The following is a 54,004-nucleotide window of genomic DNA, read 5'->3' as shown; positions in this document are numbered from 1 at the left end:
GACGACGGCGGCACGTTCACTCCGTTGCCCCAGCAGGAGATTCCCCGGTGGCAGGAGACCGGGTTCGCAGAGTCTGTCGCCTGCGCTGCCGTTCACTACGCAGGCCAGCCCTACTACCCCGAGAACCCCCAGACCTCGCGAGTCGAGCTCGCGATTCCCTGGGACACCGCAACTGCGCTGGTGCATCTGCTCAGCGCACTCTTGGTTGCGCGGCTCACCGGCCCCACTCCCAGCTGCAACCAGGAACAAGTTGAAGCGGCGCAGCTGCTGAACAGGCTCAGCGCCGACGTGGCCTTCGAGTTCTCGCGTGACGACGACGCACTCCTGGGCGACGAGGAGAAGGTGGGGGAGCGCGTCTACCTCCTGATGCAATCCTGCGATGTCTGGCAGGCACTGGACCTCCTGGGCAACGGGAGGGAAGCGCTCCGGCTCGCCGGCGTAACGGACATGGAGATCTTGGACCTCACCCTTTGGGAGGCCCGCTGCTGGCTGTTCGGACCCTACGAGCAGGCGTCATGAGCACCCCGCACGCCGACGTCGACGACGCCGACAGGCTGGCCCGCGTCAAGCTCAGCAGTGCCATCGAGCCCGGCGACCTGCGCGTCACCGGGCTGGTCGGCGAGCTCGGCGCCGTCAAGGTCCTCGACTACCTCGAGGCCGCCGGCGAGGTAGAGAATCACTGGGGCTTCACCATCGGCCACGAGCTCGCCCACGTCGATCCCGGCAAGGTCCTCGAGCAGGCCGTCGAGCGGGGCATCCGGTTCGTCATCCCCGGCGATGCCGAGTGGCCCGACCGCCTCGCGGGCCTGCGTGGCGCCGGCGCACTGCACGATCGCGGCGGCGAACCAGTCGGGCTGTGGATCAGGGGAGCCGGCGACTTGAACCGGCTCGCAGCTAACGCGGTGGCCGTGGTTGGGTCGCGCGCCGCGACAAGCTACGGCACACATCAGGCGACGGAGCTGAGCCGGGACCTCGCGACCATGGGCCACACCGTCGTCAGCGGACTCGCGTACGGCGTGGACCAGGCAGCGCACCGCGGCGCCCTCCTCGCCGGCGGCCCGACCATCGCCGTCATGCCCTGCGGGGTCGACCGGCCCTACCCGGCCGCGCACGCCCAGCTGCTCGAGGCGATCGCCGACCGCGGCCTGGTCGTCGCCGAGGCGCCACCGGGAGCCGCGCCCACCCGCGCCCGGTTCCTCGCCCGGAACAGGATTGTCGCCGGCCTGACCGAAGGCACCGTGGTCGTCGAGGGCGCCATCCGCAGCGGCACCCTCAGCATGGCCCGGTGGGCCGAGGCCCTGCACCGGCCCGTCATGGGCGTCCCCAGGGCCCGTCACCAGCGCCGCCTCGGTCGGTGTGAACCAGCTGATCCGGCTCGGCCAGGCCAGCATGGTCACCACCGCCCAGGAGGTCATCACCGATCTCGCCACCCACGCCTACTCGGCGGCGAGAGATCAGCTCGACGAGTCCTTCGTCCCCGGGCCGGTGCGCTCGCCGCAGGGCCAGGCCCCGAGCTCGATCCCGCCGGCCTCCGCGCCTCGACGATGAGCCCAACCGCGCCCCTGTGGATAACCCGATGTCGCCGGCGTCCACGCCTACGCTGTTGAACTGACAAGGAGGCAACACCGATGATCAATCTGACCGACCCGCCGGCCGCGCCGGCCGTCCGCGTCGACTGGATCTGGACCGTGAGCGTTGAGCGCGTCCTGGAGGGTCCGCCGGACCTGCTCAGCTGGGCGAGCTGACCAGCTGCTCGTGACAAGCGAAATGCGGCTCCGGCGCGACGTCGACGCCTCTGCCCGACGCCGCGGCACCGCGACGTGCCCGGCAGCCTCCACCCCGGACACCCTCGACTACGCCCGGCTCGCCCAGGTCCCCGACTCCCTGGCCGCCGCGCTTGCCGCTGTTCCGGCGGCCTCGGTCTCGCCGAGCGGCGCTAGCCGACCTGGCCCGTCCAGTTCGGGTCAACCGGGACCGGGATCAGGTCCTCGACCGGCAGCCAGTCCATCTTCACGACCGGCTTGAGCGCGGCATCGTCGTGCCAGACGACCAAGGCGTCCCAGCGTCGGCCCTCACGCTTCCAGTCGAGGACGAGCCCCCGGGACGGCTTGAGCCGGCCCGCGTTCCTGATCAGCACGAACCGCACGTCGCCGTACGGTCTCCAAGCATCGTTCTTCGGCGGGTTGGCAGACACAACGTCACTCACTCGGTGCTGAGCAGCTCGGCCGGGACCCACTCCTCGACCGTGGCCCAGCGCCCAGGCCGCAGCTGCGCCACGTAGACGACCCGGCCCGCCCACAGGTGGCCAGCGCGGCGCCACTCGAGGAGCAGGCCGGGGCGAGGCTGCGAGCCGTCGACGGGCACGCTGACCCAGCAGTGTCGCCCTGGGTGATCCTGTCCTCCGGCCGCGCTGTTTGCCGGCGGCCGCGCTGGCGCTCCGGCCTGGTCGACGCGCACACGGTCCTTCAAGGGGATGCCCGCCCCGCGCCCGTAACCGCCCGCCATGCCTTCTAGAATAGAACAGGTGTTCGATCAGCACTGCCGGAGCGGGTTCGTACGCTGAGTGAGTGCCAACCCGCTGGGAGCCCATGCTGGCCAAGCCTGCAGCCACGCTGCCGGCCGGCTCGGCTCTGCCCGGCGGCACCGTCTACGAGCCCGAGTGGGACGGCTACCGGGCCATCCTCGAGCGGACACCTGAGGGCTGTCGGGTGTGGTCCCGCAACGGCGCGGACCTCACCGCCGGCTTCCCCGACATCGTCGACGCCGCGTGTGAGCAACTGCAGCCGGGCAGCGTGTTCGACGGCGAGCTCGTGGTGTGGCGCGAGGGCGCCTGGACTTCGCCGCTCTAGCCCCGCGGCTGGCCTACCGCGGCCGCCGCCGGCCACCAGCTCAGCTGGCGCCTGCGGCCTTTCTGGCCTTCGACCTACTCGCCGCCGACGACGCCGACGTGCGGGGGGAGCCGTTGCGGGTGAGGCGATCGCTTCTCGAGCAGCTCGCCGAGACTCGGCGGCCGCCGCTGCAGTTGACCCCGCAGACCGCCGACCCCGCCCAAGCGAGGCGGTGGCTGGAGGAATACGCCGGGGCCGACGTCGGCGTTGAGGGCCTGGTCGCCAAGGGCGCCAGCCAGCGATACCTCCCCGGCCAGCGAGGCTGGGTGAAGCTGCGGATCCACAACACACAGGAGGCCACCGTCGGAGCAGTCATCGGTCCTGTCGAGCAGCCGGTGCGGCTGATCCTCGGCCTGGTCGACGGAGCCGGCCGCCTTCGGGTTGCCGGCGCGACCCATCCGCTCAGCTCCAGGGAGTCGGCCGAGCTCGCCGCGGTGCTCGTCGGCGCCGATGACCACCCGTGGCCGGCAGAACTCAGCACCCGCCAGCTGGGCCGGTTCAGCCGCGAACCCGGGCGATCACCCGAGTCGAGCCCACGGTGATCGTCGAGGTCGAGGCGGACACCGCGTTCGAGCACGGACGGTGGCGGCATCTCACCCGCTACCGCCGGCTGCGCCTAGACCTCTCCAGCCGAGGGCGACCCTCTGTGGTCGAACCCCTTCGGCCGGGGCGTGCCTCGAGCTCGCCAGGCTGAGTCGGTCGGTTGCCGTAGTTTCTGCCCATGGAGACTCAGGGCCGCGCGTCAATCCGTTTCACCCTGAACGGGCAGCGCCACGAGTTGTCCCGTGACGACGTGGAGAGCCGCCTGGCCGACGTTGCACCCGACGCGATCCGCAAGCACGCCGTGATGGTCAACGGCAGCTGGTTCCCGGTCATCCAGGCGTTCGAGGTTGCCACCGGGATCCCGCGATCGGAGTTCATGTCGAACACCGCCCGCCGGCACCTGGCGGCACTCGGTTACGAGATCGCCGGCGACGTCGAGCCGCGCACCGCACCGCCGGTGGTCCACAGCGCGGTCACGCCGGCCGCCGCGGCGTCCCCGCGGGATCCCGACGAGCCAGCGGAGCTGGCGGGGGAGTGGCACACCGAGGCCAACGTCCAGGCATCCCTGGTGACCGCATTGGCGGCCGATGGGTGGCGGATCCTGTCTGTGGCGAACACTGCGACCAAGGAACACGGCATTGACGTGATCGCCTCCCGAGACGGCCAGACGGTCGGCATCGAGGTCAAGGGATTCCCCAGCCGCGGTTACGCCGACCCAGCGCGCGCGAACGAGGTCAAGCGCACCAGCCCGAGCACGCAGGCGGGCCACTGGTACTCCCAGGCGGTGCTAGCCGCGATGCGGCTGCGTGGCAAAGAGCCGGGGTGGCGCAGCGTTATCGCGCTGCCCGACTTCCCGCGCTACCGCGCCTTGTGTGCCGAGACGGCTGGGTCACTTGCCGCGGCGCACATCGAGGTGTGGTGGGTCGACCGGGCCGGCACGGTGCACCGACCGTGACCGCTGCCCGCTGGTACGCGAGGCCGGAGGGTGAGGGGATGACGCTCCGGAAGGTCCCGCGACTGGCAAGCTGGAACAAAGCCACCGACCCCGACCAGGTCCGGCTGCGCGAGTACCTCGAGGACACCGCCGAGCTGCTGGCACCCGCGATGGTGAGCGGCCCCTGGGCGCTCCGCCTCGACGTCGGGCTGCCACGCGGGCGCGACCTCATCGACATGGCCGACCTCGACAACTACGCCTTCCCGCTGGCCACCCACCTCCGGAGCCAGCACCTGGTGTCGATGTGGTGCACCAAGGGACACGCGGACATCTCAAGCGTCCTTGTCGCACCCGCGCACGAGACCCCCGCACCGGCACCGACCTACACCGTGCGCACCACCGCCTCGTCCCAGACCGAGGTCTACAAGGAGCAGGTGCGCACCGCGGTCGCCGGCGCCGCTGAGATTCCCGCTGGTGCCGTCCAGCTGCAGCTCGCCTTCGTCGTCGGCCCTCAACGCAACTGGCTCAGCCTCTGGAAACCCACGATCGATGCCCTGGACCCGCTACTCGGACGCACCCGACCCGACCGTGACTGGCATCCCAAGGACGGCCGGATCACCGACCTCGGACTGCACGTCGCTGTAGACCCCTCAATCGGCCACGACGTGCTGGTCAGCATCGCTGCGGCGCCGGCCGCCGCTCCCGGAATGGAAGGTCCCCAGTGACGCTCACCTTCGCCTCGATCATCGCGAGCGCTGGCCTCGACCCGGCTGAGGCGCCGGTCATCCGGCACGCCTACGTGCGTGAGCACGAAGAACGGGACCGTGGGCATCCACGGAGACTCCTCCGACGTCGAGATCCTGGCCTACACGAGCGTCCAGTCGGCCAACACCCGCACCTTCCCGGCCGCGCCTCCCAGGGTCTGGATCGTGTTCCGGCCTGAGGGCGGTGATCGCGCACGGCTGTGGTCGGTCCTGGTCAACAACGGCGAGACCGCGCACGACGGGCTGCTCCGCACCTTCCACCTCGAGCCGTCGGAACTGATGAGCGACCTGCGGAACCGGTTGGTGATCCAGTGGCGCTCCCCGCGCACCTGGAGGATCAACGCGACCACCGCGGCCGCGTATCCGGTGATGGAGATCGCCGACGCCGAGCCCGTGAGGTTCCCCGGCTTCGACGCCCTCACGCTGGACTACCCCCAGCTGCAGGCCGTCATCCGAGAGCACCGCTACGCCGCATGGCGCACCGCCCTCTCATCAGTGATCGGGGTCTACCTCATCACCGACACCCGCGACGGCCGCCACTACGTCGGCAAGGCCGACGGCGCCGAGAACATCCTCCAGCGCTGGGCCGCCTACGCGACCAAGGGCCACGGCGGCAACGTGGAGCTCCGCAACCTGGACCCGGCCAGCTTCCGCCTGTCGGTGCTGCGGGTCTTCGACCCGGCAACCCCCACCCGCGAGATCGACGCCGCCGAAAGCCACTACAAGTACGCCCTCGACTCACGCCGGTACGGCCTCAACCGCAACTGATCCGCCCACTTCTGTCAGTCCTGTGCGGCGGCCAAGCTCGCCCGCCAGCAGGCACTCACGCCGCGGGCGGTCGAGCTCGTTCGCCGGGAGGCGCGGGGCTACGTCGGCGTGCGAGACGCGGCGCCGGAGTGGGCGATGGGCGTGCCGCTGTTCGTCCACGACATGCCGCAGGGGGTGATCAGCCCGGTCGTCAGCAGGATGTCGGCCGAGGTCCTCGAGCGGCTCCGCGGCCTGACGCTGTTCGTCGCCACCGAGGCTGAGCGGCGCGCCCTCGCGCGGGCGTGCGGATCCAAGCAACGGATCGTGCTGTTCGAGGTGGAGATTCCGGACCAGCCGCGGCCGCCCGGGGTGACCTACAGGAGGGCCGGGCGGGTGCGGTAGACCTGAACCTGGTCGCGGAGCTCGTTGCTGGCGATCGCCAGACCGGCGAACGCCGCGGCCGCGGCTGCCAGGTTGAACGACGAAGCTGGCGTGCAGACGACGTCGGAGGCACTCAGCGAGCCGTCCTCGAGGCGGTCGGCGAAGGTGTCGGCGGCCGCGGCCGCGTCAGCTGCGTGCTGGGTGATCCCCGCCGGTACGGGCTTTCCGACGCCGGACACGAATGCCTCCCACACGAACAGTTCTGCGTCGCCGGCCAGCCACGGGTCGGGCCGGGTGGTGCACCGCAGCCCGGGGACCCCGGAGCCCACCCGCTCGAGCACCCAGGCCATCTGCACCAGCCCCGCGGCCAGGGCGCCGCTGCCGGCGCCGGCCGACCAGGGCCTGGAGTGACCGTCGGCGGTCTCGCCCTGGCGCGCCTGCCCCAGGGTCCTCCATCCGTCGACGGGCCCGATCGGACTGACCGGAACCATCAGGGGAGCCTCGAACCCGAGCGCCACGGGCACGCCGCCGGCGAGTGCCTCGAGTACAGCGAGGGCCGCGCCCTCGGGATGGCTGCCACCCTCGCCGACCGGTCGTCGGCCGGGAAGGTCAAGAGCGGCCCAGGCGAAGTTGTTCCGAACCGAGCCGACGTCGACGGCAACGACTCGCGTTTCCATCGGCGTCACGGGGCGAGGTTGACGCGGTAGATGGTCGGATCCGCGGCCGCGGCTACGGTCTTGCGGTCGTACTCGGCCAGCGTTGGGTCGGTGAGCGCGTTGGTCACCACTGCCAGGAGCCACGCAGTGTCGGTCTCGGCGGCGCGCAGCTCGTTGCGCGTCAGGAGGACCGAGGGCATGGAACTCGAGACGCCCTTGACCTCGATGTGACGCTCCTGGCCGTCGTTGCGGATTGCGGTCGTAGCGGCGTCGCCGAAACCGGCTCCCCAAGCTCCGACGGCGATCGTGCTCGAGGTCTCGCGCGGGTCGCCGGGGTGGACCGGTGTTTCGATGGGGCCGCTGTACTCCCGCACCAGGACGGGAACCGACCGTGGGTGCGTCCGGTAGCCCAGGCCGCGCTGGGTAAGGACCTTGACCAGGTCCGTGCGGAGCGGGATCAGCCGGTGGCGGGTCTCGGTGCCGATCTCGAGCAGTTCGGCCCACAGGGTCATGATGTTTCCGGGGGAGCGGTGCCAGTCGTCGTCGTAGGGCGCCGCGGTGTCCCACAGGTAGGCGTGGAGGAGTGTGAGGAGCTCTTCCTGCTCCTCGGCCGGGTAGGCCTTGAGCGGGACCCGGGCGCGGCCGAGTTGGTCGGCGCGGTTCAGGCCAGCACGGATGAGGTCGACGAGCCGGGCGTTGGAGTCGCGCGAGCTCACGGGTGATCGCTCGCCGTTCCTCGCGGGTACTCGATGTCGAAGTGCGAGGCGATGATCTCGGGCGTCTCGCAGCCCCAGCCGGCGCGGCGATCCATCGGGTCGGGATCGTCGTCGATGTCGTCGCAGACTCCCGAGCCGGATCCGCAGTCGCGGTGTAATGCGATGAACTTGCGGGCGAGCGGGTCGTTGATCGTGTTGAGTCGACGCATGGCGTCCACCCACCTCGAGACTGGTGCCGGGCTGTCGTCCACCTCGTACACCACGTCCATGTGCTCGGCCGCGCTGGCTTCCTCGTCGTACTCGTAGCGGACCATCAGCGCATCCCGAAGAACGAGGTGATCCGGTCGACCTGCTTCTGGTCGAGGAGCGCCGGCCGGCAGGCTCCGTAGGCGTTGGTCAGGTCGATCACCAGCTGACGGGTCTGGTCGAGGCTCAGGTCGATCGTCGCCGTCTCCCCGTCGATGCTGGTGACCTTGAGGTCGATGCGCTGGACGTCCTCGTCGACGTGTCGGGCATGAGCCCCGATCTTCTTGGCACGGACGGCCTCGCTGCGCTTGAAGAGTCCCACGGGTGAATCGTGGCACGCCGGGCCCCTTGGCCGGGCGAGAACAGAACGAGGCAGCCCGGGCCATGGTGCTTGGGCGGCGCTACAGAGAAGGCAGGGCCCGGATCTGCTCGGGCATCAAGGACATGTCGGCGCCGAACGGGATCACGGTGAAGACCTTGCTCACGTCGGCCATGCTGATCTGGGCCGGGTTCAGGGCCGGGAGTGCGGCGCCGAGCGGGCGGATGCGCTCCAACCCGACCTGAGCAGCGGCCTGGTCCAAGCGGTCGTCGTGATCCGGTCCCGACGGGTAGGTGCGGCCGACGACCAGCAGCACGACCTTGCCGATGCCGATGGACTCGGAGGCGTTGATCGGCCCGGTCTGGATGCTGAAACCGCTCGGTCGACGGAGAGCGTCGAGGTAGACCCGGGAGTCCCCGTGGAGCGCGAGGGCGTAGGGGACCCTGGGCGGATCAGCGGGCTCGACGTAGTCGGCGACCCGCGCGGCGTATACCCGAACGCCCTTGGGCGTGCCGCCGTGGCCTGTGCTGAAGCGTCGCAGGAGCAGTTCCCTACTGGTCTCGGCGGCGAGCACCCCGGAACCACGCTCGAGGGCGAACAGCAGCGTGACCCAGACCGCCCAGTCGCCGAGGTGGTCCAGCGTCTTGCGGGTCACGGGCTCGCCCGTCTCGATCAGGCTCATCATGTCGGGCCGCATGTGCAGGGCGCTCGTCGCCTGGTTGTGCGCGTCGCAGAGGGTCGTCCAGAACTGAGCGAGGTCCTCGCGGTTGGGGTCGATGCCGAACCGCTTCCACAGGGTCTGCGGGATGATGTGCTCGAGTGTCGGATCGGCGAGCGCACCGCACAGCAGGCAGGGACCTGAGCCAGGGTCTGGTGTTGCCTTGTGGGCTGTCGTGGTGCTCACTAGGTCGTCTTCGGCTCGAGGTAACCGATCGGACCGCCGCTGGAGACGGCGATGCAGCTGTCCATAATCTGCTTGGCCATCCGGCGCAGGTGGCCCGGCGTGTTCTGGGGGTAGGTCACCGACATACCTGGGTGAACGCGTGCGAGCAGCTGCCCTGCGTAGTGGTGCCGCGGGACGTCCTCGTCGGCCCTGGTGATGCTGTCGGCTCGCTCGAGGATCCGGTAGGCCGCGACCGGGAAGGTCGCCACGGTCACGACGAACAGCTCGTTGTCGACGACCTTGGCGGGGTCGGAGCGCCACCACCGGAGGCTGGCGGCCTCGAGCTCGTCGTCGCTGTGCTCGACGTGGAAGCCCATCCACCGGCGGGGGTCGGCGGGGTACTTCGTGCGGTCGGCCTCTTCCCGTGCATCGGTGCGCAGCACGGTGAGGGCGCCCGACGTCACCTGGAGCCGGTCACGGCCTGTCAGGTGCTCGACCGCCGTGGCTGTGATCGGCGTGCTCAGGATCCCAGCCCGGACGAGCTTGTCGACGCCGGCTGGGTTGAGCTCGAGCCGGGCGGCGGCCTGGGTGCGGGTGAGGGTGTCGGACTTGGGCGTGGGTGTCGCGGGTGGAGCGAACGTCGGCAGCGGCATGTGTTGTCCCTTCGGTAGGGGCCGGCCCTGAACCTCGGTGGTCCCTGGGCATCGGTAGGTCCACCCTACCTGTGCGTTGACTAACGCACGAATGGGTTTGCTGGGCCACCGGTCTCTCCGTCGGCGAAGCGGCGATGAGGGACCGGTTGGCGCCGTCCGAGAGGTCTGGGACGACTACCGCCTCTTGCCTCCCTCAAAGCTGCCGGGAACGAGGCGATCCATGGCGTCCCGCCGTTCGTGGTAGGTGACCTGCCCGCCGCCGCTGCACTCGGTCACGCCCGCGCGCGTCTGCTTGGTGTGGGCTTCCACTGTCCAGTCGCCTACCTTCAGCGTGACGGTCACGCTCTGCAAGCACACTGGGCACTTCCGGGTTCGAGTGGGCGCGGGCTTCTTCGTCTCGCCGCCGCTCTTCCCCTTGCCGGTGCCTCTGCTGGTCTTCTTGTACTTGCACTTGATGCACTTGCCCAGCTCGTCGTCGAAGGAGAGCACCGACTTCTGCTTCTTGCAGACCGGGCAAACCTTCGTCTGGACAGGTGCGGTGACCCTGCCCCGCTTGCCGTAGCCCTGTGCGCAGCGAGGTCGCTCGGGCGGAGCCGTCTGGGTCATCTGGGCCTGCAGATACGCCTCGCAGGAAGCATGGAGGGAGAGGTACTCCTCGGCGGCGGCAAGTTCATCAGGCGTGAGTGATCCGTCCGCAGCGTCCACGAGCTCCCGCATCCGACGAAGCTTCCGTCGGTGGGCGGGTTGCAAGCGATAGGCGTAGCCCATCCTGCCGGTCCTTCTCTGTTCAGGCGCGCCCGTTTTGGCGGTGCTGCAAGGGAAGCACAGGCGCCCGACACTAGAGACCGATTCCGGAGGTTCTGCGCGCTGCCTTTAATGAAGCCGTCGGACGTTCTCGGCGGGCGAGGGGTCTCGTCGCCCGAGGATGCTTGCCAACTCCGCCAGTGTGTCCTCGCGGAGCATGGTCGGATCGGTCGCCATGGCCTCGAGCAAGCTTCTTACTTGAGCTGGCGGGAGTTCCGCCAGCGACCGTTCGAGCTCGGCAATGCCGTCGCCTTCTCTGTCGACGATGTTGGCGCTCGCCACCAGTCTCATCTGCTCATCGCTGTAGGCACGGGCTGCAAGGGCAGCTAAGTAGCTAGCCTGCGCCTCTGCTTGCGACATGTCCGGTCGGTCCTCCGCCGGCGCCTCGATGACTTCCTGCCCTGGCTCAACGTTGGCTACGTCGATCACGCCGGTCTTGCGCGCCTTCCCGCGTGCGCGCCGCGCAACGATCTTGGCTCGTTGGGCGTCGAAGGCCGGCTGGCCTGTCTCCCGGCACCACTGCGCGAGGATGGGCTTCGCTCGCGCTATTCCCCGATCGATCAGGTGGGAGACGATCCCGGCGATTGCCTCCTCGAGTTCCTCCTGCTCGCGAGACTTCCGACGCTGTTCGATCGGAACGTAGACGGTCTCTGTGATGACGAGCTCGTCGGACTCGGTTTCGTCGTCAGGGATGAAGCGGGCGCTTCCTTTGAGGTTGCCATCGCCGTAGAAGAGGTTCTGGTGGAGGCCACCTTCCTTCTTATGGCCTGGGGTGAGGTCGTCGTCATCCCACTCGTAGTGCCCCTTGATTCGCCCATGTTCCTGAGAGTAGTTGCGGCGGTGCGGCCGGCTCCTGTGTTTAAGATGAGATTGGTGTTCCCGCCTGGCGGGTTGCTTTTCCTTCGTCGGCAGCTTCTGACGCCAATGTGGGCCTCTGCATGCTCGGTGGCAGCGTTCTCTCCGGCCGCATATGACAGGCGTTGTGCGGGTCACCGCTGCGGCCCGGTGGACGTCGCGATTGGTGGGCGTCCGACCTCGGGCACGGTCTTGCCGCGCAACCCAGGGTCCCCGTCAGGAGTTGCCGCCATGTCCTCGCGCTGATGCAGTGTGGCCACCGCTGAGGCCGAGCTGGTGGCGTCGATCGTGGCGTCGCTGGCCGCGCGCAGGGTTTCCGCGACAGGCGGGGGGAGTGGCACGAGGCGCTTGGCGAAGATGTTGGTGGGGGAGACCCAGACGACGTCGCCCTCGGCCGGCGGGGTGGCCATGCCGGCCTCAACATCGTTGTGCGCCCGGCGCGACAGGGCTCGGGCCGGCCCGATGAGGTCGGGTGCGTCGGCCTTCTCGGCGACGACCACCGCGAGCTCAGACCCGGCCTCAATCGCACGCAGCGTTGCGGGCACGGCTTGGGGCAGCCCTGGGCGGCGGGCGATGACCTCGGCGCTGGCCAGGGTGGTCTTGTCGTGGGTGACCTGGCGGTACGCGGCGCGGACCTCCGCGGCCGCGAGGGCCAGCGGCTCCTCGAGGCGGGCTCCTGGGGGAGCGAGGTCGCCCCAGCGGCTGGCCAGGTTGCTCCAGGACCGCCCTGCGTCGGCGATGGCCGGGACCAGGCGATCGGAACGCTCGAGCACGCCGGCGGTCGCGGCCGCGTCGACGAGGACCATGCTCGCGCCGGCGATCAGCCCCTGGGTGCGGGAGATCAGCAGGATGTTGGACGGTTCGAGGTCGCGGGCCAGCGCGCGGTGGGTCTGGATGTCCCAGTTGGCCAGTGCTTGCGCCAGCCGGCCGGGGTCGTCGACGGGGCGCATCGCTTCGCCGGCGAGGGCTTGGGCGAACCGGTCGGTCAGGTAGCTGCGGGCGGTGTTCTCGCAGGCGGAGATCCGGTCGATCCAGACACCGGTGGGGGCGATCGCGTAGGGGGAGTGGCGCTGTGCCAAGTGGATCCGTCGGCCGGCGCTGCGGGCGTCGTTGACGCGGTCGCGGCTGTGCTCGTGGAGCGCGACGTTCACGGCGTGGGCAGTGAGGTAGAGCCCGTGCATGATCCGGGTGCGTGCTGCCTCGAGGTCGCGGTGAGCGTCGGGCTGCTCGTGGCGGATCTCGGCGCCGTAGCGGCGGACCAGCGAGGCGGCGTTGACGAATGTCTGGGTCATCTGGTCGATGCGGGGGCTGGTCGGGCCTTGCCCTGGCCACGCCGTGCGGCCGGAGAGGCTGGCCTCGATGGTGGCGGCCTGGGCGGAGAGGCTGGTGATGGGCCGGTCACGCTCGTCGACGGCAGGTCGTCGACCGGGCAGGGATGCCCACAGGTCCTCGGCGGCCGCGACCATCGTTGGCCAGCTGCGCAGCAGCGTGCCGGCCGCGTCTCCGTCGACGTCCATCAGCAGCTGGCGCGCCAGGTAGTCGACGTCGAAGAGCATCTCGCCGACGCTGCGCACGTCACGCGAGGTCATCGGGATCTGGTCGACGTCGAAGAGCTCCTCGTCGATGTCGGCGTACGCCAGCCGCAGGTCAGTAGCCAAGGCCGCGGGCTTCCCGGATGAGGTCGCACAGGTCGACGACCAGTTGGGAACCGTGCACCAGGTCGGGCCGGTGCAGCGGCAGGGGACGGGTCAGCTCCTCGGCCTCGGTGAGCAGCTGCAGCGGCGTGCGCTCTTCGAGCTCCGCGTCGTCGTCGACGTTGGGCAGCTCGTAGTCGTCGGGCAGCAGAGCGCTGGCCTGGGAGTGCGCGAGATAGACGCCGAGGCCGAGGTCGTGCAGCGGCGAGTCGGCGGCGGACCGGTCGGCGTCGCTCCACACCTGGGTGGCGGCCTGGTGCAGCAGGAGGGCGATCGAGCCGAGGCGGTCCCAGGTGCCGTCAGCGTTGAGGGTGTCCACGGGTGTTCCTTTCGGTCGGAGGTCGGTCTGGCTCATGAACCCACGTCCGGGTCTGTCCCCGCTCCGGTGACCGGCGGGCTGTGGATAACTCGGGGGCGTGTCGGCGGCTGGGCGCAAACTGGTCTCGTTCGCCTATGTCGTACGGCGGTCGCCGGACGATCACCGCAAGCAAAGTCAAGAGATTCGCACTAGTGCTGACAGATGGAGGAGGGACGTGATGATGAGGTTCCCGATGACCGTGCTGAGGGTGATGACGCTGGCGCCGGCGCTGCTGGTGAGCTTCGTCCTCACCGTGGTGGTGTGCGCCCTGCTCCCGCCGGCCCTTGGCCTGGTGGCGTTCCTGGTTGCAGCCGGCCTGCTCGTTGCGCTGGCGATCGGCCAGTTCGAGGTGCCCGCGATCGCAATGCTGACCCGATCGCGTCCCGCGACCGCAGCTGAGCTCCAGGTGATGGCGCCCGTGCTCGCCGAGCTGGGTGGCCGCAGCGTCGGCGTCGACGCCCTGTTCGTGCGCCGGCGCCAGGGTCCGAGCACCCCGGTGTCGCTGGCGATCGCGGATCGCGCCGTCGTGATCACCCCCGGACTGGTCGATGCCACATACCGCGGGGGAGTGACCGCTGCGGAAGCGGCCGCCGCGATGGCTCATGCCGTCGGCCGGCGGCGACTGATCCGGCCACGGCTGGAGCTCGCTGTGCTCGCCGCGACGACGCCGTGGCGGCTGCTAGTCGCGACGTTCCGTGGCGTTGGCCGGGCCTTCGCCTGGCTTCCGTTCATGCGGCTGGCGTGGACGCTGCGGGGTGTCGTTGGGGTGATCTGCATCGTGCAGTCGGTCGCTGAGGGCCGGGCAGCTCCGGGGATCCTGGGCGGCGCGGTGATCGCCCTGACCTACCTGGTGCCGGCGGCCAGCCGGCGGATTGAGGCCTGGTCGGAGGCCGCGGCCGACCAGCTGGTGGTCTCCCTCGGCCTGGGCTCCGTGCTGGCTGGTCTGTTCCGGCGTCATGGGCATCCGATGACGCTCGAGCGGCTGCAGCGCCTGGAGACGGCCGTCGAGCAGCCTCAGCGGCCGCGGCTGCACCTGGTGCACGGCTGAGGACACTCTTTGGGCGTTGCAGGTCCGCGGGCTACTCGTCTTCCTGGAAGCCGGACGTGGAGTGGTGCACGCAGCCGCGGCCGTTGCCCTCGTGCGGCTTGTGGTTCATGCAGGGCAGCGACCCCAGCTTGTGGGAGCAGTCGACCCAGCGGACCGTGGTGCGGCCGGCGATGCGGCTGGCGTCCGCTGATGCGAGTGCGGTAGCCATCGCGAACCTCCTAGCGGCGCGGGCCGCGGCGGCGGCCGAGCTGGGGCCGCCGGTGCGCGGCCGTGTCGGTGTGGTCGTGCTGGCGACCGGACCGGTGGACCTGCGCGATCTCGGCGTCGGGGGAGGGGCCGGTGTCGGCGGCCGCGGCCTGGGTGGCCTCCTCGGTGGCCCTGATCTCCTCGGCGTGCTGACGGGCCTCTTCCTCGAGCGCGGCTTCCTTGCGAGCGGCGTCACTCATCTGAACTCCCATGGATCCCGTGGACCGGCACCGGCTGCGCCAGTCCTCCTTGGTCTCCTAAGTGCGGACCAGCGGTGGGAGCGATCACTTCGGCTGATCCGGTTGGCGCCCCGGGCAGGTCAGGTCGGCTGTGCCAGCAGCGTGGCTCCCAGCAGCTGGGCGGTGTCCTCGACGACCGTCAGGGATCCATGCTCACCGGGGCGGTCGCAGCACGGATGGGTTCGAAGCCCTCGTCGACGACGACGCGGTGCAGCTGGCCACCGCAGGCACGACATCGCCGGCCGGCGTGGGTGGGGCACTGGTCGACCGCCACGACGCAGGGCAGGCACGCCGCGGGCGTCGGTGGGCTCACTTGGTGGCTCGAACAGTACTCACTCAATTCGTGATCGACGCCGCCAACTTCATCCCGGTGAAGCGGACCGGGCCGGACAACCTCGACGCCGAGGACAGGGTGCAGGTCGGCGTCGCAATCGCTAAGGCACTCCTCAACGCAGGTCTTTAGACCATGAGAAGGCCAGTTCCCGCAGACCATGAGCGGGTCGACCTCCGCTTGAGGACGACGTCGGTCGTAGCGATCATCACGGCCGTACCCACCACGGTGGGGAGGAGAAGTCAAAGGGTTCGGCGGTCTGTCGCTCCCAGAGACGGTCTGATCCGTACCGCGGGTCTGGGTTGATCTTGCGGGTGACCACGATTGCCGCAACTACGGTGGAGCCGGCCGCTACCAGCCCGTGGTGAGCGGACTGTAGGCGGGCTCCGGTGGTGTAGGTGTCGTCGATAAGCAGCACCTTGCGGCCCGAGATGGCCGAGCCGGCAATCGGAATGAAGCCGGTGGGGCTGGCCTTGTTGAACGTCATCGCGCCCGGGCCAAGCTCGAGTGGCCTGGTGAAGGGACCGAGCGCATCGGGGAAGTTGGCCTCGATTGCCGTCTGGAGGGCAGGTTGGTTGGCGTGATGAGTAGAAGGAACTGCTACAGCGTCGTCCCAGGCCCCGAACCGGGCGACAAGCGCGTGGTGGTGCTCGACCATGTAGCGGGCCAGGATCGCGGCGACGTAGTGAGACTGTTCCGCGCGTACCGCGGGGTCGGGGTGTTCCTTGTAGTCGTGCATCCGGTCACGCAGGACCGACGGTGTGGTGTAGTAACTAATCGGGATGACCAGTTCGCACGGGTGCGAGACCTGAGCCGAGGTGCGTTCGCAACTGAAACAGGGCTGGTCCGGCCGGGTCCGCCCAGACCGACAGAGCGGGCACACGTCCGGGGCGTCCTGTGCCATCGGTACCAGCTCCGGTACGAGCATCTCTGAGCTGGTGATCAAGCCCGGGGTCACGTTGCCGCTACGGTGGCTTCGAGTGCTTGAACGACGGATGCGGCGCTGTCGACGAAGTGCACCAGCGACTCGGCAGCGTAGCTGCGGGCCCACGGTAGGTGACCGAGTAGGGGCTCCCAGAGCAGCACGGGCTTGCCCTGCTCCTGAGCGATAGTTGCCTCGATTCGTGTGCCGCTTCGCTCGGTCAGTTCGACGAGCAGGCTGGCGCGGGTGAGCCCCGCGATCAGCACGTTGCGCGCAGGGAAGGTGGTCTTGCTCGGCGGCTGGCCGAGTTCGAACTGCGAGATCACGGCACCGCGTTCGGCGATGCGGTCCCGAAGCGCGGCGTTGGCGGCGGGGTAGATGCGGTCCACGCCGGTCCCGATGACCGCGATTGTCCGGCAGTTTGTTGCCAGCGCTCCGCGGTGCGCGGCTGCGTCGATTCCGGCTGCGAGACCGGACACGATGGTGTGCCCGAGTGACGCCACGTGCCCGGCCACGGCCTCGGCGACTCGGATGCCTTCTGCGGTCGCGTCTCGGCTGCCGACGATGGCCAGGGAAGACTCATCGCACGGGTGGCCGAGCGAGCCGCGGACGTATAGGTGCGGCGGGGGGTCCTCGATCGACCGCAGCATCCGTGGGAAAAGGGGATCGGTGATCGAGAGTAGTTCGGCGCCGGAGAGAGGTCGACCCACCTGGCTAGGCGGTTGGGCCCACCGGTCCGCGGCCCGCGAGGCAGCCGTGACTTTGGCCGCGAGCGTCGCATTCCCAGGACTAACCCGTTCACTGATCATGCCTACGATCGTAGACAGTGGGTCCGACAGAATCAGTGCCTAGGAAGGGCCCTACTGCAAAAACAGACCTAGCGCGACCAGCCGGACCGCCGCGGGGATCGCAGTTGTGCGGTCAGCGGCGAGTTGGTCGAACAGGTCGACCGGCACCGGTTGCTGGCCGATGGCGTGGTTCGGCAGGTCGGAGCGCATTTCGGTCCAGACCTGTTCGGCGGCACCGCCGGAAACAGCGAGAGGGACCACGCTCATCCCTGCGGCACGGGCTCGCCTGACCTCGTCCAGGGTGCCGCGCCCGCCACCGAGGAGGAGGACGCACCGCACCGAGTCGAAGGCGCGGTCACGCAGTTGGGACGGTTCGGTCTCTGCGAGGCGAATCTCACCGAGACGTCTGCTCGGTGGGGTGAGGTCGCGCTCGTCGTCCCGACGCCGCAGCAGCACGAAACGGGCCGGGTCGTAGGCGTCAAGGGCTTGGAGGTAGGAGTAGCCGACGCGTGCCCCGACGTCGCCGGCGGCCAGGAGGCCCGGTACGTCCGCGGCGGCCAGTGCTGCGCCCATAGCGGTGGCGAGCTCGTTGAGGTCGTCGGGTGTCGCCACGGTCGGATAGGTCCCGGTGGTCCATGTCGGTTGGTTGGGCGAGCGGGCTGATCCGGAGACGAGCAACCGCATCGGGAGGGTTCGAGCAACCAGTCGCCCTAGCAGCGAGGTGATCTCGTTGTAGTCGGGAATTTCAACGACATTGATACCTGCCTGTTCGAGGTCGCGTGTCCTGGCCGCAAAGTGTCCGTCATCGTCATCGGGGCGCTTCATCAAGGCGTAGTGCGGCATCAACGGGCCGTCGGTGATCGCGCGGCGAATCATCTTGAAGATCTCCCCGAAGTTCGGGTCGTCGAAGGAGAAGCCCACGAACAGGAAACTTGAAGTTAGAAACTGCGCCTGAAGCAGGCGCCACAGCCGCGGGTGTGTTGCCTCGGCGTAGCGCTCGTAGTCGTTCCGGGTGATGACCAGTTGGTCCCTGCCCCCGACCGGTGTGGTCACTCCGTAGGGAATCGACCCGTGCATCTTGTAAAGCCGCCGGTCGCCCGCGCGCCGCAACACCAGTGCCTCGTCGTGCTCGACGACGTCCAGGGCTGAGTCGACGGTCTCAATCATCGCGTCGTAGTTCGTGGTCCAGAAGTCGCTGATCGGCAGTTTCACCATCAGGCGGTGATTTTGCATCGGCACTGGCTCGACGGATGCGATCCGCCTCACGACCTCATCTATCAAGATCGCGGCTCCGCCGGGGGCATCTTCGACGTATTGCGCCCACAACGGGAAGTCGTCCAGCCTTGGGACCCCGACCTGCACCGCAGCGCCGTCAACGAGGTCCTCCCAGAGCGGGAAACCTGCCCCGCGCGACAAGCCAGCGCCGACCAGCAGACTCGCTTGCCGCGCGTCGATGGCGGTGCCGAACGCCCGCACCAATTCGTCCGGCGTCATGCCCCCACGCTAGCGGTATGAGGGGCGCTCATTGCCGCTGCGCCCCTGTCGCGCAAGCGCCCAAGCGTCGTACCCCAGGCACTTCAAGGACTCGAGTGCCCGTTGCAGGATGTAGTGGCAGCATGATCTGCGGCCAGCGCCGCACCGCGCACCTGTCACGATCGCGCCCGTTGTTCGGTGCAGCACGTTCGGCCAGGTCAGGGCTGCAGGGGTCTTCTTCACTGCAGTCAACATCCGTATGCACGCGCAGGGTGACCCCTATCCACCTAGGGGAACGGGATGGGCCGGAGCGATCAACTCCGCCAAGAAATCTTGCCGCAGGTGAGTGGCTGCGCTCGGCGCGCTTGTTGCCGCTGAGGTCACGCTGCTTCGGTCGATGTTTCAGTGCTTGTTCAGGCGCTGCCGCTCGGTTTCTGCAGATCGGGAAGCTGGTCACTGAAACGGAGGTCATGCGGCAGACCTGCTGCGGTCGCAATAGCTTCGACCTCAGGGAGACGAGGAGAGCCGTCGCGGAAACGCTCGAATGCATCAATTGCGAGAACGGCAGCGAGTCCAAGACCGGTTGCCGTGGCATCGACGCGCTGTGCCGCACCGTTTCGCGAGGTCGACGTGAGGGCTCGCTGATTATCATCGACCTCGCCAACGATCTCGAAGTGCGCGGAGATCGTGCCGTACGACGGGTGAACACCTTGCGAGAGCTCGCGGTAGAGGTCGTAGAACAGGCCGCTCTCATCGAATCGGTGGCAGAGGACCTGAGCCGAAAAGCTCCGTTCGTTGCCGGGAATGGGATCGAGATCGAGGATTGGTCGCAGTTCGTCTTGGGTTCCGGTGGCCTCGGCGAAGAGTCGGGACCTCGTCATCCAGGAGTGCTTCATGTGGTTCGCAACCACAAGCTCGCCGCCGTGAGTCAGGAGGATCCACTGAGCTGTCAGGGCATGTTCCAGAGCGATACGTGCCGACGTCGTGGCGACGAGAGGGAACCGCTCCATCGCTGCGAGAGCTTGGTGCACATGATTGAGAGCGTGTGCGAGCATCGGGTAGGACACGCGGAACTTCACATTGAGTGCCGCTGGCGCCTCCATCGCCTTTGGTGACTGGTGCCACAGCAGCACGCACTGTCGGGCAGCATCGAGATGTGCTCGATCTGCAGCTCGATCGTCCGGCTCTGTAGCAGCGGAGTAGGGGAGGTCCATCATGCGAGGTTGACCCCCACGAGGAGATAGCCAGGACAACTGACGCCGTTCGTCTTCGGGGTGAGTACGCGCACCAGGCTTCCGGCCGGCACCGGCTCGGGCTCGATTGCATCCACTGGCTCTTGGAACGAGCTGAGCCAGACGAGACGTCCGTTCTTCAGCGTCAGCGGAGCAGGGAAGACCAGCTCTCGGGCAGCGACCGCGATGTTGGGTTCACTGATGATGATCCGTACGCCACTGACACGATCCCAGCGGTCCTCAATCGCGACCACGGTCTCGCGCTCGTCTACATCGTTCGGGGTGAGGGCAGCGCGGACAGCGGCGACGACGAACGCCTCTTGAACACCATCGACGAACGGCGGCGCATCGAACTTCCACGGCGCCCGATCGGCCTTCCGGCTCCAAAGTGGCTGCTCCTGAGCCATGTGCTCGGCCGTGTAGGCGACGCGCCACTTGTCACTGTCGTGCAACGACACCTTGATGGTGTTGATCTGGTTTGCGGCGGAGATGTAGACCTCGTCCCTATGGACCCAGAGTCGCCATGAGCCGGCGCCTAGTCCGGCGTTGGGCCCATCGACGATGCGGAGCGCGAACCTCCAGTGCTGCTTTTGACTCATGACATCGGACGATAACGGCGGCCTCCGACAGCGAGGCCGGCCAATGCCACAAGGTTCCGATTCAGGCGCTCGCGGGCAACGAGCCGCGGCCACGGAGGCTGTGGTCGCGTATCTAGCAGTTGCCCAGATGCCGAGGCTTGCTCCTCGCGATCGATTCGGGGTGCCGCTAGACCAGACCGCCCCGCACCGACGGCAGTCCAAGCGTCGGACTGTGCTCGACCAGCGCGAGGATCGCCTCCATGTCGAGGACGTCGCGGCACCCGTTTCGAGTCTTCCTCGATGTTGAGGGGTTGACGTGTGAGACGTCCCGCCTCGCCTCCGGTGTTGGGAGTGCTCGCGCCTCGGCCAGCGCACGGGTCGGCGGGTTGCTCCACCAGGACGCGAACAGGAAACTGTTGACGGCGCTACCGGCCAAGCTGATCAGACCCTGTCCCGAGTAGGAATCGTGAGGCGAGGTAATCGAAGGAGAAGCGATGTGATGGGTCGTTTGCTCAGGAGGTCGGGACGACGTAGATCGGTCCGATCTCGCCAGCACGTTCAGCCAGCTTCTTGCCGATCTTTTCGCGCTGGCCGCGTCGGCGACGGCTCACGGGCGTGAAGTCTAGGCGACACGTACACGTACACGGCCCCAGGAGGCGGTTGTGCCGACCGCTCGGGCCAGGCTCTGCGCTCGCCCAGTGTGTACGGACCGCTTGCGGAGTGACTGAGATGGCAGCGACTGGCCAACACCCGCGACTGACTCAAGGAACGGGCCGCTGGCATGGTATGTTTTCCGGTATGGTTGACCCACGAAATGCACAGTCGGTAGTTGAGGCACTCGGTCAGTCGCCGCTGGACGCCATCGGAGCCGCCGTCCGTGACACGCGGGCCGATCTTGGGACCTACCGCTCCACGTTGCCCGCGATGGCCGCGCGGCACAGCCAGCGGGGCATTCTGAACTGGGTCCACGACCAGTTCTTCGCACATGCGCGCGTCCAATTCGAGTCCAACGTCGAGGGCACCAGCGTCCTTGACCGCGAGCCGACTCGCGACATCTTCGTCGGGCACACCTTCCGGTTCCGGCTTAAGAAGCACGCCAATGACGACATGGTGTCTTCGTATCCAACCGATGCGTTTCTCGCGTTCGCTCTCCAAGACCCGCCCCAGTTGATCCAGGAGGTCCGCCTCATTGGCGGCTACCGCTGGGACTCGGAGACCCGTGAGATCGGTACCGCGGTTCTGTCCGCGCGCGATGGCAAGAGCAATGTGCTGTGGGTTGTCGAACTCGCTGAATCGGCGGCCGGCGCCGACGGACTCGTGCACTTCCAGCCGCAGGGCGTGGACCCGAACCTCCCGTCGCTCCCGACGATCGTCGAGACAGTCGAGATCGAGAAGGATTCCGGGACCCAATGAGCAGCATCGGCGAGGTCATCATCACCGGCCGCGTCGCTGCCGGAATGACCCAGGAGGACATGGCGAACACCGTCGGTGTCACGCAAGCCGCGATGTCCAGGTACGAGAACGACTTGCGTGAGCCCGACGCGGACACGGTCGAGCGGATCGCCGACGCTCTTGGCGTTACCGTCCGGTTCCTGGAGCGCGCCAGCCGCCCTGCCGCCGCGCTTGCGGTCGACGCACATATGCGGCGCCGCGCCACCGCCAAGCCGACCGTGTGGCGGCAAATGGAGGCGCAACTGAACATGCTGCGCATGCACTCCGACTTCCTCCGTGAGGAGGTAGCGCTCGCAGCCAGTTTCGCTATGCCGGGATTCGACCCGTTTGCCGTCGACCCTGCCGACGCCGCCCGAATGACGCGCACCCAATGGCAGATGCCCGCCGGACCGGTTCGATCTCTCGTCCGGTGGATCGAAGCTGCAGGCAGTGTCGTGCTCATGACCGACCTTGGAAACCAGCGCGTGGACGGGCTCTCGCAGTGGACCGCAGACCACCCCGTCATCGTCGTCAACTCGGCCATCCCTACCGACAGGATCCGGTGGACCCTTGCGCACGAGATCGGGCACCTGGTGCTGCATCGTGAGGACGCTACCGACGACGTGGAACGCGAGGCCGACGCGTTCGCCGCCGAGTTCCTCATGCCCGGACTCCTGATCAGGCCCGAGCTGTCCAACCTCACCCTCGGCAAGGCCCTGGACCTGAAACGTCAGTGGGGCGTCTCGGTCGCGGCACTCATCCAGCGCGCCCACCAGTTGGGTGTCCTTCCCGACTCACGACGGACCAGCCTCTTCAAGCAGCTCTCCGCCCGAGGTTGGCGAGTTCGCGAACCCGCCAGCGACGAGATCGCCCCCGAGAAGCCCGAACTCCTCGACCACATCAGCGCACACCTCCACGGACGGGGCCTCGACGACGGCGAACTTGCGCATGTCGCCGGCTACCGCTCCCCGGACCACAACCGCCTCATGCCACCACGCGATCGACCACTCCGCGCTGTGACGGGCTGAGGCGCACCGGGTGACGGCGCACTATCTGTCGGGCGCACCGGGATCGGTTGGCGGTCGTCCCGCCTCACTACGCAACGGGTTAGCTCTCAGCTGGACGCCCGGGTCTGCTGCGCGCGTTGGTGACATGATGACCTGAGCCTGCCGATCATCGCTCTGAAGCGAGTGCGCGGAGCGTCCCACAGGCGGCAGTGGTTTTCTTTACTGCGGTCAACATCCGCAAGTTCGTGGTGCGCGCGTCGCGTCTCTCGGAGCTGGTCGAGCTCGGCACGCTGACGTCGCCGGCGGCGCGCTTCCTGGACGCGTCGGTGCGCGCCGGGCTCAACATCTTGGTGACCGGAGGGACCCACGTCGGGAAGACGACCCTGCTCAACTGCCTGGCCGCCGCGATCCCCGGCGGGGAGCGGGTGGTCTCTGCGGAGGAGGTCTTCGAGGTGCGCTTCCCGCATCCCGACTGGGTCGCCCTGCAGACCCGTCAGCCGGGCCTCGAGGGCACCGGCGAGATCCGGCTGCGGGACCTGGTCAAGGAGTCGCTGCGGATGCGGCCGTCGCGGCTGATCGTCGGGGAGGTACGGGCCGAGGAGTGCCTCGACCTGATCCTCGCCCTGAACGCCGGGCTGCCGGGGATGTGCACGCTGCACGCCAACAGCGCCCGGGAGGCACTGACGAAGGTCTGCACGCTGCCACTCCTGGCGGGCGAGAACATCTCGGCGCGCTTCGTGGTCCCCACCGTCGCGGCGTCGGTCGACCTCGTCGTCCAGCTGGCCCTCGATCCCCACGGTGCGCGCCGGGTGACCGAGATCGTCGCGGTGCCGGGCCGGATGGAGGGTGACGTGATCGAGACGGAGCCGGTGTTCGAGTGGCGCGACGGGGCACTGCGGCGGGGGATCGGGCTGCCGCCGCGGCTCGAGCGGTTCGAGCGCCTCGGCATCGACGTCGTCGGCTTGCTGAACGAGGCGGGCTGAGCGATGGGTGCGCTGGTCGGGCTGGGGTTCGGGCTCGGCAGCCTGCTCGTGTGGGCGGCCTTCCGGTGGCCGCGCGAGGACCGGCCGGCTCCCGCGACCGGCCGGGCGCAGCGGCTCCTCGCGGAGGCCGGCCTGCGTGCCGTCGCGCCACGCTCGCTGGCCCTCCTCTCCGTCGGCGCGGGCCTGACCGGCTTCGTGGTCGTCCTCGGCATCACCCGGACCGTGCCGATCGCGACGGTGCTCGCGATCGGGGCGGGCTACCTGCCGTGGGCGGTCGTCGCGGGTCGGGTACGACGCCGCCGCCGCGAGTTCGCGCAGGTCTGGCCGGAGGCCGTCGACGACCTCGCCTCGGCGGTGCGGGCGGGGATGTCGCTCCCCGACGCGGTGGCCGCGCTCGCCGTCCGTGGCCCCGACGCCTTGCGACCGGCCTTCGACTCCTTCGCCCTCGACTACCAGGTCTCGGGCCGGTTCGGCGAGTGCCTCGACCGGCTCAAGGAGCGGCTCGCCGATCCCGTGGGCGACCGCGTCGTCGAGGGGCTGCGGATCGCGCGCGAGGTCGGCGGGGGCGAGCTCGGCCGGCTGCTCCGCAACCTGTCGGGCTACCTGCGCGACGACCTGCGTACCCGCGCCGAGCTCGAGGCGCGCCAGTCCTGGGCGGTCAATGGTGCCCGGGTCGCCGTCGCGGCACCCTGGGTCGTGCTGCTCGTGATGTCGTCCCAGCCGACGGTCATCGAGCGCTATCAGTCCGCGGCTGGCGCGGTCGTGCTGGCGGTCGGCGCCGGGACCTGTGCGGTCGCCTACCGGCTGATGATGCGGCTCGGCCGGCTCCCCGCCGAGCGAAGGATCCTGCACACCACCCCACGCCGTTCTCCGGTTCCCCCGCTGCGCTCCTCCACCGAACAACGCCGCAGGGACCCCGGATGGTGAGCGCGGCGGCCGCGGGCGCCCTCCTCGGCCTCACCGCCGCCCTCGGCCTCGGCCTGGTCGTGACGCGGGTGGTGGCGATCCGCCGGCCGCGGCTCGAGGACCGGGTGCTGCCGTACGTCCGCGACCTCGTGCCCGCCCGCCGTACGCCGGCTCCGGCCGGTTCCCGGGCGACGGCCGTCGTGGTGTTCGGCCCGATCCTGCGCCGCGCCGCCGACGGGGTGGAGCGGGTGGTGGGCGGCGCCACGTCGGTACGCCGCCGGCTGGTGCGCGCGGGCAGCCCGCTCACGCTCCACGAGTTCCGCGTGCAGCAGGTGCAGTGGGGCCTGGTCGGCTTCGCGCTCGCCGCTGCCTACGGGGTGCTGCGCACCTGGACCCGGCCCGGTAACCCGCTCCCGCTGCTGCTGGCGTGCGTCGGCGCCTTCGCCTGCGGCGTGCTGCTGCGCGACAACCGGCTCAGCGCGCAGGTGCGTCGGCGGGAGGCCGCGATGCTCGCGGAGTTCCCGGCCGTCGCGGAGCTGCTCGCGTTGAGCGTCGCGGCGGGGGAGTCGCCCGTGGGAGCGCTGGACCGGGTCGTGCGGCGCAGCGGCGGCGAGCTGTCCCGCGAGCTCGGTGACCTGCTCGCCCGGATCCGCACCGGGCAGCCGGTCGCCGTCGCCTTCGACGGCCTCGCCGCGACCACCGGGCTGTCCGTCGTGGCCCGCTTCGCCCACGGCGTCGCCGTGGCTATCGAGCGTGGCACGCCGTTGGCCGACGTGCTGCACGCCCAGGCGGCCGACGTCCGCGAGGCGGGGCGCCGCGAGCTCATCGAGCAGGCCGCCCGCAAGGAGATCGCGATGATGGTGCCGGTCGTGTTCCTGGTGCTTCCGACCACGGTGCTCTTCGCCTTCTGGCCCGGCCTGATCGGCCTCTCGCTCAGCTACTGACCCGCCACGGAATCTCGGGAAGGAACCACCGTGCATCGACCACCTCGAACCAGACGCCACGACCAACGCGGCGACGTGCCCGGCTGGGTGCTGATCACGTTGATGACCATCTCGATCGGCGTGGCCCTGTGGGGGATCGCGCAGCCCCAGCTCGTCGGCATCCTGCAGTCGGCCCTCGACTCCGTGCGGTGAGCCGCGACGAGCGCGGCTCGGCGCTGGTCGACTTCACCCTGGTCACCCTGCTGCTGGTGCCGCTCGTGCTCGGCCTGATCCAGGTCGCGCTCGTCCTGCACGTGCGCGCGACCCTCGCGGCCGCCGCGTCCGAGGGCGCCCGGTTGGCGGCGACCGCGGATCGCGGTCCGGGCGACGGTGTGGCCCGGACCCGGTCGCAGATCGCCGACGCGCTGGCGGGTCGCTATGCGCAGGACGTGGAGGTGCGGAGGGTACTGGTCGACGGTGCCCCCGGCGTCGAGATCGTGGTCCGCGCCGAGGTGCCCGCCCTCGGCCTCGGCGGGCCCGCGGTCGGGCTGACTGTCGCAGGACGGGCCGTCGAGGAGGACCCGCGATGAGGCGCGACCAGCGGGGGAGCGGTCTGGTCGAGGTGGTGTGGCTCGGACTCCTGCTCCTGCTGCCCCTGCTGTGGATCGTGCTGTCGGTGTTCGAGGTGCAGCGCGGCTCGTTCGGCGTCAGCGGCGCCGCGCGGGCCGCGGCCCGCGCCTACGCGCTCGCCCCCAACGACGTGGTCGGCGAGCAGCGGGCCCGGGCGGTCGCGCGGCAGGCGCTGGCCGACCAGGGCCTGGTCGACGTCCCGATCGACGTCGGGATCACCTGCTCGCCGTACCCGAGGAGCTGCCATGCGGGCACCTCGGTCATCACCGTGCGGGTCGGGTCGTCCGTCGCGCTGCCGCTGCTGCCCGACCTGTTCGGTCTCGGGCGGCCGAGCTTCGCGCTCGACGCGCGGGCAACGGTCCCGATCGGTCGCTACCAGGAGACCGGCGGGGCTCGATGAGGGGTCGCACCGACCGCGGCAGCTCCGCGCCGCTCGTCATCGCCTTCACCGCGATCGTCCTGCTCCTCGTGGCCGTCGTCGTCGACGCCAGCGCCGCCTACCTCGCCCGGCAGCGGCTCGACGCCCTCGCCGACGGCGCGGCGCTCCAGGGGGCCGACGTCGGGGCACAGGGCGCCGACGCGTACGACGGCGGACTGGCGGCCGGCGACCTCGCCATCTCGCGGGCGGAGGCCGAGGCGGCCGTCCGCGCCTACCTCCGCGACACCCGGGCGGCGCTCGACCACCCCGGGATCCGTGCGACGGTGCGCGTGGACGGCGACCGGCTGGTCGTCGAGCTCACCGCTCCCGTCGACCTGCCGCTGCGCCTGCCCGGAACACCCGAGGAGCCGGTGGTGCGGGCGGTCGGCTCCGCGGTCGTCGACCCTGAGACCGGCTGACGTGGCGGGTGATCGGCCAGTGATCAGTCGAGGACCCCGGGCGCGGCGCCCTCGTCGTCCACCCAGTCCTGCCCGTCGTCGAAGAGGTCCCGGTCCTCACCCTCGCGCTGGTCGCGCCGGCGGCCCCGGCCCCCGGCGCCGCCCGCGGCACCGCCCCGGCCGCCGGCACCGCCCCGGCCCCCACCGGTGCCCCGACCGCCGGCCCGGCTGACCGGACTGCCGGCGGCACCCGGGCCGCCGACGCCGCCCCGGCCCAGCGAGCCGGGGGCACCGGTCCGTGCGCTGGAGCCGATGGAGCCGACGCTGTTGCCGCTGAGGCCACGGCCGCCGACGAGGCCCTTGATGCCGCGGATCAGCCCGGGCGCGCCGAAGGCGCCGGCCGCGAGGCCGCCTCCCAGCACGGCCGGCCCCATCTGGCCGAGGTCGGGGCCGCCGCCGGTGCCGCCCTCGGGACCCTGCTCGAGCGGCGGGAGATCCGGGTTGAGCGTGTGCACGATCGGGGGGCTGCCGGCGGGATGCACGCCGCCGACGCCGGGGCCGTTCGGGTGTGGCAGCCCGGGGTAGGTCCCGTTCGGACCGGGCAGGTCGCCGGAACCGACCCAGTGCCCCGGCATGGTGCCGTTGGGGCCCGGGATCAGCGGGACGTGGGGGAGGCCAGGCCCACCGGGCCCCTTGCCGCCGTTGTCCCCGGGCTGCTTCGGCTGTCCCTCGATCTTCTCCAGGGCGGTGACGGCCTCGTCGTAGCGGGTGAGCAGGGCCTTGATCTTCTCGCGTGCCTTCTCGTCGGCGTCGCCGTAGGTCGTGACCTTGTCGTTGTAGGTCGTGACCTTGTCGGCGTACTTCGCGATGGCGTCGGCGTCGGCATCGACGTCGCCCGTCAGCTCGGGGGCGGTCGGAGCGGTGGCCGGCGGAGCGTCCGGTGCTCCCAGCGCGGCCTTCTCCGCCTCGGCCATGGCGGTCGCGGCGGCACTGAGCGCGGTCGACACCGCGCTCATCTGGTCGCGTCGCTTGCCGATCTTGGCGGCCGCCTGGGTGAACGCGGTCTTGGCCGCGTCGCGGGTCTCGGGGCCACCGATGCCGGCCGGGATCGCGGTGCTGGCGGTGTCGAGCGCTTCGTGGATCGTCCCGAGCGCGATGGTGGTGGCGGCCCACGAGGCCTGGGCGGTCGTCACGTCGTCACTGGACATCCCCGTCGTGCGGCGGAGCAGGTCCTGCAGGTGCACGCCGGCCATCAGAGCTCACCATCCTCGTCGCTGTCGGTCCCGAGATCGAGGCCCACGGTGCGGTTCAGGGCCAGTCGCAGGTCCGCCTCGGCCTGCTCGTCCGCCTCGGTGATGACGCCCTTGGCCGCCAGGATCGCGGACTGGAAGACACCGAGGTCCTCGCGCATCTCCACGAGGGAGTCGACGATCACGCCGTGCGCGCGGGTGTGCTCGTTGGCCAGCCGGGTCGACTCGATGCCCTGGCCGAAGGAGCCGGCGGGGATCGCACCGTCGCCGGTGAACTTCAGGCCCTTGATGGCCTCGATCTGCTCGTCGAGCGTCTTGTAGACCGAGGCGACCTGCGCCTCGATGATCAGCAGCTCGAGGTCCTTCAGCCCGACCAGGAACGCCGGGTTGAACAGCGGCGGGAAGATCGGCGGTAGGGGGAGCGGTCCGATGGTCATGCGCGTTCCTTTGAGGTTCCCGAGGGACAGGCGACAGGAGGGGGCTACCCATCGGGTCGCCCGGGCAAACGACCATGTTGCCGGTTGCTACTCTCGGTGCCGTCCGCCGGGGTCTGGAGAGGATGGTCCGATGATCTCTCGGGTGGTGCGTCCGGCCCTGCGTCCGATGCTGGCCGGGCTCCTGGTGCTCGCGCTGGCCGGCTGCTCCGACGACGACCGGTCCGGCCCCGGGGCCGACCCCACGACGGCCTCCACGACCGGCACGACCGCCACGACGCCGACGGACACCGGTTCACCGGCTCCGACGCCGTCCGTGGCGCCCGCGACCGGAACGGAGATCAGTGTCGAGTCCGTGAGCATGCGGCTGACCGCGTCGCCGGACTGGAAGGTCAGCCGGTTCGGGACGACCGTCACCGGGGGCCTCTACGTCGAGGGGGCGGGCATCGTCAACGCCACCGTGACCGACATCCTCGCCGGGCCCGGGCTGGACACGGAGGACAAGGCGGTCTCCTACGAGCGCTCGCTGGCGGGTACGCCGCTGCCACCGACCCGCGTCGCCGACCGGGTCGTCGACGGGACGACCTGCTTCGTGCTCGAGGCGCGCACCGGCGAGGGGCACCGCTATATCGTCGGCGGTGTGACCGGCGGCCGCTTCTTCTCCGTCGAGTTCGTCGTGCCGGCCACGGTGCCGGACGGTGACCAGCTGATCGAGCAGATGCTCGCGAGCGTCGAGATCGCCGGCCAGGGCTGACCCGCACCGACACGACGAGGGGCGTGCCCGAACGGGCACGCCCCTCGTCGTTGCGGGGTCCTGTGGTCGGTCGCCGCCCGCTAGCGGCCGCCGTGATCGGACGTCGGCAGATAGCTCTCGTCGCCGGCGAAGAACACGTCGAACCCGCTCGAGGTCACCATCGACCGCCACCGCGAGTCGACGGAGCAGTGACCGACGCCGTCCTGGTTCGTGACCGTCTCGCAGATCAGCCGCTGACCGTCACCGCCCGGGAGCGACGCTGCGGTGCGGAAGACCAGCGGCCGGCCGGCGAGCGGCCGACCCTGCGGGTCGTTCAGGGTGGCGTAGACGTCCCGCACGTAGCCGAGGACGAGCGCCGTGCGCAGGTCGTCGAGCCGGGCCACGGCCCGGTCGACCACCTGGGTCAGCTCCGGGGAGGTGCTGGCGGCCCGTGAGCCGCTCCCCGAGTACGACGCCGTCAGAGTGTGGCTCCCGGTGGCCAGCCCGTCGACGTCGAGCGTCGCCCGCTGGCTGCCGTCGACCGTCGCCAGCGTCGCCGTGCCGAGCACGTCGCCGCCGGACCGGAAGGTCACCGTCCCGGTGGGCTTCCCGGAGGTGGGCGTCGTGTCGGCCACGGTCGCGGTCAGCGTCACCCGGTCGCCGTACGACGAGGGGTTGGCGCTGGACGCGATCCCGGTCACCGTCACGCCGACGCCGACGACCTGGGAGGTGGTCTCCGTCGAGCCCTCGAAGGTCACGCTGCCGCCGTAGGTCGCCCGGACCTCGTGGGTGCCGGCCGTCAGCGTGGTCGTCGTGTAGGACGCCGTGCTGGTGTTGGCCGCGGAGGCCGGTGCCAGGCTGGTCGCGCCGAGCAGGGTGCTGCCCGACCAGAACTGCACGACGCCGGTGGGCCGGCCGGTGGCGGGGGCGACCGCGCGGACCGTGGCCGTGAAGGTCACCGCCTGCCCCTGGTCGGCCTCGGCGTCGTCGGAGGCGAGCTCGGTCGAGGTGCCGGCCTTGCCGACGGTCTGGCCGTTGCCCTGGTCGAGCAGGCCGGTGCTGCCCACGAACCGCGGCTCGCCGCTGTAGACCGCCGAGATCCGGTAGGTGCCGGGGGCCAGGTTGGCGAAGTCAGGGCTGGTCGCCGTGCCGCCGGCGATCGGCACCGGGGCGCCGAGGGCGGCTCCGTTGACCTTGAACTGGACCGTGCCGCCGGGGTTGCCGGCGCCCGGTGCCACCGGGCTGACCGTGGCGGTGAAGCGGACCGCGGCGCCGGGCTGGGACGGGTTGGCCGTCGAGGCGACGAGGGTCGAGGTCTGCGCCCGCTGCACCTTCTGGGCGACCGAGCCGAGGCTGGCCGAGAAGCTGTCGTCGCCGTCGTAGGTGGCGACGACGGCGTGCTGGCCGACGGTGAGCGAGTCGACCGTGATCGAGGCGACCCCTCCGGTGGCGGAGCCGACCGGAGCCGCGCCGAGCACGGTGTCGCCGTCGGTGAAGGTGACGGTGCCCGAGGCCGACCCGGCACCCGGCGCCAGCACGGCGACGGTGGCGGTGAAGGTGACCGGCTGTCCGAAGACGGCGACCGGCGCGGTGCTGGTGACGGTGGTCTTCGTCGCCGCCTTGTTGACCGTGTGTCCCACGGTGGTCGACGTGCTGGTGACGAAGTTCGGGTCGGCGCTGAAGTAGCGTGCCCGGATCTGGTGGCCGCCGCGGGTCAGCGTGCTCGTGGAGAGCTCGGCGACACCGTCGATGAGGTCCACGAAGGCGCCGGGCTGACCGTCGATCTCGAACTGGACGGCGCCCTCCGGGTCGCCGGTGGCCGGTGCGACCGGGGTGACCGTCGCGCGGACGGTGACCGGCTGGCCGACGACCGACGGGCTGGGGGAGACGTCCACGGCGGTCGTGGTCGCCGCGGCGGCGACCTCCTGGTCGAGCGCGTCGGTGGCGCCGGCGAACCGGTCGTCGCCCTCGTAGTCGACGGTGATCACGTGGTCGCCGGCGTTCAGCCGCACGGGTGCCGACACGGCGGTGCCGCCGCTGAGCGGGACGGGCGCGCCGATCGCCTCACCGTCGGCGAAGAATCGCACGGAGCCGCTCGGGTCACCGGCGCCGGGGCCGACCACGTCGACGTCCGCGGTGAAGGTGAGCGCCTCGCCCGCGACGGCGTCGGGGTTGGAGGTGCTCAGCGCGACCGTCGTGTCGGCACGGTTGACGCCGTGGGTGACCTCTCCGGAGGAGCTGCCGGCGAAGTCGGCGTTGCCGTTGTAGGTCGCCTGCACGGTGTGGTTGCCCGCCGGCAGGTTGGCGATGGTGAGCTCCGCGGTGTCGCCGTTCAGCGGCACGGCGGTGCCGTACGGGTCGCCGTCGACGTTGAACTGGACGCCGCCCGCCGGGTCGCCGACGCCGGGGGACACGACGCCGACCGTGGCGGTGAACGTCACGGCCTCGCCGCTGACGGTGGGGGAGCCGGTGCTGGTCAGCTGGGTGCTGGTGGGTGCCTTGCCGACGCTCAGCTGCTTCGTCGCCGCCGCGCTGTCCACCAGGTTCTGGTCGCCGCTGTAGCGCGCCCCGATGGTGTGCGCGCCCGTGCTGAGGGTGGCGGTCGACCCGGAGGTCGCCGTACCGGCGGACACGGCCACCGGAGCACCGAAGTCGTCGCCGTCGACGGTGAACTGGACGGTGCCGGTCGGCGCGCTCGTGCCGCTGGTCGGGGTGACCTGCGCGGTGAAGGACACCGCCTGGCCGTGGACGACCGGTGCCGGCTGCACCAGCGTGGTCGTCGTCGGGTTCTTCTGCACCACGAACGGCGTCGAGGCCGACGACCCCTGGTAGTAGGCCGTCGGCGCGAAGGAGGCGCTCACCGTGGCGGTCCGTGGCCCGCCGGAGATGGGCAGGGACGCCGTGGCGACGCCGCTGCCGTCGGTGACGGCGTTGACCGACGTGCCGTTCGACAGCGAGAAGGTCACCGTCCGGTTGGGCAGGACGGACGAGGACAGGTGCGGGTCGGTCAGCGTGGCCCTGACGGTCGCCGACGTGTTCTGCGGCGCCTCGGTGGCGCCCGAGTAGGCGAGCTGGGTGATGTTGTCGATCGTCACCGACCGGTTGAAGGTGCTCGTGGAGTTGGTGCAGTAGGCGAAGCCGGACCGCTTCTGCTCGATCGAGCGCACGGTGTAGGCCCCGTTGGGGTAGCTGTGGGTGTCGATCGTGACGGACTTCGCGCCGGTCCCCTCCTGCTTCTGTGAGAAGACGACGCCTCCGCCGCTGTTGATCAGCTGGAGTGTCACGTTGGGCTTCGTGGCGTTCGCGCACAGCGTGCCGTCACCGACGCCGCTGGACGAGAGCGTCGCGTTGCCCCGCAGCACGGCCCCGTTGGCCGGAGCCGTGATGTCGGCCGCGGCCGAGGAGGCCAGGACGACCGGGATCCCCAGTCCCAGAGTGGTGGCCGCGAGGGCCGCGATCATGCGCCGCACAGTGGTTCCTTTCATCGGAGCGGGCCTCACTTCAGGAGGGCGCCGCGCGCCGTGGAGGAGAGGTGGTTGGCGTCACCGGCGAAGGTGGCCGTGTAGCCGAGGGCGAGCGTGAGCGCGAGGATCTGCGATCCCGCGTTGCACACGGCGATGCCGGACTCGTTCGTCGGCGCGACGCAGAGCAGCTTGGCGCCGGCGCGGAACTCGACCGGGACGCCCGCCACGGGACCGCTCCCGGTGCCCGTCACCGTCGCCCGGAGCTGGCCGAGCGGCAGCATCAGCGGCAGCAGCCTCACCGCCGCGGGTGCTGCGGTGATCGTGGTCGCCCGCTTCTCGACGGTGAGACCGGCGTTCGCCGAGCTGCTGCCCTGGAACTGCGCGCTGCCGGCGTAGACCGCCTTCACCACGTGGGTGCCGGCCGGCAACGCCACCGTCAGCCGCGCGAGCGTGGAGACGCCGTCGCTGGGCCCGGTGATCGGCGTGGTCGACACGGTGCCGATGGGGGCACCGTCGGCGAGGAAGGTGACCGGTCCGGTCGGCCCCGGGAGACCGCCCGGTGCCGGCGTGACGATCGCCGTCAGGACCACCGGGTCGCCGTAGGTCGCGGTGTTCGGCGAGACGTGCAGCGTGGTCGTGGTCGCGGTCTGCACCACGGTCTGGGTCAGCTGCGCGGTGCCCGCGCCGTAGCGCAGGTCGCCGGAGTAGAGGACCGACACGGTGTGCTCGCCGGCCGTCAGGTCGGTGACCTGGGGGCTGGTCGCGGTGCCGTCCACCAGAGCGACAGCGGCGCCGAGGGACTGGCCGTCGACGGCGAACTGGACGAAGCCGGACGGGGCGAGCCCCGCGCCCGAGGTCACCTCGACGGTGAACCGCACGCCCTGGCCGGGACCCGAGGAGGGCGTCGAGGACGTGAGTGACACCTCCGGGATGCCGGTCGTCACCGTCTGGGTGAGGATGTCGCCGCTGCCGGAGAAGCCCGGCGCCGCCTCGAAGCTCGCGATGACCGTGTGGTCGCCGGGCTCGGCCGAGTCGACCGGCGGGCTCACCGCCACGCCGTCCGCCACGGTCACGGGGGAGCCGAGCTCCTGGCCGTCGACCGAGAACTGGACGGTGCCGACCGGGCTGTCGCTCTCCGTGGCGACCGTGGCGCGGAAGGTCACCTGCTGGCCGTACGACGACGGGTTGGTGCTCGACGTCAGCGTGGTCGTGGTCGCCACGACCGCGGTGCCCGGGATCACCGTGTGGGCGACGGCCGCGGCCTCGCTGGAGCGGTAGTCGGTGTCGCCGGCGTAGCGGGCGGTGATCTGGTGCGTGCCCGGTGCCAGGTCGTCGACGTCGAGGGTGGCGACGCTGCCCGACGCGGAGGCGACGAGCGGGACGGCGCCCAGCGACTCACCGCCCGCGTAGAAGGTCACGGTGCCGGTCGGGGCGCCCGAGCCGGGGCTGACGGCGGCGACGGCCGCGGTCAGCTGCACGTTCTGGTCCTGCACCGACGGCGACGGGTTCGCCTGCACGACGGTCGTGGTGTCGGCCTGGCCGACGACCTGCTCGACCTGGTCGGAGCCGCCCTGGTACTGCCCGTTCCCGGCGTACTGCGCCTCGACGGTGTGGGTGCCCGCACCGAGCGAGGTGAGCGGCGAGAACACGGCGACGCCGTTGTCGAGGGCCACCGGCCCGCCGACGGCGCCGCCGTCGACCAGCAGCTGGACCGAGCCGGCCGGAGTGCCGCCACCGGGGGCCTGGACCGCCACGGTCGCGGTGTAGCCGATCGCCTCGCCGCTCACCGTGGTGCCGGCGGAGGAGTCGAGCGTGACGGACACCGACGCCTTGGCGACGGTCACGGTCCGCGGTGAGGCCGCGCTGCCGGCGTACACGTCGTCGCCGGTGTAGGTCGCGACGACGGGGTTGCCGCCGACGGCCAGGTCGTCGACGACGACCGAGGCGGCGCCCGCGGCATCGACGCCGGCGCGGCCGACCTCGGTCCCGTCGACGGTGAACACGACGTCGCCGGTCGGGGTTCCGGCACCGGTCGAGACGTTCGCCGACAGCGTGACCGGCTGGCCGTGCACCGCGGCGGAGGGAGAGACCGAGGACGCCGTGCTGGTGCCGAGCAGCGGCTCGCGGACCCGGAAGGTGACGGCACTCGACGAGCTGGCGGTGTTGTCCACCGAGCCGCTGTAGACCGCGGTCACGGTGTGGTTGCCGAGGCCGAGGGTCGACAGCGGCGGGCTGGTGGCCTGGCCGCCGCTCAGCGCGACGGGGGCGCCGAAGTCCGAGCCGTCGACGACGAAGCGGACCGTGCCCGACGGGGTCGCGCCGTGCTGCGCCGCGACGGTCGCCGTGAACCGGACCGGGTCGCCGACGGTGACGACGCCCGGGTCGGCGAGCACGGTGGTCGTGGTCGCGATGGTGCCGACGGCGAACGGGGTCGAGGCCGAGGCCGGCTCGAGCCCGCCGTCGCCCGCGTACGACGCCGTGAGGGTCGCCGCGCGCGGCGGGCCCGCCACGTTGATCTGGGTCTCGGCGACGCCGGACGCGTTGGTGGTGGCGTTCACCGAGGTGCTGCCCAGGGTGAAGGTGACCGTGCGGCCGGCGACGCCGCCGCCGGCGAGGTCGGCGAGGACCGCGCGCACGGTCGCCGTGCTGCCCTGGGCCGCGGACGTGGTGCCGTCGTAGGTCAGGGTGCTGCAGTTCTTCGGGGTGACGACCAGGGTGGCCGCGGTGGTGACGCCACCGGCCGTCACGAGGACGCCCCAGCTGCCACGGGCGCCGTTCTTCTGCAGCCCGTCGGCCTCGGCCGGCGCGGCCAGGGTGGCGGCGTAGTTGCCGCCGGAGGTCGTCGTCGTGTTCACGGTGACGCCCTGGCCGGGCGCGAGCTGCGACTTGTCGAGGGTCACGGTCACCGGGACGCCCGCGGCGCCGCTGCTGAGCCGCCCGGCGACGGTCACGTCACCGCCCGCGCAGGACAGGGAGGGGGTGATCGCGCCGGTCAGGGTGGTGGCCGCGGCCGGCGTCGAGGCCGACGACAGCCTGCGGTCCAGGGTCAGGGCCGCCCCGTCGAGAGGCAGCCTGAGGTACTGCTGCGCGTCGTTGCGGTGCGTCGGCGACCACCAGTCGGTGCTCACCAGCTGGCCGTCGGGGCTCTGGGAGTGGACCCTCCGGGTCGCGACGCTCCCGCCCGCGGCGTTGATGGTCGCGTTGGTCACGTCGACGGGCGCGTCGAGGGAGAAGACGCCCTCGAAGGTGTCCGCACCGGTGCCGTAGCTGCCGGCGTCGTACGTGAAGCCACCGGTGTAGTCGACGTCGACGTCGTTGTGCCACGACTGCCCGGCCTCGACCGGGAAGTCGATGACGCGCCAGCCGCCGCGCGGGGTCATCTCGAGGTCGACGGCCGCGGTGATGTTCACCGACAGGATCGAGACCGAGGCCTTCGCGTTGAGGTTCTGGTGCTGCTTCTCCTGCAGCAGGGCCAGGTCGGAGCGGCGGACGTAGCGCGTGCCGCTCACGGACCCGGAGAAGTTGCTGAGGTTCGCCGTGCCGACGCCGTCGACCTTGGCGCTGCCCGAGCCACCGGTGATGTTGCCGGTGATGTTGAGCCTGTAGGCGCTCTGTCCCTGGAACGTGTCCACGCCGACGACGGTGTAGGTCACGTTCTCGTTGATCGTGACGTCCGCGGTGTCGCCCGTGTAGCGGAACGCGGTCTGGTAGGTCCACGACCAGCCCGGGCTCCAGGCAGCGACGTCGTCGCCCCCGGCCTGGGCGGCCTGCGTGGGTGCCGCCGTGGCGACCAGGCTCGCGACGACCGTCGCGAGGACGCTGAGCCAGGCCAGCCGTCGTCGGAACGCGCGGGCCGCGCGGGGGCGGCCCGCGGGCAGGAGTGAGTTGTCGATCGGCGCAGGGAGCATGCGTCACCGTCCCGTGAGGAGGGGTGCCACCCGAGAAGGACGGCCACGGGGACCGTGTGGCGGAGGGAGTGTCCGGGATTCAAGCAGGTTGTGACCGCGCGCACACCGGTTTTCTGAAAAGGGTTCACGTTTTCTTCATCGAGGCCGGAGGGCGCGTCCGACCCCGCGGACGCCCCGGCTCGGCGATTCGCGCCGCGCGCCGTAACCTTGCTCCTTGTGGCGGGCCCCGATTACGACTCCGAGATCAAGCAGCTGACTGCGACGATGCACACCATCGAGCAGGTCCTCGACCTGCCCAGGATGGAGCGGGAGATCGCCGACCTCGGGGTCCAGGTCGCCGCCCCCGACCTGTGGGACGACCAGGCCAACGCGACCCGGGTCACCGGCCGCCTCTCCGGGCTGCAGGGCCAGGTCGACCGGTTCCGCGCCCTCCAGCAGCGCATCGACGACCTCGCGATCCTCGCCGAGCTGGCCGCCGACGAGAGCGACGAGGACTCCCTGGCCGAGGCCGAGACCGAGCTCGGGAGGATCAAGCAGGCCGTCGAGGGTCTCGAGGTCCGCACGCTGCTGTCCGGCGAGTACGACGAGCGCGAGGCCATCGTCAGCATCCGCTCCGGCGCCGGCGGCGTCGACGCGGCCGACTTCGCCGAGATGCTGATGCGGATGTACACCCGCTGGGCGGAGCGCAACAAGTACCCCGTCGAGGTCTATGACGTCTCCTACGCGGAGGAGGCGGGCATCAAGTCGGCCGAGTTCGCGATCCACGCGCCGTACGCCTACGGCACCCTCTCCGTCGACGCCGGCACCCACCGCCTGGTGCGGATCAGCCCGTTCGACAACCAGGGCCGGCGCCAGACGTCGTTCGCCGCCGTCGAGGTGGTGCCCCAGCTCGAGCAGACCGACGAGATCGAGGTCGACGAGAACGACATCCGCACCGACGTCTTCCGCTCCGGCGGACCCGGCGGACAGTCGGTCAACACCACCGACTCCGCGGTGCGTCTCACGCACATCCCCACCGGCATCGTGGTGTCGTGCCAGAACGAGAAGTCGCAGCTGCAGAACAAGGCGGCCGCGATGATCGTCCTCAAGGCCAAGCTCCTCGCGAAGAAGAAGGCCGAGGAGGCCGCGCTCAAGAAGGACCTCAAGGGCGACGTCGCCGCCAGCTGGGGCGACCAGATGCGCAACTACGTCCTCAACCCGTACCAGATCGTCAAGGACCTGCGCACCGGCTACGAGACCGGCAACCCGCAGGCGGTGTTCGACGGCGAGATCGACGGCTTCCTCGAGGCCGGCATCCGCTGGCGCCGCGGCGCGGAGAACGCCGACGCGAGCTGACGCGACGGCTCGTCCGGTAGGCGCTTCGCGACAGGTGCGCGGCCGCGCGGTCTTCCGGCCCATCGCGTAACACGCTGTTACAAATTCTGTAACAGCGTGTTACGGTCGTGGTGCGCCCGAGCCCGCGAGGAGATGTCGTTGTGGTCCCGACCGCCGGTAGCTGGCTCGACCGGGGGAAGGCGTCCTCAGCTCGCCCATCGGGTCCTGCCCGCCGTCGAACAGGCGAGGCGGCCGGCATGAGACGACAACGCCACCCTCCACCCGCGAAAAGAGCGAATGATGATGCGAACCCTACGAATACTCGCCGTGGGAGCACTCCTGGCGTCGATCAGCGCCGTGTTCCCCCTGGCGCAACCAGCGTCGGCCGCGTCGTGCGTCGGGACCTACACGATCGTCGTCGGCGGCGCCGGCGACAACAACTCGATGGTCTTCCACGGCAACATCAGCCAGCGGGTCGGCTATCCCGCCGAAACGACCGGTTGGGGTGCTCGGCAGGGCACCAACGAGCTGAACCGCCTGGTTCGCAACCAGCGGAACCTGTGTCCGGGGCAGCACGTGAAGATGTTGGGGTACTCGTTGGGCGCGGCTGTCGTCCACACCTGGGTCACCGAGAACTGGACGACCTTCGGCAACGTCAACGCTGTGCTGATCGCCGACCCCAAGCGCCAGGGCGGCCCGCGCGGCAACGGCGTGTCGGGGGAGTGGTTCACCTACTTCGTGGGCGCACCGCTCTCGGGCGTCGACCGGTTCTTCGGCAACATCCCCGTCGTGTCGATCTGCACCAACGACTACGTCTGCGACACGCAAGCGCCCTCCGGTGTGCCGGGATACATCTGGGGAGGCAACCACGGCGCCTATTCGTTCAACGTCGACGACTACTCGGACAACGGCAACGGGCAGTGGTTCGACGGCGTGTTCATGCCCTGGTAAAGCCAGCAAGGCGCCGGTCGCCGGGTCGGCGGCCGGCGTCGGCGCGCTGGACGCTCCTCGACATGTCGTGGTCAGCGGGCCGTCGCGGGCGACGACCGGGGGCTGAACCGTCCCCAGCCGAGGTCGTTGCGCGCCTTGATCCGCACCGCCCAGCGTCCCTTGCGCGGCACGACCAGCTCGGTGCCCACCAGCGTGCCGGGCAGCACGGCGGACTTCCGGCGGGCGAGCACCCGGCCACGGGCGTCGACGCGGAAGGCCTTGATGACGTAGCCCGTGATGGCGCCACCGCCGGTGGCCGGCGGGGTCCAGGCGACGCCGATGCTCGCCCGGCCGCCGCGGGTGCCCTTGCGGGCGGCTGGGGCGTGCGGGGTCCCCGGGCGTGAGGTCGGCGAGCCGGCCGACCCGGCGCCGGGACCCGAGGGTCCGGACGGGTCGAGCGCGACCTCGGCGGGCGGCGGCACCGGTACGCCGGTGCCGCCCGCGCAGCCCGCCATGAGGAGCTGGTAGGTCCCGACGCTGCCGTAGCCGTCGTACCCCCCGCTGCCCCAGCCGCTGCTCCCGTCCGGTCCGGAGCCGCCGCCGGAGACGGCCAGGTAGTAGGGACCGCCGGCGAGCGGGACCGTCAACGAGGCGCCCATCCCGCTGAGCATGCCTGTGGACGTGCGGCTCGTGGCCGGCGCCTGGGACGCCATCAGGTCGCCGGCGGCGTCACGCAGCTCGAGGACGACGTCGAGGTTCGGGCCGACGGTCGCCGACGTGGCGGCGGTGGTGAGCGTGCCCTCGCAGTCGGTCAGGGCGTACCAGTCGCTGTCGGCGGGGCTCGAGATCACGCCCCGGTTGTCGGGAAGCGTCGCCAGCGCGGCGGCACTCGCGGGGGTGCTGCCCGCCTCGTCGGTGCGGGGCGGCAGACCGTGCGCGCGCAGCACCGCGAGATCGTCCTGGCGGTTGTTGGCGCCCGCGTAGTCGCCCTTCGACCACTGGGTGATCGCCGAGGAGTACGGGCTGCCCATCAACGGTCCCCACAGCGAGGTGCCGGAGTAGTACCCGCTGCTGCCGGCGCCGTCGTGGGAGAGGCCGAGGGTGTGCCCGGCCTCGTGCGAGGCGGCCTCGGCCATGTTCTTCGCCCGGTGGCCCAGCGAGCCTGGGAACACCCAGGCGGGACTGCGGGTCTCGCCGGCGGTGACCGCGTCGAACGTGCCGATCCAGGCGATTCCTCCGCACCCGCCGCTGCAGAGCTGCGCCTGGACCGCGCTGTCGTTGGTGAAGGCCACCCGGGCGCCGTACGTCGGGTCGCCGACCGAGCCGCGCCACAGGGCGCCCAGCGGCGGCTCCTGGGTGGTGACGTCGACGTCCCACGGGGAGAAGTCCTCGGCGACGCGGGCCCAGACCTCCCGGATGACGGCCTGCTCGCCGTCGGAGAAGAACGGCGAGCCGTCCAGCGACCAGCCGCCGAAGAGCAGGTTGGTGAGGCCCTGCAGGAGCCAGGAGTTGGAGCCGAGCAGCCCGCCGCCGTCGAAGTCGAGGTAGATCGTGCGGGCGGCGCCGGGACGGCTGTGCAACGCGAAGGCGTCGGTCGGGGCGGCGTCCGCGAGCGCCCCCGCGAGGTCGGCGGCGGTGTCCGGGTCGGCGGCCGAGGCCGCGGCCTCGGCGGCGGGCGGGTGCCAGTCGTCGACCGCGAACAGGGTGCCGTCGGCGGCCACGCCGACGGACGGGTCCTCGGCGAGCAGCCGTTGCTCCGCCGCAGTCAGGCCGGGGATGCCCGGGGCGGGTTCCGCGGCGGCCGCCGGCAGGGTGAGCGCCCCGACCGCGAGGGCCAGTCCGGCGAGGCCGGTCCCCGCGCGCAGGAGGTGCTGCATGGACACCCGATCGGCCGCGCCGCCGCGGCCCTGAGCGAGGGCCGGTCAGATCGGGACCTTGGTCCCGGGCGACCGGACCGATCAGGTGAGAGGGACCGAAGCCGCCTGCGCGACCGCCACACACCAGCGCCCGGCCCGGTCGACGACGTCATCCTGCGGCACGTCGGCCGGGAGGGTCAGGCTGCACGCGAGCCAGGCGTCGCCGAACAGTCCCCGGAAGGAGACGGTCTGCACACCGTCGCCGGGGCACAGGGTCCCGGCGGAGGGGGCGCCGTACGCCGGGGCGGCGGGTAGCGCCGTGCACGTCTTGGCCACGGGCGTCTCGACCATCCGCTGCGCCGCCTCCGGGGTGACCGGAGGAGCGAACACCCAGCCCCGCGCCTCGGCCGTCGCCGCGGTGTCGGCGGGGGAGAAGCGGCAGCCGTACTCATGGGCGACGTCGCCCCCTGGGAAGGCGTCGGACCTCTCGCCGTTGCCGTAGGGCGCCAGCGTCGCCTCCTGGCCCAGCGCCTCCGTGACCGCCGGCTCCGGCACCAGGTCGCAGAACGGCACCCGCTGCACGACCGCCTTCGCGGTGTCGAAGTCGGCCAGGGGGGTGCCCTGGTAGGCGGCGGGATCGCGCGACAGGGTCTCGTCACCGGACCGGGCCACGCCGACGGCGACGGGAACGAGCGTGAGCAGCGCTGAGAGGAGCAGCGCACGCAGGACCGTCGGCACGGTCGTCACCCTACCGACGCCGTGTCTGGAGCCGGTGACCTGAGCCACCGCGACCCACCGGGGACGGGTCCGTCGGTCGTCTTCGGCCGTCGCGTACCGTCAGGTCAGTGATTCGCTTCGAGAAGGTCACCAAGCGCTACCCCGGCCCCGGCCGGCCGGCGCTCGACCAGGTCACCCTCGACATCGACAAGGGCGAGTTCGTCTATCTCGTCGGCACGTCGGGCTCCGGCAAGTCGACCGCCCTGCGCCTGGTCCTGCGCGAGCTGCGCCCGACCACCGGCCACGTCCACGTCGCCGGCAAGGAGATCAACCGGATGGCGGGGTGGAAGGTGCCGCGGCTGCGGCGCCAGATCGGCACCGTCTTCCAGGACTTCCGGCTGCTGCCCAACAAGACGGTCACGGAGAACGTCGCCTTCGCCCAGCAGGTGATCGGCAAGTCCCGCCGCGAGATCGGCAAGGTCGTCCCCGAGACCCTCGAGCTGGTCGGCCTCAAGGACAAGGGCGACCGGATGCCCGACGAGCTGTCGGGTGGTGAGCAGCAGCGTGTCGCGATCGCCCGCGCGTTCGTCAACCGACCGATGATCCTCATCGCCGACGAGCCGACCGGCAACCTCGACCCGGCCACGTCCGCCGGCATCATGAACCTCCTCGGTGACATCAACCAGACCGGGACGACGGTCGTGATGGCCACCCACGACCACGGCATCGTCGACCAGTTCACCAAGCGGGTGATCGAGCTCGACCACGGCAAGGTCGTGCGCGACGAGGCGTCGGGCAGCTACGGCTTCCAGCACTGACCCGGACCCGACCAGAGAGCCCTCCCATGCAGCTGCGCTATGTCTTCACCGAGCTCCGCACCGGCCTGCGTCGCAACCTGTCGATGCACCTCGCGGTGATCGTCACCCTCTTTGTGTCCCTGTCCCTGGCCGGCATCGGCATCCTCGTCCAGCGCGAGGCCACCGTCGCCCGCGACAGCCTGGGCGACGAGCTGAAGATCCTCGTCAACCTGTGCACCGACGAGGACCCCTCCCACAGCCCCAACTGCGCCAGCGGCGAGGTCACCGCCGACCAGCAGCAGCGGATCGAGAAGGAGATCGCCGACAGCGACGAGGTCGCCTCCTCCTCCTTCCAGTCCAAGGAGGAGGGCTACGAGCGGGCGTACGAGCAGGCCAAGCGCAACAACACGCAGGCCGCCTTCGAGGGGCCCGACCCGGTCGTCACCGTCGAGCGGTGGCCGGCGGCGTACTGGGTCACGCTCAAGACGCCCGAGCGCGCCGACGGCATCATCAGCGCGCTCGAGGGTCTCGACGGCGTGTCGGTGATCAAGGACCAGCGCAAGGCGCTCGGGCAGATCTTCGGCATCATGACGGTGCTCAAGTACGGCTCGTGGATCGGTGCCGGCTTCCTGCTGTTCGCGGCCCTGCTGCAGGTCACCAACACGATCCGGTTGGCGGCGCTCGCCCGGCGGCGCGAGATCGCGATCATGCGGCTGGTCGGAGCGTCCACGCTCTACATCGCGCTGCCCTTCCTCCTGGAGGCCCTCGTCGCGGCCATCGTCGGCGTCGCGCTGGCCGCCGGGCTGCTCGCGGCGTTCCAGTACTGGGGCGTGGAGAAGGCGCTCTCCGACCACGTCCAGTTCCTGCCCTGGGTCGACTGGGGGGACTACACGCAGGCGCTGATCGGCCTCTTCCCGCCCGGCATCGTGATCCTCGGCCCGGCGCTGACCCTGATCCCGACACTCCTGCTGACCCGCAAATACGTCAAAGTCTGATCGTCGGCGGCTACGGTCGAGGGGTTCGGCGAGCGAGCGTCAGCGAGCGAGTCGGGCAACACTTCCCCGAACACCGATTGGTCTTACTGTGCGCTCCTTCCCCAGCGCCCCGTGGCTGCGCCGTGCCCTGCCCGACCTGCGCGATCGCCTGCCCGTGTGGGCCCACCCCCAATGGCTGGTGACCGCGGTCGCCGTCGTCATCGCCGTCGCCGGCCTGGCCGTCCCGTTGGCCCACGCCGACGACGGTGACGACCTCAAGGACAAGCAGAACGCGGTCAAGGGCGAGATCGCCAGCGTCAAGGGCAGCATCCACGAGGCCAGCCAGCAGGTGGCCAAGATCGCCAAGCGGCTGGAGAAGGCCCAGGCCCGGCTCGGTGACGCGCGCTCCCGGCTCGCGTCGGTGCGCGCCGACCTCGCCACCGCGCAGGCCGCGGCGGCGACGCTCGCGACGCAGCTCACCGAGGCGCAGGGCCGTCTGATCGAGGCGAAGGCGGCACTGACCCAGGCCCGGGCCGACGTCGCGGTCCAGCGCATCGCCAGCCGTGACACGCTCATCGCCATCGCGCAGCAGGGGGACGCGCGCCTGGCCCTCCTGGCGGCGTACGCCGACGCCGGCACCATCGAGGACGTGCTGATGGGGGAGACGGCCAACGAGCTGGTCGTCGGCCGCCAGAACGACGCCCTGGTCCAGCTCAAGGCCGCCGAGGACGCGCTGGCGCAGCAGCGCACCGAGGTCCGCACCGCGCGTGACCAGGTCGCCGACGCCAAGCAGGCCGCCGACGACAACGTCGCCACGATCAGCGGGCTGGTCGACGAGGCCGCGGCCACCGAGTCCGAGGTCGAGGGCCTGGTCGTCCAGACCGAGGGGGCGCGCGTGGAGGTCGAGGCCGCCCGCGAGGCCGACCGCGCGGCGCTGCGCCGTCTGGAGAAGCGCGAGGCGAAGATCCGGCAGAAGATCATCGAGCTGGCCAAGCAGCAGGGCGGCAGCTACGACGGCGAGACGGCCGGCCTCCTCGCCCGCCCCGGCCCCGGGCCGGTCACCTCGCCGTTCGGCTACCGGATCCACCCGATCTACGGCTACTGGGGCCTGCACAACGGCACCGACTTCGGCACCGGCTGCGGCGCGGCGCTGCGGGCCGGCGAGTCCGGCACCGTGATCGACACGTACTACGACGAGATCTACGGCAACCGGCTCTACCTCGCGATCGGCAAGGTCAACGGCGCCGACATCGTCCTGGTCTACAACCACCTGACCAGGTACGCGGTGAGCAAGGGCGCGACGGTCACCCGCGGTCAGGTCGTCGGCTACTCCGGCTCCACCGGCTGGTCCACCGGCTGCCACCTGCACTTCATCGTGCTGCGCAACGGCGACCCCGTCGACCCCATGCAGTACCTCTGAGCGACCTCTGGGCAACCTCTGGGCGACCTCTGGGCGCACCTCCGCGGAAACGCGTTGCGCGCTCCTGAGAGAATCAGGGCATGGCCAAGTCGTCGGGGAAGTCGGGTGCGCAGGGGGAGGACGCGAGCGGGCGCAAGGTCGTCGCGTCCAACAAGAAGGCGCGCCACGACTACCACATCGAGGACACCTTCGAGGCCGGCCTGGTGCTCCAGGGCACCGAGGTGAAGTCCCTGCGGCTGGGCCGGGCCAGCCTGGTCGACGGCTTCGTCGACATCGAGCGCGGTGAGGCCTGGCTGCACGGCGTGCACATCCCGGAGTACGCCCAGGGCACCTGGACCAACCACGCCGCGCGCCGCAAGCGCAAGCTGCTCCTCAACCGGGCCGAGATCGACAAGATCGAGCGCAAGGTCAGCGAGAAGGGGCACACCGTGATCCCCCTCTCGCTCTACTTCGTCAAGGGCCGCGCCAAGATCGAGATCGGGCTCGCCAAGGGCAAGAAGTCGTGGGACAAGCGCCAGGCCATCGCCGAGCGCACTGCCGACCGCGAGAAGCAGGAGGCCATCGGTCGCCGGCTCAAGGGCATGCGTGACTGACGACGCTCCCGAGGTGCGGGCGGTCTGGGAGCAGCTCGGCCTGCCCGGGCTCATCGACCTGCACACCCACTTCCTGCCGCCGAACATCGAGCGCGCGGTGTGGGCGGTCTTCGACGCCGCGGGCCCGAAGATCGGACGGCCCTGGCCGATCCGCTACCGCGGCTCGATGGCGGAGCGGATCGCCCAGCTGCGCTCCTTCGGCGTGCGCCGCTTCCCGACCCACCCCTACGCCCACAAGCCGGGGGTGGCCACCTACCTCAACGACTGGTCCCGGGAGTTCGCCACGACGGAGCCCGAGATCGTGTGGTCGGCCACCTTCTATCCCGAGCCCGAGGCCGCGCGGTACGTCGCCGCGCTGGTCGAGGACGGCGTCCGGATCTTCAAGATCCATCTCCAGGTGGGCGAGTTCGTCGCCGACGACCCGATCCTCGACCCGGTCTGGGGAGTCCTCGAGGACGCCGGGACTCCCGTGACGGTGCACGCCGGATCGGGGCCGGTCGGCAACGAGTTCACCGGACCGGACTCCGTGGCACGCCTGCTGCGCCGGCACCCGCGCCTGCGGCTGCTCGTCGCGCACATGGGGGCACCGGAGTACGAGGACTTCCTGGTGCTCGCCGAGCGCTACGAGAACGTCCACCTCGACACCACGATGGTCTTCACCGACTTCTTCGACCAGGACGCCGCCTACCCGGCCCGCCTGCTGCCGCGGTTGGCGGACCTGCGGCCCAAGGTGCTGCTCGGCTCGGACTTCCCCACGATCCCGTACTCCTACGCCAAGCAGCTCGAGGGCCTGGCTCGCCTGGAGCTCGGCGACGACTGGCTGCGGGACGTGTGCTGGCACAACGCCGTCCGGCTGCTCGGCGAGGATGCCGCCACCCGCTGACCCCGGCCCCTTCCCCTACGGCCTGTGCAGTGCTGGACTGAGGGCCGAGCTCACCCGAGCTCACGCAAGGGGGGAAAGAACTATGCGTGCTCGTCTCCTGACCCTGGTCGTCGCCGCTCTGGCCGGCCTCGGACTCGTCCTACCGGCCGCGCCGGTGGCCGCCAGCACCGGCGGCACCGTCGACGGCGAGACCCATCCGAATGTCGGCCTGATCGCGTTCTACGACGCCGAGGGCCGGTTCCGCTGCTCGGCGACACTGATCAGCCCGACCGTCCTGGTCACCGCTGCCCACTGCACCTCCGGGACCCTGGGCAAGACCCTGGTGACCTTCGACAGCGTGGTCGCCGAGGCGCCACCGTCCCCGCTGCCGGAGGCCGCGGACCCGGCGGCCGGCTACACCGCCGCCGAGCTCGCCGCGGCGGGCTACCTGTCCGGCACGGCCCACACCCATCCCGCCTACAGCGACTTCACGGACCTGCGGAACTGGAACGATGTCGGGGTCGTGGTGCTCGACGCGCCGGTCACCGGCATCGCGCCCGCCCCGGTCGCCGACGTGGGCACCGCCGACGCGGTCGAGCAGCCCCGCAAGACGCTGTTCCGTGCCGTCGGCTACGGCACCGAGGTGCGCCAGGCCGAGACGGGGCCGCAGAAGCCGACCCCGATGAGCTACCCGATCATCCGGCGCTACGTCGACATGCCCGGCCAGAAGATCACGCCGCAGATCATCCAGACCAATGGCAACGAGAACGACCCGTTCGGGACCGGCGGCACCTGCTTCGGCGACTCCGGTGGCTCGTTGTGGCTCGGCGGCGTCGTGGTCGGGGTGACGTCGTACGGCTACACGGCGAACTGCCGCTACCTCGACGGCTACCAGCGCATCGACATCCCCGTGGTCGCGGACTGGCTGGCCGGCTTCCTGGGCTGACGGGCCGGCCGGACATGACGAGACCGACGTGGTCCGCGCGATGCGCGGGCCACGTCGGTCTCCTCACGAGAGTGGAGCTGCGGGGAATCGAACCCCGGTCCTCGAGCGCCGAGCCAGGTCTTCTCCGGGTGCAGTCCGTGCTGGCGTTTTCTCGGCCCCGATGCTCGCACGAACACGTCATCGACAGGCCCAGCCGGGTTTGAGTCCCGCGTCACCCTCCCGGCGAGAGCGACGCAGCGAGTCTCCTAGATGACGTCTGGATCCGGGACGGAGACGGATGCCCGGTCAGACGCTTCGATCACTGCTCAGGCAGCGAGAGCGAAGGAACTGCGCTTAGAGTCGGCAGTTATTGGTTTCCAGCGATCGTTTACGAGATGACGCTGGCTTCTCGACCCGCTTCCCCTGGAACAAACGTCCCAAGTCGAAACCGATCAGCCCCTCTTGAGTTGTGTCGACGTCAGTCTACCGGTCCCAACGTCACGGGCCTACCGATTAGTCCCGGACGGCCGCGCCGACCGCCTCGGCGACCGGCACGTCGCCGCCGACCAGGTTCCACTGATGGCCGATCGTCTCGGGACGGCCCAGCACCTCGGCCAGCACGGCCGCGACGTCCGCCCGGGTCACGTCGCCGCGCGCCACGTCCGGGCCGAGCGCGACCCGTCCGGTCGCCGGGTCGTCGGTGAGCCGTCCGGGTCGCAGGATCGTCCAGTCCAGGGGACCCGCGCGCAGGGCGGCGTCGGCGTCGCGCTTCGCGGCGACGTACGCCGCCCACACCTCGCCCGCGTCGGGCGCGACCGGGCGGTCGACGTCGATCGCCGAGACCTGGACGAACCGGCGGATGCCGGCGGCGGAGGCGGCCGCGGCCGACTTCAGCGAGCCCTCGAGGTCGACCGTCCGCTTGCGCCCGGAGTTGCCGTCCGGGCCACCGCCCGCGCTGAACACGACGGCGTCGCATCCCTCGAAGACGCCGGTGAAGGCGGGGACGTCGTCGTTCTCGATGTCGAGCAGCCGGACCTCGGCGCCCTGTCTCTCGAGTGCCGGCCGCTGTTCCTCGCGGCGCACCAGCGCCACCGGTCGGTGCCCGGCCGCGACGAGCAAGGGGTGCAGCAGGCGGGCGATCTGTCCGTGACCTCCGACGACGGCGACGCGCATGCGACCACCGTACGCCGAGCGCGTAGCGCGGCTCAGGTCTCGACGAGGCCGAGCCCGATCGCGGTAGCGACGGCCTCGACCCGGGTGGTGACGCCCATCTTGGTGAGGATGTGCTCGACGTGGGTGCCGACGGTGCTGCGGGAGAGGACGAGCTCGGCGCAGACCTGCGGGTTGGTGTGGCCGCGGGCGAGGAGGCCGAGGATCTCCAGCTCGCGCGGCGTCAGCCCGAGCGCGGAGGCGCGCGCGGTGGCGGCGGCGAGGTCGCCGAGTGCGGGGGAGAGGCTGGCCAGGACGGCGCGCGCGTTCGCGGGCACGTACGGCTCGGGGAGGCTGAGGTGGGCGACCCCGACCGGCTGGCCGTCGGTGCCGCGCAGGGCGACGGAGGTGCCCTCGGCGAACCCGCAGGGCCGCAGCACCTCACGGGCGACGGTGTCGTCGGCGAAGCCCGCGACGTCCTCCCAGAAGTACGCCGTCCCGGGCTGTGTCATCAGCCGCCGGACGAGGGGATGGGCGGTGAAGTCGCCGAAGATGAAGTCGACCACCTCGGGCCGGTAGCCGGCCTGCACCAGCGGCCGCATCCGCCCGGTGTGCGCGTCCCGGTAGCCCAGCACCCACGCGCAGAACGGCACCGCCGCGCTCGCCAGCTCCAGAAGCTGACGAGCGCGGCGCGAGGTCGACGGGTAGGCGCCGACCGGCGCGGCTGGGGTCACCGCGCCAGTATCGGTCAGCGACAGCTCGGTGGACAGTGCTGCGCCCACGGCGCACGCTCCTCCACGACCGCGGCGGCGCGGAGCATCAGCGCGTCCTGGTGCAGCCCCGTGGCGAGCTGCAGGCCGACCGGACAGCCGTCCGGGGTGAACCCGGCCGGCACCGACATCGCCGGCGTCGTCAGCAGGTTGAAGGGATAGGTCAGGAACCAGCCGAGCAGCTGCTCGCGCAGCGGCCGCCCGGCGAGGTGGTCCGGCGCGAACTGGCCGTGCGGGAACGCCGGTGTCGCGACGGTCGGCGACACGAGGACGTCGTAGCGCCCGAGGAAGCGGGCGAAGGCGTCCCACATCACGCCACGCGCGGCGTCCGCCCGGCCGACGTCCACGCCGGTCAGCCGCTCGCCCTCGGCGATCAGCTCGATGAGCTCGTCGTCGACCTCGCCGCGCAGCGAGGCCCAGTCGAGCAGGTCGTGCTCGGAGGCGAAGCCCGGAACCCAGATGCCGTTCCACATGGCGGTCTGCGGATCGGCGCCGTTCCAGTCAGGGGTGGCCTCCTCGACGATGGCACCGGCGTCGGCCAGCGCCTGCACCGCCGTCCGGCAGAGCTTCTCGATCTCCGGGTCGACCGCGATGCCGAGGCCGAGGTCGGTCGACCAGGCGACGCGGACGCCGGTCAGGTCGCGGTCGGCGATCGCGGCGGTGAAGTCGACCCGGTCCGGCAGGCTCAGCGGGTCGCGCCGGTCGGGGCCGCTGACGACGTCCAGCATGAGCGCGGCATCGGCGACGGTGCGGGTGATCGGCCCGTGGTAGGCCCACGAGTAGAACCGGCCGGGGAGGATGGTCTGGGGGATCCGCCCGGTCGAGGGCTTCACGCCGACGACGCCGCACAGCGACGCCGGGATCCGCACCGACCCGCCGCCGTCGCTGGCCTCGGCGAGCGGTCCCAGGCCGGCGGCGACTGCTGCCCCGGCGCCGCCCGACGAGCCGCCCGCGGTGTGACCGGGACGCCACGGGTTGTGGGTCGCGCCGAACAGGTGGTTGTCGGTCGCTCCCTTGTAGCCGGACTCCGGCGTGTTGGTCTTCCCGAGGAACAGCCCGCCGGCGGCCTTGAGGCGCTCGACGATCACGGCGTCGTGGTCGGCGACGTTGTCGCGCAGCGGCTTCATCCCGAACGTCAGCGGGACGTCGGCGACCGCGGTGAGGTCCTTGATCGTGAACGGCACGCCGTGCAGTGGCCCGGTCGCGGTGCCCGCGTCCTGGGCCGCGTCGAGCGCCGCCGCGTCCCGGCGTACCTGCGCGGGGTCGAACCACACCAGTGCGTTGACCGCGGGGTTGATCCGCTCGACGCGCTCGATCATGGCCTCCGCGACGTCGGCGACGCGCAGTCGCCGCGTCCGGACCGCCGCGGCGATCTCGGTGGCGCTCATCCAGCCGATCTCGTCGGTGGGGGTGGGGGTGGGGTCGGTCATCTCTGGCTCCTCTGCTCGGGGTTCCGCGCACCGTAGGGCGGTCGGAGGAGCGAGCGGATCGGGCAGATGACCGACTTTCGCTACGGGCGCACGGTCAGCGTCTGCGCGATCGTGCCGAGCGGGCCGTTCTCGTCGTGCATCTTCGAGCTGGTCACGCCGATGCCGCCGGCGCCGTACGACTGGGTCGTGTCGAGTCCGAGCCAGCCCTCGGCGGGCGCGTGCAGGAAGTGGGCGGTCAGGTCGAGGTTCGGGAAGGAGACCTCGGTGGGGTCGGAGCGGACGGCGATGCCGTTGGTGACGTCGACCAGGCCGGCGACGGCGGCGAGGCGGCTGACCGGCTCGTCGGCGACGAGCGCGTGCGGGGTGCGGACCCAGACCATCGACCGTCCCGGGCCCAGGTCCTTGCGGCGGACCTCGATGGAGGCGATGAACCCGCCGGGCCACAGCCCCGCCATGTCCCAGGGCTCCATCTCGGCCGCGGGCGGGATCGACGGCAGGTCGGTGCCCGCGAGGGGAGCGGTGTCGTAGGGCTCGGCGAGCCATGCCCGCAGCAGGACGACCGCCCGGCCGGCGTACGACGCCGTCGCCTGCACCAGCTCGATGGTGCGGCCCGGGCGGAGCACCTCGATCGTGACGTCGATCGGCTCGATCGGCACCGTGCCGAGGATGTCGTAGGACAGCCGGCTCACCACGAGCCCGTCGGAGCGCCGTGCGTCGCGGTGGCGCTCGACCTCGTGGGCGAGGACGCCGAGGGCGGGCGCGATGTGCTGGGTCGCGCGGTCCCAGGCGCCCCCCACGTGCTCGGTGGGGGTGAAGGTGTGCGGTGCGGTCCGCTGCCAGTACGCCACCGCGCCATTCTCCCGGTCGCGCGTCCTGGCGCCCTACCCCCGAAGGGAGGGAGGGGCTGTGGTCATGGCCACATCGCTCGCCGTCGTCCTGCTGGTGGGCGGGATCCTCCTGCTCGCCGACTGACGTTCATCCGGACCTCCCTGCTGGGCCACCTGCGGCTGGTCGGCTGGCGGTCATGACCTCTCGGAAGAACCGCGCGCCGCGTCGCGCCCTGCTGACCCTCACGTCCACCGCCGTCGTCCTCGGGATGGCCGCCGTCCCCGCGCAGGCGACCCCGGACGACGCCCGTGGATCCGACCACGTCCGCCACCGCGCCGGCGAGCCGATCGTGATCGCCCACCGCGGTGCCTCCGGCTACCGGCCCGAGCACACCCTCGCCGCCTACCGCCTCGCCATCCGCCAGGGCGCGGACTACGTCGAGCCCGACCTCGTCTCGACCAAGGACGGGGTGCTCGTCGCGCGTCACGAGAACGAGATCGGCGGGACGACGGACGTCGCCGCGCATCCTGAGTTCGCCGAGCGGCGGACGACCAAGACGATCGACGGCGTCGCCGTCACCGGCTGGTTCACCGAGGACTTCACCCTCGCCGAGCTCAAGACGCTGCGCGCCCAGGAGCGGCTGCCGCAGGTCCGCCCCGGCAACACCCGCTACGACGGCCAGTTCGAGGTGCCGACCCTCGAGGAGGTCATCCGGTTGGTCAAGCGTGAGTCCGGCCGCAGCGGGCGCACCATCGGCATCGCACCGGAGACCAAGCACCCGACCTACTTCGACTCGATCGGGCTCTCGCTCGAGGAGCCGCTCGTGGGCACGCTGCGCCGCACCGGCCTCGACCGCCCCAACGCGAAGGTCGTCGTGCAGTCCTTCGAGACCGCCAACCTGCGTGAGCTCGACGGACTGACCCGCGTGCCCCTGGCCCAGCTCGTCGACGGTGCGGGCGCGCCCTACGACCTGGTGGCGGCGGGCAGTACGACGACCTACGCGGACCTGCTGACGCCCGCGGGACTCGCGGACATCGCGAGCTACGCCGAGTGGGTGGCGCCGGCCAAGAACCGGATCCTGCCGCGCGACGCCGGCGGCGCGATCGGCGCTCCCAGCAGCGTGGTCGCCGACGCGCACGCCGCGGGCCTCCAGGTCGTCACGTGGACACTGCGGGTGGAGAACCAGTTCCTCCCCGCCAACCACCGCCTCGGAACGGACCCGAACGCGCCCGGCGACCTCGCCGGCGAGATCGAGGCCTTCCTCGAGGCGGGGGTCGACGCGCTCTTCTCCGACAACCCCGACATCGCCGTCGACGCCCGGGACGCCTGGGCCGAGGAGCAGGGCGCGGCCTGAGCGTCGTACCCCTGGCTCGGCGCCGCTAGATTCGGCGCCATGGCGGACTGCGTCTTCTGCACCATCGTGGCCGGCGATGCCGAGGCCGACGTCGTCCTCGACGAGCCCGAGCTGCTCGCGTTCCTCGACCGGCGCCCGGTGTTCAAGGGCCACGTCCTGCTCGTCCCGCGCACCCACGTCGTCACGCTGCCCGACCTGCCGGCCGGGCAGCGCGACGGCTTCCTGGCCGCTGCCCAGCGGCTCGCCACGGCCGTCGTCGAGGGACTCGGCGCCCAGGGCAGCTTCGTCGCGATGAACAACGTGGTCAGCCAGTCGGTGCCGCACCTGCACCTGCACGTCGTCCCCCGCACCAAGGGCGACGGGCTGCGCGGCTTCTTCTGGCCCCGGACGAAGTACGCCGCGGGGGAGGCCGGCGACTATGCCGCGCGCCTGCGCGCCGCGCTGGGGTCGTAGGCTGCGACCCGATCGGACTGGACTCGAGCTGGAAGAGCTGAGGTAAGCACCATGGGTCGTTTCGACGGGCGCGTCGCCGTCATCACCGGAGCCGCACGAGGGATCGGGTTCGGCACCGCATCCCGCTACGCCGAGGAGGGCGCGTCGGTCGCGATCGTCGACCTCGACGAGGCCGCCGCCGCGGAGGCGGCCGCCAAGCTGCCGCTGGTCGAGAACGCGTCGGCCGTGGGCATCGGCGCCAACGTCTCCGACGGCGCGTCGGTCGACGCCGCGGTCGAGCGGGTGGTGGCCGAGCTGGGCGGCATCCACGTCCTGGTCAACAACGCGGGCATCACCCGCGACAACCTGCTGTTCAAGATGACCGAGGACGACTGGGACCTGGTCATGGGCGTGCACCTCAAGGGCGCGTTCTTGATGACCAAGGCCGCGCAGCGGCACTTCGTGGAGCAGAAGTACGGCAAGGTCGTGAACATCTCCTCGATCTCGGCGCTGGGCAACCGGGGTCAGGCGAACTACTCGGCGGCCAAGATGGGCATCCAGGGGTTCACCCGGACCCTCGGTATCGAGCTGGGCCCGTTCGGCATCAACGTCAACGCGGTGGCGCCAGGCTTCATCGCGACCGAGATGACCGACGCGACCGCGGCGCGGCTGAAGATGGACGTCGAGGAGTTCCGTCGTCTCAGCGCGGAGGCCAACCCGGTCAAGCGGGTCGGCTTCCCTGCCGACATCGCCGCGGCGGTGACCTTCCTGTCCAGCGACGAGGCGTCGTACATCACCGGCCAGACCCTCTACGTCGACGGCGGCGTCTCGCTCGGCACCTGAGCCGGAGTCGGGGGGGGGGGGGGGGGG

Annotated in this window: 59 protein-coding genes, 1 other RNA gene and 1 pseudogene (1 of these 61 running past the window's edge); 31 read left to right on the top strand and 30 right to left on the bottom strand. The window is 70.9% G+C overall.

What is annotated here, in order from left to right:
* From KVF89_RS06820 to KVF89_RS06810, 3 genes and pseudogenes are all read left to right on the top strand, one after another.
* Positions 1–519 carry the 3' portion of a hypothetical protein gene (locus KVF89_RS06820; protein WP_257424472.1) on the top strand. 159 nt of this gene lie to the left of the window's left edge, so the window shows 519 of its 678 coding nt (coding positions 160–678); the start codon falls outside the window, past its left edge; the stop codon is at positions 517–519.
* Positions 516–1,280 (top strand): annotated as a pseudogene (locus KVF89_RS30580) (DNA-processing protein DprA); the annotation flags it as partial. The gene KVF89_RS06820 and the pseudogene KVF89_RS30580, both read left to right, overlap by 4 nt.
* A 76-nt stretch (positions 1,281–1,356) precedes the next feature.
* Positions 1,357–1,548 (top strand): hypothetical protein, encoded by a 192-nt coding sequence (locus tag KVF89_RS06810; RefSeq protein WP_257424470.1) that lies wholly within the window; start codon positions 1,357–1,359, stop codon positions 1,546–1,548.
* 388 nt (positions 1,549–1,936) lie between these two features.
* Here the strand turns inward: KVF89_RS06810 and KVF89_RS06805 are convergent, their stop codons facing one another.
* Positions 1,937–2,137, bottom strand: coding sequence for a hypothetical protein (locus KVF89_RS06805; protein WP_257424469.1), 201 nt, complete (start codon positions 2,135–2,137; stop codon positions 1,937–1,939).
* Positions 2,138–2,202: 65 nt separating this feature from the next.
* Positions 2,203–2,364: a hypothetical protein gene (locus KVF89_RS06800; protein WP_257424468.1), complete on the bottom strand. Its 162-nt coding sequence runs from the start codon at positions 2,362–2,364 to the stop codon at positions 2,203–2,205.
* A 203-nt stretch (positions 2,365–2,567) separates the two neighbouring features.
* Between KVF89_RS06800 and KVF89_RS06795 the strand changes: the two genes are divergently transcribed.
* The 6 genes from KVF89_RS06795 (at position 2,568) to KVF89_RS06770 (ending at position 6,278) form a co-directional block, all read left to right on the top strand.
* Positions 2,568–2,849, top strand: coding sequence for an ATP-dependent DNA ligase (locus KVF89_RS06795; RefSeq protein WP_257424467.1), 282 nt, complete (start codon positions 2,568–2,570; stop codon positions 2,847–2,849).
* Entirely contained in the window at positions 2,816–3,430 is a 615-nt protein-coding gene (locus KVF89_RS06790) for an ATP-dependent DNA ligase (RefSeq protein ID WP_257424466.1), read from the top strand. The genes KVF89_RS06795 and KVF89_RS06790 overlap by 34 nt, the downstream gene beginning before the upstream one ends.
* A gap of 179 nt (positions 3,431–3,609) precedes the next feature.
* Positions 3,610–4,386: a hypothetical protein gene (locus KVF89_RS06785; RefSeq protein ID WP_257424465.1), complete on the top strand. Its 777-nt coding sequence runs from the start codon at positions 3,610–3,612 to the stop codon at positions 4,384–4,386.
* A gap of 38 nt (positions 4,387–4,424) precedes the next feature.
* A complete protein-coding gene (locus tag KVF89_RS06780) occupies positions 4,425–5,090 on the top strand; it encodes a hypothetical protein (RefSeq protein ID WP_257424464.1) in 666 nt (221 codons plus the stop codon).
* A 78-nt stretch (positions 5,091–5,168) separates the two neighbouring features.
* Complete coding sequence (locus tag KVF89_RS06775) at positions 5,169–5,897, top strand: GIY-YIG nuclease family protein (protein WP_257424463.1); 729 nt, start codon at positions 5,169–5,171, stop codon at positions 5,895–5,897.
* Positions 5,898–6,032: 135 nt separating this feature from the next.
* Positions 6,033–6,278 carry a hypothetical protein gene (locus tag KVF89_RS06770; RefSeq protein ID WP_257424462.1) on the top strand — a complete coding sequence of 82 codons (246 nt, stop codon included), beginning with the start codon at positions 6,033–6,035 and terminating at the stop codon, positions 6,276–6,278.
* Here KVF89_RS06770 and KVF89_RS06765 read toward each other — a convergent pair.
* From KVF89_RS06765 to KVF89_RS06720, 10 genes are all read right to left on the bottom strand, one after another.
* A complete protein-coding gene (locus KVF89_RS06765; RefSeq protein ID WP_257424461.1) occupies positions 6,251–6,943 on the bottom strand; it encodes a hypothetical protein in 693 nt (230 codons plus the stop codon). The genes KVF89_RS06770 and KVF89_RS06765 overlap by 28 nt on opposite strands.
* The gene (locus KVF89_RS06760; protein WP_257424460.1) at positions 6,940–7,629 is read right to left on the bottom strand and encodes a protein NO VEIN domain-containing protein; all 690 of its coding nucleotides are present in this window, start codon (positions 7,627–7,629) and stop codon (positions 6,940–6,942) included. The genes KVF89_RS06765 and KVF89_RS06760 overlap by 4 nt, the downstream gene beginning before the upstream one ends.
* On the bottom strand, positions 7,626–7,943 hold the full coding sequence (locus tag KVF89_RS06755; RefSeq protein WP_257424459.1) for a hypothetical protein: 318 nt from the start codon (positions 7,941–7,943) through the stop codon (positions 7,626–7,628). Before KVF89_RS06755 ends, KVF89_RS06760 begins: the two co-directional genes overlap by 4 nt.
* Positions 7,943–8,197, bottom strand: coding sequence for a hypothetical protein (locus KVF89_RS06750; protein ID WP_257424458.1), 255 nt, complete (start codon positions 8,195–8,197; stop codon positions 7,943–7,945). The genes KVF89_RS06755 and KVF89_RS06750 overlap by 1 nt, the downstream gene beginning before the upstream one ends.
* A gap of 79 nt (positions 8,198–8,276) precedes the next feature.
* Positions 8,277–9,098 carry a hypothetical protein gene (locus KVF89_RS06745; protein WP_257424457.1) on the bottom strand — a complete coding sequence of 274 codons (822 nt, stop codon included), beginning with the start codon at positions 9,096–9,098 and terminating at the stop codon, positions 8,277–8,279.
* Positions 9,098–9,730: a hypothetical protein gene (locus KVF89_RS06740; protein WP_257424456.1), complete on the bottom strand. Its 633-nt coding sequence runs from the start codon at positions 9,728–9,730 to the stop codon at positions 9,098–9,100. The genes KVF89_RS06745 and KVF89_RS06740 overlap by 1 nt, the downstream gene beginning before the upstream one ends.
* A gap of 174 nt (positions 9,731–9,904) precedes the next feature.
* A complete protein-coding gene (locus tag KVF89_RS06735) occupies positions 9,905–10,447 on the bottom strand; it encodes a hypothetical protein (RefSeq protein ID WP_257424455.1) in 543 nt (180 codons plus the stop codon).
* 156 nt (positions 10,448–10,603) lie between these two features.
* Positions 10,604–11,527 carry a hypothetical protein gene (locus KVF89_RS06730; RefSeq protein ID WP_257424454.1) on the bottom strand — a complete coding sequence of 308 codons (924 nt, stop codon included), beginning with the start codon at positions 11,525–11,527 and terminating at the stop codon, positions 10,604–10,606.
* On the bottom strand, positions 11,524–13,047 hold the full coding sequence (locus tag KVF89_RS06725) for a hypothetical protein (protein WP_257424453.1): 1,524 nt from the start codon (positions 13,045–13,047) through the stop codon (positions 11,524–11,526). Before KVF89_RS06725 ends, KVF89_RS06730 begins: the two co-directional genes overlap by 4 nt.
* Positions 13,037–13,402, bottom strand: coding sequence for a hypothetical protein (locus KVF89_RS06720; protein ID WP_257424452.1), 366 nt, complete (start codon positions 13,400–13,402; stop codon positions 13,037–13,039). The genes KVF89_RS06725 and KVF89_RS06720 overlap by 11 nt, the downstream gene beginning before the upstream one ends.
* 232 nt (positions 13,403–13,634) lie before the next feature.
* On the opposite strand from KVF89_RS06720, the gene KVF89_RS06715 reads away from it, so the two are divergent.
* Positions 13,635–14,489, top strand: coding sequence for a hypothetical protein (locus KVF89_RS06715; protein ID WP_257424451.1), 855 nt, complete (start codon positions 13,635–13,637; stop codon positions 14,487–14,489).
* A gap of 31 nt (positions 14,490–14,520) precedes the next feature.
* Here the strand turns inward: KVF89_RS06715 and KVF89_RS06710 are convergent, their stop codons facing one another.
* From KVF89_RS06710 to KVF89_RS06680, 7 genes are all read right to left on the bottom strand, one after another.
* A complete protein-coding gene (locus KVF89_RS06710) occupies positions 14,521–14,697 on the bottom strand; it encodes a hypothetical protein (RefSeq protein ID WP_257424450.1) in 177 nt (58 codons plus the stop codon).
* A gap of 10 nt (positions 14,698–14,707) precedes the next feature.
* Complete coding sequence (locus KVF89_RS06705) at positions 14,708–14,935, bottom strand: hypothetical protein (RefSeq protein ID WP_257424449.1); 228 nt, start codon at positions 14,933–14,935, stop codon at positions 14,708–14,710.
* Positions 14,936–15,513: 578 nt separating this feature from the next.
* Positions 15,514–16,044: a hypothetical protein gene (locus tag KVF89_RS06700; RefSeq protein ID WP_257424448.1), complete on the bottom strand. Its 531-nt coding sequence runs from the start codon at positions 16,042–16,044 to the stop codon at positions 15,514–15,516.
* A 215-nt stretch (positions 16,045–16,259) separates the two neighbouring features.
* A complete protein-coding gene (locus KVF89_RS06695; RefSeq protein WP_257424447.1) occupies positions 16,260–17,036 on the bottom strand; it encodes a DNA-processing protein DprA in 777 nt (258 codons plus the stop codon).
* A 51-nt stretch (positions 17,037–17,087) separates the two neighbouring features.
* The gene (locus KVF89_RS06690) at positions 17,088–18,509 is read right to left on the bottom strand and encodes an SIR2 family protein (RefSeq protein WP_257424446.1); all 1,422 of its coding nucleotides are present in this window, start codon (positions 18,507–18,509) and stop codon (positions 17,088–17,090) included.
* Positions 18,510–18,901: 392 nt separating this feature from the next.
* Positions 18,902–19,702 (bottom strand): hypothetical protein, encoded by an 801-nt coding sequence (locus KVF89_RS06685; RefSeq protein WP_257424445.1) that lies wholly within the window; start codon positions 19,700–19,702, stop codon positions 18,902–18,904.
* The gene (locus KVF89_RS06680; RefSeq protein WP_257424444.1) at positions 19,702–20,319 is read right to left on the bottom strand and encodes a hypothetical protein; all 618 of its coding nucleotides are present in this window, start codon (positions 20,317–20,319) and stop codon (positions 19,702–19,704) included. Before KVF89_RS06680 ends, KVF89_RS06685 begins: the two co-directional genes overlap by 1 nt.
* A gap of 777 nt (positions 20,320–21,096) precedes the next feature.
* Here KVF89_RS06680 and KVF89_RS06675 point away from each other — a divergent pair.
* The 9 genes from KVF89_RS06675 (at position 21,097) to KVF89_RS06635 (ending at position 27,015) form a co-directional block, all read left to right on the top strand.
* On the top strand, positions 21,097–21,711 hold the full coding sequence (locus KVF89_RS06675) for a hypothetical protein (protein ID WP_257424443.1): 615 nt from the start codon (positions 21,097–21,099) through the stop codon (positions 21,709–21,711).
* Positions 21,708–22,757 carry a helix-turn-helix domain-containing protein gene (locus KVF89_RS06670; protein WP_257424442.1) on the top strand — a complete coding sequence of 350 codons (1,050 nt, stop codon included), beginning with the start codon at positions 21,708–21,710 and terminating at the stop codon, positions 22,755–22,757. The genes KVF89_RS06675 and KVF89_RS06670 overlap by 4 nt, the downstream gene beginning before the upstream one ends.
* Positions 22,758–22,945: 188 nt before the next feature.
* Complete coding sequence (locus KVF89_RS06665; protein WP_257424441.1) at positions 22,946–23,719, top strand: TadA family conjugal transfer-associated ATPase; 774 nt, start codon at positions 22,946–22,948, stop codon at positions 23,717–23,719.
* Positions 23,720–23,722: 3 nt separating this feature from the next.
* The gene (locus KVF89_RS06660; protein ID WP_257424440.1) at positions 23,723–24,646 is read left to right on the top strand and encodes a type II secretion system F family protein; all 924 of its coding nucleotides are present in this window, start codon (positions 23,723–23,725) and stop codon (positions 24,644–24,646) included.
* A complete protein-coding gene (locus KVF89_RS06655) occupies positions 24,640–25,569 on the top strand; it encodes a type II secretion system F family protein (RefSeq protein ID WP_257424439.1) in 930 nt (309 codons plus the stop codon). The genes KVF89_RS06660 and KVF89_RS06655 overlap by 7 nt, the downstream gene beginning before the upstream one ends.
* 30 nt (positions 25,570–25,599) lie before the next feature.
* A complete protein-coding gene (locus KVF89_RS06650) occupies positions 25,600–25,761 on the top strand; it encodes a hypothetical protein (protein WP_257424438.1) in 162 nt (53 codons plus the stop codon).
* The gene (locus KVF89_RS06645; RefSeq protein WP_257424437.1) at positions 25,758–26,138 is read left to right on the top strand and encodes a TadE/TadG family type IV pilus assembly protein; all 381 of its coding nucleotides are present in this window, start codon (positions 25,758–25,760) and stop codon (positions 26,136–26,138) included. The genes KVF89_RS06650 and KVF89_RS06645 overlap by 4 nt, the downstream gene beginning before the upstream one ends.
* A complete protein-coding gene (locus KVF89_RS06640) occupies positions 26,135–26,578 on the top strand; it encodes a hypothetical protein (protein ID WP_257424436.1) in 444 nt (147 codons plus the stop codon). The genes KVF89_RS06645 and KVF89_RS06640 overlap by 4 nt, the downstream gene beginning before the upstream one ends.
* Positions 26,575–27,015, top strand: a complete 441-nt coding sequence (locus KVF89_RS06635; protein WP_257424435.1) for a pilus assembly protein TadG-related protein — start codon at positions 26,575–26,577, stop codon at positions 27,013–27,015. The genes KVF89_RS06640 and KVF89_RS06635 overlap by 4 nt, the downstream gene beginning before the upstream one ends.
* Before the next feature lie 23 nt (positions 27,016–27,038).
* Here the strand turns inward: KVF89_RS06635 and KVF89_RS06630 are convergent, their stop codons facing one another.
* Together KVF89_RS06630 and KVF89_RS06625 are read right to left on the bottom strand one after the other, a co-directional pair.
* Positions 27,039–28,247, bottom strand: coding sequence for a hypothetical protein (locus KVF89_RS06630; protein ID WP_257424434.1), 1,209 nt, complete (start codon positions 28,245–28,247; stop codon positions 27,039–27,041).
* Positions 28,247–28,681, bottom strand: coding sequence for a hypothetical protein (locus KVF89_RS06625; RefSeq protein WP_257424433.1), 435 nt, complete (start codon positions 28,679–28,681; stop codon positions 28,247–28,249). Before KVF89_RS06625 ends, KVF89_RS06630 begins: the two co-directional genes overlap by 1 nt.
* A gap of 130 nt (positions 28,682–28,811) precedes the next feature.
* On the opposite strand from KVF89_RS06625, the gene KVF89_RS06620 reads away from it, so the two are divergent.
* Positions 28,812–29,432, top strand: coding sequence for a hypothetical protein (locus tag KVF89_RS06620; RefSeq protein WP_257424432.1), 621 nt, complete (start codon positions 28,812–28,814; stop codon positions 29,430–29,432).
* 80 nt (positions 29,433–29,512) lie between these two features.
* On the opposite strand, the gene KVF89_RS06615 is transcribed toward KVF89_RS06620, so the two are convergent.
* Positions 29,513–32,872 (bottom strand): Ig-like domain-containing protein, encoded by a 3,360-nt coding sequence (locus KVF89_RS06615; RefSeq protein ID WP_257424431.1) that lies wholly within the window; start codon positions 32,870–32,872, stop codon positions 29,513–29,515.
* Between the two features lie 35 nt (positions 32,873–32,907).
* Entirely contained in the window at positions 32,908–36,783 is a 3,876-nt protein-coding gene (locus KVF89_RS06610) for a beta strand repeat-containing protein (protein WP_257424430.1), read from the bottom strand.
* 216 nt (positions 36,784–36,999) lie between these two features.
* Between KVF89_RS06610 and prfB the strand changes: the two genes are divergently transcribed.
* Positions 37,000–38,118 carry a peptide chain release factor 2 gene (prfB, locus tag KVF89_RS06605; protein WP_257424429.1) on the top strand — a complete coding sequence of 373 codons (1,119 nt, stop codon included), beginning with the start codon at positions 37,000–37,002 and terminating at the stop codon, positions 38,116–38,118.
* A 306-nt stretch (positions 38,119–38,424) separates the two neighbouring features.
* Positions 38,425–39,048: a cutinase family protein gene (locus tag KVF89_RS06600; protein ID WP_257424428.1), complete on the top strand. Its 624-nt coding sequence runs from the start codon at positions 38,425–38,427 to the stop codon at positions 39,046–39,048.
* Positions 39,049–39,119: 71 nt separating this feature from the next.
* On the opposite strand, the gene KVF89_RS06595 is transcribed toward KVF89_RS06600, so the two are convergent.
* Together KVF89_RS06595 and KVF89_RS06590 are read right to left on the bottom strand one after the other, a co-directional pair.
* Complete coding sequence (locus KVF89_RS06595) at positions 39,120–40,904, bottom strand: zinc-dependent metalloprotease family protein (RefSeq protein ID WP_257424427.1); 1,785 nt, start codon at positions 40,902–40,904, stop codon at positions 39,120–39,122.
* An 81-nt stretch (positions 40,905–40,985) separates the two neighbouring features.
* A complete protein-coding gene (locus KVF89_RS06590) occupies positions 40,986–41,621 on the bottom strand; it encodes a hypothetical protein (protein WP_257424426.1) in 636 nt (211 codons plus the stop codon).
* A gap of 107 nt (positions 41,622–41,728) precedes the next feature.
* Here KVF89_RS06590 and ftsE point away from each other — a divergent pair, with 107 nt between their 5' ends.
* The 6 genes from ftsE (at position 41,729) to KVF89_RS06560 (ending at position 47,192) form a co-directional block, all read left to right on the top strand.
* On the top strand, positions 41,729–42,418 hold the full coding sequence (gene ftsE, locus KVF89_RS06585; protein WP_257424425.1) for a cell division ATP-binding protein FtsE: 690 nt from the start codon (positions 41,729–41,731) through the stop codon (positions 42,416–42,418).
* Positions 42,419–42,444: 26 nt separating this feature from the next.
* Complete coding sequence (gene ftsX, locus KVF89_RS06580) at positions 42,445–43,392, top strand: permease-like cell division protein FtsX (RefSeq protein ID WP_257424424.1); 948 nt, start codon at positions 42,445–42,447, stop codon at positions 43,390–43,392.
* Positions 43,393–43,480: 88 nt separating this feature from the next.
* The gene (locus tag KVF89_RS30380) at positions 43,481–44,791 is read left to right on the top strand and encodes a peptidoglycan DD-metalloendopeptidase family protein (protein WP_257424423.1); all 1,311 of its coding nucleotides are present in this window, start codon (positions 43,481–43,483) and stop codon (positions 44,789–44,791) included.
* A gap of 80 nt (positions 44,792–44,871) precedes the next feature.
* Positions 44,872–45,384 carry an SsrA-binding protein SmpB gene (gene smpB / locus KVF89_RS06570; protein WP_257424422.1) on the top strand — a complete coding sequence of 171 codons (513 nt, stop codon included), beginning with the start codon at positions 44,872–44,874 and terminating at the stop codon, positions 45,382–45,384.
* Complete coding sequence (locus KVF89_RS06565) at positions 45,377–46,267, top strand: amidohydrolase family protein (RefSeq protein WP_257424421.1); 891 nt, start codon at positions 45,377–45,379, stop codon at positions 46,265–46,267. The genes smpB and KVF89_RS06565 overlap by 8 nt, the downstream gene beginning before the upstream one ends.
* An 82-nt stretch (positions 46,268–46,349) precedes the next feature.
* On the top strand, positions 46,350–47,192 hold the full coding sequence (locus KVF89_RS06560; RefSeq protein WP_257424420.1) for a S1 family peptidase: 843 nt from the start codon (positions 46,350–46,352) through the stop codon (positions 47,190–47,192).
* 69 nt (positions 47,193–47,261) lie between these two features.
* On the opposite strand, the gene ssrA is transcribed toward KVF89_RS06560, so the two are convergent.
* From ssrA to KVF89_RS06535, 5 genes are all read right to left on the bottom strand, one after another.
* Positions 47,262–47,631, bottom strand: a transfer-messenger RNA (tmRNA) gene (gene ssrA, locus KVF89_RS06555).
* 53 nt (positions 47,632–47,684) lie between these two features.
* Positions 47,685–48,344 (bottom strand): SDR family oxidoreductase, encoded by a 660-nt coding sequence (locus KVF89_RS06550; RefSeq protein WP_257424419.1) that lies wholly within the window; start codon positions 48,342–48,344, stop codon positions 47,685–47,687.
* Between the two features lie 32 nt (positions 48,345–48,376).
* Complete coding sequence (locus tag KVF89_RS30375; RefSeq protein WP_257424418.1) at positions 48,377–49,102, bottom strand: helix-turn-helix transcriptional regulator; 726 nt, start codon at positions 49,100–49,102, stop codon at positions 48,377–48,379.
* Positions 49,069–50,520 carry an amidase gene (locus KVF89_RS06540; RefSeq protein ID WP_257424417.1) on the bottom strand — a complete coding sequence of 484 codons (1,452 nt, stop codon included), beginning with the start codon at positions 50,518–50,520 and terminating at the stop codon, positions 49,069–49,071. Before KVF89_RS06540 ends, KVF89_RS30375 begins: the two co-directional genes overlap by 34 nt.
* A gap of 80 nt (positions 50,521–50,600) precedes the next feature.
* On the bottom strand, positions 50,601–51,368 hold the full coding sequence (locus tag KVF89_RS06535) for a thioesterase family protein (protein ID WP_257424416.1): 768 nt from the start codon (positions 51,366–51,368) through the stop codon (positions 50,601–50,603).
* 176 nt (positions 51,369–51,544) lie between these two features.
* On the opposite strand from KVF89_RS06535, the gene KVF89_RS06530 reads away from it, so the two are divergent.
* The 3 genes from KVF89_RS06530 to KVF89_RS06520 are packed head-to-tail and all read left to right on the top strand — an operon-like array spanning position 51,545 to position 53,977.
* Positions 51,545–52,702, top strand: coding sequence for a glycerophosphodiester phosphodiesterase (locus tag KVF89_RS06530; protein WP_257424415.1), 1,158 nt, complete (start codon positions 51,545–51,547; stop codon positions 52,700–52,702).
* Between the two features lie 39 nt (positions 52,703–52,741).
* Positions 52,742–53,155 (top strand): HIT family protein, encoded by a 414-nt coding sequence (locus tag KVF89_RS06525; RefSeq protein ID WP_257424414.1) that lies wholly within the window; start codon positions 52,742–52,744, stop codon positions 53,153–53,155.
* Positions 53,156–53,206: 51 nt separating this feature from the next.
* Positions 53,207–53,977, top strand: a complete 771-nt coding sequence (locus KVF89_RS06520) for an SDR family NAD(P)-dependent oxidoreductase (RefSeq protein WP_257424413.1) — start codon at positions 53,207–53,209, stop codon at positions 53,975–53,977.
* Positions 53,978–54,004 lie beyond the last annotated feature (27 nt).

This window comes from Nocardioides carbamazepini, assembly GCF_024614185.1.
GTDB classification, from domain to species: Bacteria; Actinomycetota; Actinomycetes; order Propionibacteriales; family Nocardioidaceae; genus Nocardioides; species Nocardioides carbamazepini.
This window is presented reverse-complemented; position numbering and strand designations above follow the sequence as displayed.

What these genes read in the sequence shown, in the direction of transcription:
- KVF89_RS06785 (WP_257424465.1), top strand. Translation starts at nt 3,610, where the DNA reads ATGGAGACTCAGGGCCGCGCGTCAATCCGTTTCACCCTGAACGGGCAG.
- KVF89_RS06780 (WP_257424464.1), top strand. Translation starts at nt 4,425, where the DNA reads ATGACGCTCCGGAAGGTCCCGCGACTGGCAAGCTGGAACAAAGCCACC.
- KVF89_RS06770 (WP_257424462.1), top strand. Translation starts at nt 6,033, where the DNA reads ATGGGCGTGCCGCTGTTCGTCCACGACATGCCGCAGGGGGTGATCAGC.
- KVF89_RS06755 (WP_257424459.1), bottom strand. Translation starts at nt 7,943, where the DNA reads ATGGTCCGCTACGAGTACGACGAGGAAGCCAGCGCGGCCGAGCACATG.
- KVF89_RS06740 (WP_257424456.1), bottom strand. Translation starts at nt 9,730, where the DNA reads ATGCCGCTGCCGACGTTCGCTCCACCCGCGACACCCACGCCCAAGTCC.
- KVF89_RS06735 (WP_257424455.1), bottom strand. Translation starts at nt 10,447, where the DNA reads ATGCGGGAGCTCGTGGACGCTGCGGACGGATCACTCACGCCTGATGAA.
- KVF89_RS06715 (WP_257424451.1), top strand. Translation starts at nt 13,635, where the DNA reads ATGACCGTGCTGAGGGTGATGACGCTGGCGCCGGCGCTGCTGGTGAGC.
- KVF89_RS06710 (WP_257424450.1), bottom strand. Translation starts at nt 14,697, where the DNA reads ATGGCTACCGCACTCGCATCAGCGGACGCCAGCCGCATCGCCGGCCGC.
- KVF89_RS06705 (WP_257424449.1), bottom strand. Translation starts at nt 14,935, where the DNA reads ATGAGTGACGCCGCTCGCAAGGAAGCCGCGCTCGAGGAAGAGGCCCGT.
- KVF89_RS06700 (WP_257424448.1), bottom strand. Translation starts at nt 16,044, where the DNA reads ATGCACGACTACAAGGAACACCCCGACCCCGCGGTACGCGCGGAACAG.
- KVF89_RS06695 (WP_257424447.1), bottom strand. Translation starts at nt 17,036, where the DNA reads ATGATCAGTGAACGGGTTAGTCCTGGGAATGCGACGCTCGCGGCCAAA.
- KVF89_RS06690 (WP_257424446.1), bottom strand. Translation starts at nt 18,509, where the DNA reads ATGACGCCGGACGAATTGGTGCGGGCGTTCGGCACCGCCATCGACGCG.
- KVF89_RS06685 (WP_257424445.1), bottom strand. Translation starts at nt 19,702, where the DNA reads ATGGACCTCCCCTACTCCGCTGCTACAGAGCCGGACGATCGAGCTGCA.
- KVF89_RS06680 (WP_257424444.1), bottom strand. Translation starts at nt 20,319, where the DNA reads ATGAGTCAAAAGCAGCACTGGAGGTTCGCGCTCCGCATCGTCGATGGG.
- KVF89_RS06675 (WP_257424443.1), top strand. Translation starts at nt 21,097, where the DNA reads ATGGTTGACCCACGAAATGCACAGTCGGTAGTTGAGGCACTCGGTCAG.
- KVF89_RS06670 (WP_257424442.1), top strand. Translation starts at nt 21,708, where the DNA reads ATGAGCAGCATCGGCGAGGTCATCATCACCGGCCGCGTCGCTGCCGGA.
- KVF89_RS06660 (WP_257424440.1), top strand. Translation starts at nt 23,723, where the DNA reads ATGGGTGCGCTGGTCGGGCTGGGGTTCGGGCTCGGCAGCCTGCTCGTG.
- KVF89_RS06655 (WP_257424439.1), top strand. Translation starts at nt 24,640, where the DNA reads ATGGTGAGCGCGGCGGCCGCGGGCGCCCTCCTCGGCCTCACCGCCGCC.
- KVF89_RS06640 (WP_257424436.1), top strand. Translation starts at nt 26,135, where the DNA reads ATGAGGCGCGACCAGCGGGGGAGCGGTCTGGTCGAGGTGGTGTGGCTC.
- KVF89_RS06635 (WP_257424435.1), top strand. Translation starts at nt 26,575, where the DNA reads ATGAGGGGTCGCACCGACCGCGGCAGCTCCGCGCCGCTCGTCATCGCC.
- KVF89_RS06630 (WP_257424434.1), bottom strand. Translation starts at nt 28,247, where the DNA reads ATGGCCGGCGTGCACCTGCAGGACCTGCTCCGCCGCACGACGGGGATG.
- KVF89_RS06625 (WP_257424433.1), bottom strand. Translation starts at nt 28,681, where the DNA reads ATGACCATCGGACCGCTCCCCCTACCGCCGATCTTCCCGCCGCTGTTC.
- KVF89_RS06620 (WP_257424432.1), top strand. Translation starts at nt 28,812, where the DNA reads ATGATCTCTCGGGTGGTGCGTCCGGCCCTGCGTCCGATGCTGGCCGGG.
- KVF89_RS06615 (WP_257424431.1), bottom strand. Translation starts at nt 32,872, where the DNA reads ATGATCGCGGCCCTCGCGGCCACCACTCTGGGACTGGGGATCCCGGTC.
- KVF89_RS06610 (WP_257424430.1), bottom strand. Translation starts at nt 36,783, where the DNA reads ATGCTCCCTGCGCCGATCGACAACTCACTCCTGCCCGCGGGCCGCCCC.
- KVF89_RS06595 (WP_257424427.1), bottom strand. Translation starts at nt 40,904, where the DNA reads ATGCAGCACCTCCTGCGCGCGGGGACCGGCCTCGCCGGACTGGCCCTC.
- ftsX (WP_257424424.1), top strand. Translation starts at nt 42,445, where the DNA reads ATGCAGCTGCGCTATGTCTTCACCGAGCTCCGCACCGGCCTGCGTCGC.
- smpB (WP_257424422.1), top strand. Translation starts at nt 44,872, where the DNA reads ATGGCCAAGTCGTCGGGGAAGTCGGGTGCGCAGGGGGAGGACGCGAGC.
- KVF89_RS06560 (WP_257424420.1), top strand. Translation starts at nt 46,350, where the DNA reads ATGCGTGCTCGTCTCCTGACCCTGGTCGTCGCCGCTCTGGCCGGCCTC.
- KVF89_RS06550 (WP_257424419.1), bottom strand. Translation starts at nt 48,344, where the DNA reads ATGCGCGTCGCCGTCGTCGGAGGTCACGGACAGATCGCCCGCCTGCTG.
- KVF89_RS06540 (WP_257424417.1), bottom strand. Translation starts at nt 50,520, where the DNA reads ATGACCGACCCCACCCCCACCCCCACCGACGAGATCGGCTGGATGAGC.
- KVF89_RS06530 (WP_257424415.1), top strand. Translation starts at nt 51,545, where the DNA reads ATGACCTCTCGGAAGAACCGCGCGCCGCGTCGCGCCCTGCTGACCCTC.
- KVF89_RS06525 (WP_257424414.1), top strand. Translation starts at nt 52,742, where the DNA reads ATGGCGGACTGCGTCTTCTGCACCATCGTGGCCGGCGATGCCGAGGCC.
- KVF89_RS06520 (WP_257424413.1), top strand. Translation starts at nt 53,207, where the DNA reads ATGGGTCGTTTCGACGGGCGCGTCGCCGTCATCACCGGAGCCGCACGA.